General features: G+C 68.5%; 65 protein-coding genes and 1 pseudogene (1 of these 66 only partly in view). 16 read left to right on the top strand and 50 right to left on the bottom strand.

Going from position 1 to position 53,775, the window contains the following annotated elements:
* A protein-coding gene (mmsB, locus tag A5712_RS11440; protein WP_068104539.1) for a 3-hydroxyisobutyrate dehydrogenase crosses the window boundary here: on the top strand, positions 1-377 show its end. Its footprint begins 499 nt before the window's first position; the window shows 377 of its 876 coding nt (coding positions 500-876); the start codon falls outside the window, past its left edge; its stop codon occupies positions 375-377.
* Between the two features lie 26 nt (positions 378-403).
* Here mmsB and A5712_RS11435 read toward each other — a convergent pair whose 3' ends face one another.
* From A5712_RS11435 to secY, 11 genes are read right to left on the bottom strand one after another with little or no spacing between them, the layout of a single operon-like run.
* Positions 404-952, bottom strand: coding sequence for a TIGR03086 family metal-binding protein (locus A5712_RS11435; RefSeq protein ID WP_068104537.1), 549 nt, complete (start codon positions 950-952; stop codon positions 404-406).
* 22 nt (positions 953-974) lie between these two features.
* Positions 975-1,478 carry a MarR family winged helix-turn-helix transcriptional regulator gene (locus A5712_RS11430; RefSeq protein ID WP_066931474.1) on the bottom strand — a complete coding sequence of 168 codons (504 nt, stop codon included), beginning with the start codon at positions 1,476-1,478 and terminating at the stop codon, positions 975-977.
* 8 nt (positions 1,479-1,486) lie between these two features.
* On the bottom strand, positions 1,487-2,539 hold the full coding sequence (locus A5712_RS11425; RefSeq protein ID WP_068104547.1) for a histidinol-phosphate transaminase: 1,053 nt from the start codon (positions 2,537-2,539) through the stop codon (positions 1,487-1,489).
* Complete coding sequence (locus tag A5712_RS11420) at positions 2,539-3,558, bottom strand: 3-oxoacyl-ACP synthase III family protein (protein ID WP_068104535.1); 1,020 nt, start codon at positions 3,556-3,558, stop codon at positions 2,539-2,541. The genes A5712_RS11425 and A5712_RS11420 overlap by 1 nt, the downstream gene beginning before the upstream one ends.
* Before the next feature lie 3 nt (positions 3,559-3,561).
* Complete coding sequence (locus A5712_RS11415; protein ID WP_068104533.1) at positions 3,562-4,209, bottom strand: hypothetical protein; 648 nt, start codon at positions 4,207-4,209, stop codon at positions 3,562-3,564.
* Entirely contained in the window at positions 4,187-5,908 is a 1,722-nt protein-coding gene (locus A5712_RS11410) for a thiamine pyrophosphate-binding protein (protein ID WP_068104531.1), read from the bottom strand. The genes A5712_RS11415 and A5712_RS11410 overlap by 23 nt, the downstream gene beginning before the upstream one ends.
* A gap of 59 nt (positions 5,909-5,967) precedes the next feature.
* The gene (locus tag A5712_RS11405) at positions 5,968-6,744 is read right to left on the bottom strand and encodes an anti-sigma factor (protein WP_068104529.1); all 777 of its coding nucleotides are present in this window, start codon (positions 6,742-6,744) and stop codon (positions 5,968-5,970) included.
* A 46-nt stretch (positions 6,745-6,790) separates the two neighbouring features.
* The gene (locus A5712_RS11400; RefSeq protein WP_082964298.1) at positions 6,791-7,336 is read right to left on the bottom strand and encodes a sigma-70 family RNA polymerase sigma factor; all 546 of its coding nucleotides are present in this window, start codon (positions 7,334-7,336) and stop codon (positions 6,791-6,793) included.
* Positions 7,337-7,391: 55 nt separating this feature from the next.
* A complete protein-coding gene (gene map, locus A5712_RS11395) occupies positions 7,392-8,192 on the bottom strand; it encodes a type I methionyl aminopeptidase (protein WP_068104526.1) in 801 nt (266 codons plus the stop codon).
* Between the two features lie 2 nt (positions 8,193-8,194).
* Complete coding sequence (locus A5712_RS11390; protein WP_068104524.1) at positions 8,195-8,740, bottom strand: adenylate kinase; 546 nt, start codon at positions 8,738-8,740, stop codon at positions 8,195-8,197.
* The gene (gene secY / locus A5712_RS11385; RefSeq protein WP_068104521.1) at positions 8,737-10,062 is read right to left on the bottom strand and encodes a preprotein translocase subunit SecY; all 1,326 of its coding nucleotides are present in this window, start codon (positions 10,060-10,062) and stop codon (positions 8,737-8,739) included. Before secY ends, A5712_RS11390 begins: the two co-directional genes overlap by 4 nt.
* A gap of 178 nt (positions 10,063-10,240) precedes the next feature.
* Here secY and A5712_RS11380 point away from each other — a divergent pair, with 178 nt between their 5' ends.
* On the top strand, positions 10,241-11,146 hold the full coding sequence (locus tag A5712_RS11380; RefSeq protein WP_068104519.1) for a class I SAM-dependent methyltransferase: 906 nt from the start codon (positions 10,241-10,243) through the stop codon (positions 11,144-11,146).
* Between the two features lie 7 nt (positions 11,147-11,153).
* Here A5712_RS11380 and A5712_RS11375 read toward each other — a convergent pair whose 3' ends face one another.
* Positions 11,154-11,819 carry a GNAT family N-acetyltransferase gene (locus A5712_RS11375; protein WP_068104517.1) on the bottom strand — a complete coding sequence of 222 codons (666 nt, stop codon included), beginning with the start codon at positions 11,817-11,819 and terminating at the stop codon, positions 11,154-11,156.
* Positions 11,816-13,153, bottom strand: coding sequence for an FGGY-family carbohydrate kinase (locus tag A5712_RS11370; RefSeq protein ID WP_068104545.1), 1,338 nt, complete (start codon positions 13,151-13,153; stop codon positions 11,816-11,818). Before A5712_RS11370 ends, A5712_RS11375 begins: the two co-directional genes overlap by 4 nt.
* A 30-nt stretch (positions 13,154-13,183) precedes the next feature.
* Between A5712_RS11370 and A5712_RS11365 the strand changes: the two genes are divergently transcribed.
* From A5712_RS11365 to A5712_RS11350, 4 genes are read left to right on the top strand one after another with little or no spacing between them, the layout of a single operon-like run.
* Positions 13,184-14,164 (top strand): NAD(P)-dependent oxidoreductase, encoded by a 981-nt coding sequence (locus A5712_RS11365; protein ID WP_068104515.1) that lies wholly within the window; start codon positions 13,184-13,186, stop codon positions 14,162-14,164.
* Positions 14,161-14,814 (top strand): L-fuculose-phosphate aldolase, encoded by a 654-nt coding sequence (locus A5712_RS11360; protein ID WP_068104512.1) that lies wholly within the window; start codon positions 14,161-14,163, stop codon positions 14,812-14,814. Before A5712_RS11365 ends, A5712_RS11360 begins: the two co-directional genes overlap by 4 nt.
* Complete coding sequence (locus A5712_RS11355) at positions 14,815-15,699, top strand: MBL fold metallo-hydrolase (RefSeq protein ID WP_068104510.1); 885 nt, start codon at positions 14,815-14,817, stop codon at positions 15,697-15,699.
* Positions 15,700-15,702: 3 nt separating this feature from the next.
* Positions 15,703-16,737, top strand: a complete 1,035-nt coding sequence (locus A5712_RS11350; protein ID WP_068104507.1) for a dihydrodipicolinate reductase — start codon at positions 15,703-15,705, stop codon at positions 16,735-16,737.
* Here the strand turns inward: A5712_RS11350 and A5712_RS11345 are convergent.
* Entirely contained in the window at positions 16,726-17,583 is an 858-nt protein-coding gene (locus A5712_RS11345; RefSeq protein WP_068104505.1) for an AraC family transcriptional regulator, read from the bottom strand. The two genes, A5712_RS11350 and A5712_RS11345, sit on opposite strands and share 12 nt — an antisense overlap.
* Positions 17,584-17,657: 74 nt before the next feature.
* Between A5712_RS11345 and A5712_RS11340 the strand changes: the two genes are divergently transcribed.
* Positions 17,658-18,302 (top strand): class I SAM-dependent methyltransferase, encoded by a 645-nt coding sequence (locus A5712_RS11340; protein WP_082973397.1) that lies wholly within the window; start codon positions 17,658-17,660, stop codon positions 18,300-18,302.
* Here the strand turns inward: A5712_RS11340 and A5712_RS11335 are convergent, their stop codons facing one another.
* Entirely contained in the window at positions 18,303-19,142 is an 840-nt protein-coding gene (locus A5712_RS11335; protein ID WP_068104498.1) for an SDR family oxidoreductase, read from the bottom strand. It lies immediately after the preceding gene.
* Between the two features lie 78 nt (positions 19,143-19,220).
* On the opposite strand from A5712_RS11335, the gene A5712_RS11330 reads away from it, so the two are divergent.
* Positions 19,221-19,832: a TetR/AcrR family transcriptional regulator gene (locus A5712_RS11330; protein ID WP_068104496.1), complete on the top strand. Its 612-nt coding sequence runs from the start codon at positions 19,221-19,223 to the stop codon at positions 19,830-19,832.
* A 33-nt stretch (positions 19,833-19,865) separates the two neighbouring features.
* Here A5712_RS11330 and A5712_RS11325 read toward each other — a convergent pair whose 3' ends face one another.
* From A5712_RS11325 to A5712_RS11310, 4 genes are read right to left on the bottom strand one after another with little or no spacing between them, the layout of a single operon-like run.
* Positions 19,866-20,261 (bottom strand): type II toxin-antitoxin system VapC family toxin, encoded by a 396-nt coding sequence (locus tag A5712_RS11325; protein ID WP_068104493.1) that lies wholly within the window; start codon positions 20,259-20,261, stop codon positions 19,866-19,868.
* A complete protein-coding gene (locus tag A5712_RS11320) occupies positions 20,246-20,485 on the bottom strand; it encodes a hypothetical protein (RefSeq protein ID WP_068104491.1) in 240 nt (79 codons plus the stop codon). The genes A5712_RS11325 and A5712_RS11320 overlap by 16 nt, the downstream gene beginning before the upstream one ends.
* A 22-nt stretch (positions 20,486-20,507) precedes the next feature.
* Positions 20,508-21,722 (bottom strand): zinc-binding dehydrogenase, encoded by a 1,215-nt coding sequence (locus tag A5712_RS11315; protein ID WP_068104489.1) that lies wholly within the window; start codon positions 21,720-21,722, stop codon positions 20,508-20,510.
* Positions 21,719-22,495 carry an SDR family oxidoreductase gene (locus A5712_RS11310; protein ID WP_068104487.1) on the bottom strand — a complete coding sequence of 259 codons (777 nt, stop codon included), beginning with the start codon at positions 22,493-22,495 and terminating at the stop codon, positions 21,719-21,721. The genes A5712_RS11315 and A5712_RS11310 overlap by 4 nt, the downstream gene beginning before the upstream one ends.
* A gap of 97 nt (positions 22,496-22,592) precedes the next feature.
* On the opposite strand from A5712_RS11310, the gene A5712_RS11305 reads away from it, so the two are divergent.
* The 3 genes from A5712_RS11305 to A5712_RS11295 are packed head-to-tail and all read left to right on the top strand — an operon-like array spanning position 22,593 to position 25,363.
* Positions 22,593-23,537 (top strand): class I SAM-dependent methyltransferase, encoded by a 945-nt coding sequence (locus tag A5712_RS11305; protein WP_068104485.1) that lies wholly within the window; start codon positions 22,593-22,595, stop codon positions 23,535-23,537.
* Positions 23,530-24,438, top strand: a complete 909-nt coding sequence (locus A5712_RS11300) for a class I SAM-dependent methyltransferase (protein WP_068104483.1) — start codon at positions 23,530-23,532, stop codon at positions 24,436-24,438. The genes A5712_RS11305 and A5712_RS11300 overlap by 8 nt, the downstream gene beginning before the upstream one ends.
* A 10-nt stretch (positions 24,439-24,448) precedes the next feature.
* Complete coding sequence (locus tag A5712_RS11295; RefSeq protein ID WP_068104481.1) at positions 24,449-25,363, top strand: class I SAM-dependent methyltransferase; 915 nt, start codon at positions 24,449-24,451, stop codon at positions 25,361-25,363.
* Positions 25,364-25,414: 51 nt separating this feature from the next.
* On the opposite strand, the gene sppA is transcribed toward A5712_RS11295, so the two are convergent.
* Entirely contained in the window at positions 25,415-27,190 is a 1,776-nt protein-coding gene (gene sppA, locus A5712_RS11290; RefSeq protein ID WP_068104479.1) for a signal peptide peptidase SppA, read from the bottom strand.
* Positions 27,191-27,228: 38 nt separating this feature from the next.
* Between sppA and A5712_RS11285 the strand changes: the two genes are divergently transcribed.
* A complete protein-coding gene (locus A5712_RS11285; RefSeq protein WP_068104478.1) occupies positions 27,229-28,158 on the top strand; it encodes an LLM class flavin-dependent oxidoreductase in 930 nt (309 codons plus the stop codon).
* Here the strand turns inward: A5712_RS11285 and rplO are convergent, their stop codons facing one another.
* From rplO to rplN, 10 genes are read right to left on the bottom strand one after another with little or no spacing between them, the layout of a single operon-like run.
* On the bottom strand, positions 28,159-28,599 hold the full coding sequence (rplO, locus tag A5712_RS11280) for a 50S ribosomal protein L15 (protein WP_068104476.1): 441 nt from the start codon (positions 28,597-28,599) through the stop codon (positions 28,159-28,161).
* Complete coding sequence (gene rpmD / locus A5712_RS11275) at positions 28,596-28,778, bottom strand: 50S ribosomal protein L30 (RefSeq protein WP_068104474.1); 183 nt, start codon at positions 28,776-28,778, stop codon at positions 28,596-28,598. Before rpmD ends, rplO begins: the two co-directional genes overlap by 4 nt.
* Positions 28,775-29,470, bottom strand: coding sequence for a 30S ribosomal protein S5 (gene rpsE, locus A5712_RS11270; protein ID WP_068104472.1), 696 nt, complete (start codon positions 29,468-29,470; stop codon positions 28,775-28,777). Before rpsE ends, rpmD begins: the two co-directional genes overlap by 4 nt.
* A gap of 22 nt (positions 29,471-29,492) precedes the next feature.
* Positions 29,493-29,861, bottom strand: a complete 369-nt coding sequence (rplR, locus tag A5712_RS11265) for a 50S ribosomal protein L18 (RefSeq protein WP_082973396.1) — start codon at positions 29,859-29,861, stop codon at positions 29,493-29,495.
* 41 nt (positions 29,862-29,902) lie between these two features.
* The gene (gene rplF / locus A5712_RS11260; protein WP_068104467.1) at positions 29,903-30,442 is read right to left on the bottom strand and encodes a 50S ribosomal protein L6; all 540 of its coding nucleotides are present in this window, start codon (positions 30,440-30,442) and stop codon (positions 29,903-29,905) included.
* Between the two features lie 10 nt (positions 30,443-30,452).
* Positions 30,453-30,851 carry a 30S ribosomal protein S8 gene (gene rpsH, locus A5712_RS11255; RefSeq protein ID WP_067158795.1) on the bottom strand — a complete coding sequence of 133 codons (399 nt, stop codon included), beginning with the start codon at positions 30,849-30,851 and terminating at the stop codon, positions 30,453-30,455.
* A 19-nt stretch (positions 30,852-30,870) separates the two neighbouring features.
* The gene (locus tag A5712_RS11250; RefSeq protein WP_011739072.1) at positions 30,871-31,056 is read right to left on the bottom strand and encodes a type Z 30S ribosomal protein S14; all 186 of its coding nucleotides are present in this window, start codon (positions 31,054-31,056) and stop codon (positions 30,871-30,873) included.
* Positions 31,057-31,060: 4 nt separating this feature from the next.
* Positions 31,061-31,624 carry a 50S ribosomal protein L5 gene (gene rplE, locus A5712_RS11245; protein WP_067006259.1) on the bottom strand — a complete coding sequence of 188 codons (564 nt, stop codon included), beginning with the start codon at positions 31,622-31,624 and terminating at the stop codon, positions 31,061-31,063.
* Entirely contained in the window at positions 31,624-31,941 is a 318-nt protein-coding gene (gene rplX, locus A5712_RS11240) for a 50S ribosomal protein L24 (RefSeq protein WP_068104465.1), read from the bottom strand. The genes rplE and rplX overlap by 1 nt, the downstream gene beginning before the upstream one ends.
* Positions 31,942-32,310 (bottom strand): 50S ribosomal protein L14, encoded by a 369-nt coding sequence (gene rplN / locus A5712_RS11235; protein WP_003403649.1) that lies wholly within the window; start codon positions 32,308-32,310, stop codon positions 31,942-31,944.
* A 249-nt stretch (positions 32,311-32,559) separates the two neighbouring features.
* Here rplN and A5712_RS11230 point away from each other — a divergent pair, with 249 nt between their 5' ends.
* The gene (locus tag A5712_RS11230) at positions 32,560-32,820 is read left to right on the top strand and encodes a hypothetical protein (protein ID WP_068104463.1); all 261 of its coding nucleotides are present in this window, start codon (positions 32,560-32,562) and stop codon (positions 32,818-32,820) included.
* A gap of 45 nt (positions 32,821-32,865) precedes the next feature.
* Here the strand turns inward: A5712_RS11230 and A5712_RS11225 are convergent, their stop codons facing one another.
* The 5 genes from A5712_RS11225 to A5712_RS11205 form a co-directional block, all read right to left on the bottom strand.
* Positions 32,866-34,386: an HNH endonuclease signature motif containing protein gene (locus tag A5712_RS11225; protein WP_068104461.1), complete on the bottom strand. Its 1,521-nt coding sequence runs from the start codon at positions 34,384-34,386 to the stop codon at positions 32,866-32,868.
* 162 nt (positions 34,387-34,548) lie between these two features.
* Complete coding sequence (locus A5712_RS11220; RefSeq protein WP_068104543.1) at positions 34,549-35,472, bottom strand: DUF4436 domain-containing protein; 924 nt, start codon at positions 35,470-35,472, stop codon at positions 34,549-34,551.
* A 146-nt stretch (positions 35,473-35,618) separates the two neighbouring features.
* Positions 35,619-36,479, bottom strand: coding sequence for a DUF4436 domain-containing protein (locus tag A5712_RS11215; RefSeq protein WP_231982104.1), 861 nt, complete (start codon positions 36,477-36,479; stop codon positions 35,619-35,621).
* 293 nt (positions 36,480-36,772) lie between these two features.
* Positions 36,773-37,663, bottom strand: coding sequence for a formylglycine-generating enzyme family protein (locus A5712_RS11210; protein ID WP_068104459.1), 891 nt, complete (start codon positions 37,661-37,663; stop codon positions 36,773-36,775).
* Between the two features lie 33 nt (positions 37,664-37,696).
* Positions 37,697-38,638 carry a DUF4436 domain-containing protein gene (locus tag A5712_RS11205; RefSeq protein ID WP_068104457.1) on the bottom strand — a complete coding sequence of 314 codons (942 nt, stop codon included), beginning with the start codon at positions 38,636-38,638 and terminating at the stop codon, positions 37,697-37,699.
* A 296-nt stretch (positions 38,639-38,934) separates the two neighbouring features.
* On the opposite strand from A5712_RS11205, the gene pstS reads away from it, so the two are divergent.
* Positions 38,935-40,062, top strand: a complete 1,128-nt coding sequence (gene pstS, locus A5712_RS11200) for a phosphate ABC transporter substrate-binding protein PstS (protein ID WP_068104455.1) — start codon at positions 38,935-38,937, stop codon at positions 40,060-40,062.
* Positions 40,063-40,066: 4 nt separating this feature from the next.
* Here pstS and A5712_RS11195 read toward each other — a convergent pair whose 3' ends face one another.
* The 14 genes from A5712_RS11195 to A5712_RS11130 form a co-directional block, all read right to left on the bottom strand.
* The gene (locus A5712_RS11195) at positions 40,067-40,993 is read right to left on the bottom strand and encodes a DUF4436 domain-containing protein (protein ID WP_068104453.1); all 927 of its coding nucleotides are present in this window, start codon (positions 40,991-40,993) and stop codon (positions 40,067-40,069) included.
* Positions 40,994-41,130: 137 nt separating this feature from the next.
* Positions 41,131-43,488: an arylsulfatase gene (locus A5712_RS11190; RefSeq protein WP_068104450.1), complete on the bottom strand. Its 2,358-nt coding sequence runs from the start codon at positions 43,486-43,488 to the stop codon at positions 41,131-41,133.
* A 172-nt stretch (positions 43,489-43,660) separates the two neighbouring features.
* On the bottom strand, positions 43,661-44,023 hold the full coding sequence (gene rpsQ / locus A5712_RS11185; RefSeq protein ID WP_369830386.1) for a 30S ribosomal protein S17: 363 nt from the start codon (positions 44,021-44,023) through the stop codon (positions 43,661-43,663).
* 6 nt (positions 44,024-44,029) lie between these two features.
* On the bottom strand, positions 44,030-44,266 hold the full coding sequence (gene rpmC / locus A5712_RS11180) for a 50S ribosomal protein L29 (protein WP_068104447.1): 237 nt from the start codon (positions 44,264-44,266) through the stop codon (positions 44,030-44,032).
* Entirely contained in the window at positions 44,266-44,682 is a 417-nt protein-coding gene (gene rplP / locus A5712_RS11175; RefSeq protein WP_067012938.1) for a 50S ribosomal protein L16, read from the bottom strand. The genes rpmC and rplP overlap by 1 nt, the downstream gene beginning before the upstream one ends.
* Positions 44,683-44,685: 3 nt before the next feature.
* Positions 44,686-45,522 carry a 30S ribosomal protein S3 gene (gene rpsC, locus A5712_RS11170; RefSeq protein WP_068104445.1) on the bottom strand — a complete coding sequence of 279 codons (837 nt, stop codon included), beginning with the start codon at positions 45,520-45,522 and terminating at the stop codon, positions 44,686-44,688.
* A complete protein-coding gene (rplV, locus tag A5712_RS11165) occupies positions 45,522-46,079 on the bottom strand; it encodes a 50S ribosomal protein L22 (RefSeq protein WP_068104443.1) in 558 nt (185 codons plus the stop codon). Before rplV ends, rpsC begins: the two co-directional genes overlap by 1 nt.
* The gene (rpsS, locus tag A5712_RS11160) at positions 46,076-46,357 is read right to left on the bottom strand and encodes a 30S ribosomal protein S19 (protein WP_025738376.1); all 282 of its coding nucleotides are present in this window, start codon (positions 46,355-46,357) and stop codon (positions 46,076-46,078) included. Before rpsS ends, rplV begins: the two co-directional genes overlap by 4 nt.
* Positions 46,358-46,372: 15 nt before the next feature.
* A complete protein-coding gene (gene rplB, locus A5712_RS11155; protein WP_068104441.1) occupies positions 46,373-47,215 on the bottom strand; it encodes a 50S ribosomal protein L2 in 843 nt (280 codons plus the stop codon).
* A 16-nt stretch (positions 47,216-47,231) separates the two neighbouring features.
* Complete coding sequence (gene rplW, locus A5712_RS11150; RefSeq protein ID WP_067012931.1) at positions 47,232-47,534, bottom strand: 50S ribosomal protein L23; 303 nt, start codon at positions 47,532-47,534, stop codon at positions 47,232-47,234.
* Complete coding sequence (rplD, locus tag A5712_RS11145; RefSeq protein WP_068104439.1) at positions 47,534-48,199, bottom strand: 50S ribosomal protein L4; 666 nt, start codon at positions 48,197-48,199, stop codon at positions 47,534-47,536. The genes rplW and rplD overlap by 1 nt, the downstream gene beginning before the upstream one ends.
* A complete protein-coding gene (rplC, locus tag A5712_RS11140; protein ID WP_067159527.1) occupies positions 48,199-48,852 on the bottom strand; it encodes a 50S ribosomal protein L3 in 654 nt (217 codons plus the stop codon). The genes rplD and rplC overlap by 1 nt, the downstream gene beginning before the upstream one ends.
* Positions 48,853-48,866: 14 nt before the next feature.
* On the bottom strand, positions 48,867-49,172 hold the full coding sequence (gene rpsJ / locus A5712_RS11135) for a 30S ribosomal protein S10 (protein WP_003873519.1): 306 nt from the start codon (positions 49,170-49,172) through the stop codon (positions 48,867-48,869).
* 329 nt (positions 49,173-49,501) lie between these two features.
* Positions 49,502-50,113, bottom strand: coding sequence for a TetR/AcrR family transcriptional regulator (locus A5712_RS11130; RefSeq protein ID WP_255404403.1), 612 nt, complete (start codon positions 50,111-50,113; stop codon positions 49,502-49,504).
* 242 nt (positions 50,114-50,355) lie between these two features.
* On the opposite strand from A5712_RS11130, the gene A5712_RS11125 reads away from it, so the two are divergent.
* Together A5712_RS11125 and A5712_RS32465 are read left to right on the top strand one after the other, a co-directional pair.
* Positions 50,356-51,873: an MFS transporter gene (locus tag A5712_RS11125; protein ID WP_231982102.1), complete on the top strand. Its 1,518-nt coding sequence runs from the start codon at positions 50,356-50,358 to the stop codon at positions 51,871-51,873.
* A 573-nt stretch (positions 51,874-52,446) separates the two neighbouring features.
* Positions 52,447-53,289: a PE family protein gene (locus A5712_RS32465; RefSeq protein WP_082973392.1), complete on the top strand. Its 843-nt coding sequence runs from the start codon at positions 52,447-52,449 to the stop codon at positions 53,287-53,289.
* Here the strand turns inward: A5712_RS32465 and A5712_RS11115 are convergent.
* A pseudogene (locus A5712_RS11115) lies at positions 53,286-53,705 on the bottom strand (GMC oxidoreductase); the annotation flags it as partial. The gene A5712_RS32465 and the pseudogene A5712_RS11115 sit on opposite strands and share 4 nt — an antisense overlap.
* Positions 53,706-53,775 lie beyond the last annotated feature (70 nt).

Raw genomic sequence — 53,775 nt, 5'->3', positions numbered from 1 at the left:
CCAAGGTGTGCAACAACATGGTGCTGGCGGTGCAGCAGATCGCCGTCGGCGAGGCGTTCGTGCTGGCCGAGAAGCTCGGGCTGTCCGCCCAATCGCTGTTCGACGTCATCACCGGCGCGACGGGCAACTGCTGGGCGGTGCACACCAACTGCCCGGTGCCGGGCCCGGTCCCGACCTCGCCGGCCAACAACGACTTCAAGCCCGGTTTCGCGACCGCGCTGATGAACAAGGACCTGGGCCTGGCGATGGACGCCGTCACGTCCACCGGTTCGGCCGCGCCGCTGGGCACGCACGCCGCCGAGATCTACGCCAAATTCGCGGCCTCCCATGCGGACAAGGACTTCAGCGCCGTCATCGAGATGCTGCGCAGCAGTTAATTCAAGGCTGATCCGGAAGCCCTGCTTCACTGCACGTTTCGCCCGAGGAACGCGGCCAGCTGATCGGCCGGCGCGCGGCCGTGCGGGCACGGCCGCTCCTCGGCGAACGGCTTGTCCGGCCCGCGGAATTGCGGGCCCACGAACGCGCGCACCGCTTCGAGTTCCTCGGCCGCCAGCTCGGGATCGAGATCGGTGGACTGGCCGGTGGCGGCCGCCAGATCCCAGGCGTGGGTCAGCACGTCGCTGGTGCGCATCCCGATATACATCTGTCCGGGGACCTCCCCGAACGGCAGCTTGAACGTGGTGGTCATCCCGTCCGGTGCCGCGAAGACCTCCTGCGCGGCGGCGGCGGACGCCCGGTGCGCCGCCGCGATGTCGTCGGGACGTGCGGGCGGCTTATCGGCGCGGCCCGCCAATATCGCGACGCGCTCGTTGCCGCCGATGACGTGCTCGATCAGGTCCCGAATCGTCCACTCCGAGCACGGCGTTCGGCCGCGGTACCGATCGGGGCTGACGTTGGCGAGGACGCCGGCGAACGCCTCCTGTGCGCGCTGGTGAGCAACTAGTGGGTCCACGGTCCTGCCTTTCTCTCGTTGTTCAGAAGTCGCCCGCATTGCGGCGCAACGTTTCGATGGATGACACCAGCGCGGCCGACTCGGCGGCATCCATCCCGATGTCGGCGAACACCTGCTCGTTGAGCGTGACGGTGGCGTCCTCGACGGTGGAGCGGCCCAGATCGGTGATGGCCACCAGCGTCGTGCGCCCGTCGGTGGGGTGCGGCACCCGCTGCACCAGCCCGTCGGCCTCCAGCCGGCGGATGGCGTGGGTCACGCTGGTCACGTGCACCTGCAGGCGATCGGACGCCTTGGTGATCGGCAGGGCACCGGTCCGGCTGAATGCCAGCAGCCGCAACAACTCGTAGCGGGAGAAACTCAGGTCATAGGGGCGCAGCGCGGTCTCGACGCGGGCCAGCAGGATCTGGTGGGCGCGCATCACCGAGGTGACGGCGACCATGCCCTCCGACACGTCGCCCCACCCGGCACGCTCCCAGTTGGCGCGCGCCGCGGCGATCGGATCGCGTTTCGGGCTCGATGCGGCCACGCCCTTTCTTACCGCATCTGGGACCGAATCGGGACCTTTCCTATTGCCGACAGCACCGCCAGGGTCGACGCGCGGTTACCCACGGTGATCCGCGCGCCGCCGTCCGGGTAGTGGCGGACACGCAGCCCGCTGTCCGCGAACACCTCATGCCACTGCCTACCCCTCGAGGGCAGGTACATGAAGTTCGCGTGGGCGTCGGTGGTATAGATGTCCAACGCGCTCAGCCGCATCCGCAGATAGCGGCGTTCGGCGTTGATCGACTGGATCCGTTGCAGCAGTTGGTCTTCGGCGTCGTACGACGCCGCGACCGCAAGCAGGCTGGTGAGCGCGATGCCGAACGGCAACTGCTGGGACCACAAGTTGGCGGCCAGCTCGGGCGACGCGAGGCCGTAGCCGATGCGCAGCCCGGCCAGCCCGTAGGCCTTGGAGAACGTCCGGACCACCACGACGTTGGGAAAACGCGCGAGCAGCGCCGCGACGTCGATGCGGTGCTCGGGCGCGGCGAACTCGATGTAGGCCTCGTCGAGCAGCACGACGGTGTCGCGCGGCACCCGGCGCAAGAACCGCGCCACCTCGTCCGCGCTCTCCAGCGTGCCGGTCGGGTTGTGGGGGCGGCACAGCACCACCACCCGGGCATCCCCGGCGGCGTCGGCCAGCCCGTCGAGGTCGTTGTGGCCGTCCGCGTCGAGGGGGACGAGCAGCGGGTGCACCCGGGCCATCCGGGCGATGATCGGATAACCGTCGAAGGTCGGCGACGCCATCGCGACCTTGTCACCCGGGGCGGTCAGCGCGTGCAGCGCCTGCAGCGCCACGCCCGTCGCGCCAGCGCCGAGCACCACCTGCTCGGCGGGCACACCGGCGTGGCCGGCGATCAGCCCGCGCAACCGTTCGGGCAGGAACTCCGGATACCGGTTGACCGCGTAGATCGAACGGATCAACGCCGAGCGCACCGCCGGCAACGGCGGGAACGGATTCTCGTTGAGCGACAGCGCAAGCGGGTCGATCGCGGTGGGGAACGCCTCGTCGATGTCGTCGGCGAAGGGGCTGCGGACGGGTTGCATCAGCCCCGTCCGCCCCACCGCACCGCCGCCGCGCCGGCGAAGTCACCGGCGTGGGCGAAGGCAGCCATCAGCACCACGTCGCCCGCCTCGAGCTGACCGTCGGATATCGCGTGGTCGAGGTTGACCGGGATGCCGGCGCCGAACAGGTTGCCGCACTGATCGAACGTGTCGCGGTGGCGTTCGGGCGGCAGCTCGAGGGCCTCGCGCCAGTTGCGCAGGAACGCCCGGTTGGGCTGGTTGGTGACCAACAGGTCGATGTCCTTGGCGGACAAGCCGATTCGATCACATACCGCCAACGCCACCTCGGGCACCTGCCGGTTGCCGCGGGCCAGCACCTTGGTGATCTTGCTCTCGGTGAAGCCGATCGAGCCCTCGCCGGGGCCGGCCTGCCACCACTTGCGGGGCGGGTCGAAGGACAGCGTCATCTCGCCGGCGTATTCACCGTAGGTGCGGCACTCGACGTCGAGGATCGGCGACTGGTCGCCCACGGCGACCAGGGCCGCCGCCGCCCCGTCCCCGGGCACCGCCGACTGCGCCTTCCGGCGGATCGTCGGCTGGTCGAAGAACTGCCCGGCGGCGTTTTGCGCGATCGCGATCAGCGCGGTCTGCCCCTCGCCTGACGACAGCAGCTTGCGGGCCACGTTGAGCGCCAACGCGAATGCCGCGCAGCCGCCGTTGTTCAGGTCGAGCACCCAGGACGGTCGCATGCCCAACCGGTGCGCGATGCCGCCCCCCTGGCCGTAGAACGCCATGTCCGGCACCTGGGTGTGGGTGATCAGGACGTCGGCGCCCTCGACGGCGTCGGGGCCGTGCCGCTCGATCAGGCCCTGCACCGCCTGCTCGATCATGTCGATCGAGCTTTCCTCCGGCGCGACGTGATGGCGAAACTTCGGGGCGCGGAACATGAGATTGTCGCGCAGGTCGTCGGATTCGGCGAATTGCGCGTAGTACTCGGCGCCGATCGGCTCACCGGGCAGGTAGGTCGAGAGGTCGATGAGGCTCACGCTCGGCTTGGCCATGGTTCACCTCATCCACTTCGGGGTCACCGGCAGCCCGTTGCGGTGCCGGTACTCGGCGATGGCCTTTAGGTTCTTCAGCTCCAGCAGGTGGCCGGCGCCGAACATGTCCCAGAAATCGCCCACCCACACCGGGCGCTGCGGCGGCGCGGTCTCCGGGTACGGGTTTTCGTCGTAGAACGGGTGATGGCAATTCGTCCACAGCACAACGGAACCCGGCTTGTCCAGGACCGTCTGCGCGTCGACGACCCGCATCAGGTAGATCATCCACAGGTGCTTGCCCTGGTCCCACGCGCAGTGGTAGTCGACGGTGCGGGCCTGTTCGTTGGCGACGGTCCGCGTGTAGATCTTGGTCTCCGAGCCGAGCCGGTCGTAGGCCAGCCACAGGCCGGGTTCGTCGGTGGGGGTGAAACCGCGCAGGCTGTAGGTCCACTCCTCGAGGCTGCGGGTGTCGGACATGTACTCGAACAACTCGTCCGGCGGGCAGTCGACGTAATCGTTGACGGTGCAGTACTCCCCGAAGACCTGGTCGTGCGGGTAGACCGAGCGCATCATGTCCATGATGATCGGGGTGGCCTTTTCCCGGGGGCTGGTTTCGATGCGGGTCACACCGTCCAGGGGCGTGGGGATGTCATCGAGCGCTGGCAGCGACATCGGTCCGGTCCTCCTTTGCGATTGACGTCAAAAACGGTGCGAACGGCGGCATCTCGTCGGCCGCGCATTCGACGCTGACCACGGCGGGCCCGTCGGTGGCCAGCACCGCGCGCATCCAGGCGGCCAGGTGATCGAGGTCGTCGACGTCGACGGCCGTCAGCCCCGGGAACATCGCCGCCAGCCCGGCGCCCAGGCGGCTGGACCGAAACCGGTTGTAGCTGTAGAGGTCGTCGTAAAAGAGCTGCTCGCGGGTCACGCACATGGCGTGGGCGTTGTTGTTGAAGACCACGAACGTCACCGGCAGCCGGTACTGCATCGCGGTGTGCACTTCCATGCCGTGCATGAAGAATGCCCCGTCCCCGGCCACCACCACGGTGCGCCCCGGGGGTCGCCCGCTGTTCGCGCGGCCGAACGCCATGCCGATGCCGGCGCCGAAGCTGTAGCCCATGCCGCCCATGCCCAGCGCGACCGCGAACCTGCCGTCCCGGCGGGCCGGCAGATAGTGGATCGCCGCCGCGCCGGTGTTGCCGGCGTCCACGACGATGTCCGCGCCGTCGGGCAGGCAGCGATCCAGCACCGCCATCGCATCCCGGTAGCGCACCCCGGGCCCGTCGCACGGCGGCGGGGACAGTTCGGTGTGCCGCACCGCGTCGGGCACCCGCACCCTGGCCGGCCGTCCGGGCCCGGACAGCGCCTGGGTCAGCATGCGCAGCGAGCCGCGCAGGTCGTCGGTGTGGACGTGCGTGCACGGAACGTACGGCGGCGCCGAGCCGATCGAGACCGTCCGCACCGCCGCGAGGGCGTCGTCGAGCCCGGTGCGCGCGGTGACCGACAGGCGCGTGCCGACCACCAGGCACACGGCGCTGCCGGCCACCGCGTCAACCACGCCGGGGTGGCCCATGACGCCGGTCACCCCCAGCGCGGACGACGACCCGAGACCCGGTGTGCCGGCGACGTCCTTGGCATCGGGCACGGTCGCCACCCGCGCCCGCAGCACCGCGCGCAGGGCCTCCAGCTCGGCGCGGGCGTTGTCACGGGCGACCTGCTCGCCGACGATGATGGTGACCGGGCCGTTCGCGTCGCGCAGCAGCCCGATGATCGGATGCGGGTTACCGATGGGGCGCAGCTCTTCGGTGGGCCACCCGTTCTGCCCGCAAATCACGCTGCCCTGCTGAATGTCCTTGGGCAGCAACAGCACCGCCGGCCCGCCGGTGCGCGCCGCGGCGATCGCCCTGGACAGCGCCGCCGGGGCGTCGGCCGGGCGCAACACCCGCTCGCACGACACCGCCACCGCGGAAAACAACGCCTCCGCGTTCAGGGAACCGTTCTCGCCGCTGGTGTCCTGAAAGCTGCCCCGGCCGTCCAGGGTGGTGGGGGTCTGACCGACCAAAGCCAGCACCGGGACCCGGCTCGTCAGCGATTCCCCAAGGGCGGCAACAAGATTCAGCGCCCCGCCGCCCGAAGTCGCCGCGACAACGCCCAACCCGGAGCCCAGCCCGGCCCCGCTGCGGCTGTACCCGTCGGCCATGGCGGCGGCGGAGAACTCGTGCTTGGCCAACACGGCGGTGATGTCGCTGCGGAAGTGCGCGGCGTCGTAGAGGTCCTCGATGTTGGCGCCGTCGACACCGAAGATGTGGTCGACTCCGGCCGAGGCGAGCCGCTCGACGATGTGGTCGACCACCCGCTGCTTCCGAGGCATGCCTATAACACGACGCACGGTGAATTTGAGTTCACCGCGCGTCGGTTTTTACAAACGGGTTACAGCGAACGCTGCAGCAGAACTTGCCCGCTGTCGGCGGAAACCACTTGCACGGCAGCGATCTGGTCGACCGGCGTCGAGATGCTGCCCGCGGGCGTGGCGGTGTGACCGGGTTCGGCCACCCACGTCGCCAACCGGGTTTGGCTGCCGTCGCGACCCACGACGACCATCGCCAGCGTGTCGTGGTGTGCGTTCAGCGGAGCCAGGCAGACACACTTCAGGTTGATCGACGTCCCCCAATGTTGGCTGGACAGCTGCACCGTGGAGGCCAACAGGGTGGTGCCGATCTGCGCCATCGGCTGCGAGGAGCCGGCCACCTGCTGCGCGGGCGCCGAGTTCCCGTGCACCCCGACCAGCACGCCGATCCCCAGCACCGCGGCCGCGGCCGACGATGCCACCCACGTCGCCACCCGGGCGCGGCGCCGGCGCCAGCGCACCGTTGCGAGCAACGAGGGCAACAACTCCGGCGAGATCTCCGGCGCCGCCGTTGCGGTGCGGCCGGACTCGTCCATCGCGGCCACCTGTTCGGCGTCGAGCTGGGACAGCAGGGCCGGCACGCCGCTCAGATCGGCGACGGCCTCCCGGCATGCCGGGCAGCCGGCCATGTGCGCCTCGAACTCGCGGCGGTCGGAAGCCGACAGCGACCCCAACACGTATGCGGCATCCCACATCGCGTAGCGGTGATCGTCTTGCACGGTCACACCAAACACCTCTTTGTCAAACGGGTTGTCACCGGGCGGCCCGATGCCCCGTAGCGGCGTCCTCATCTCGTCCATCTCCTGTCACTCATCAAGCATTCGGAGCCGACGACCGTCTGGATGGTCATCGCGTGACTCCAAGTTCCTGCAGAGTGAGCCGCAACGCCCGCACGGCATAGTGTAGTCGCGATTTCACGGTTCCTTCAGCGATCTCGAGGTCGGTAGCAATCTGCGCGGTCGTCCAACCGCGGTAGTAGGACCGCTCGATCACCGCCCGGTGCTCGGCGGACAACTGCGTCATGGCCTCGGCGATCAGCAGCCGGTCCAGCGCCGCGTTCACCTCGTCCGGCGTCGATTGCTCGGGCGCCCCCGACTCGTCCAGCGAACCGACGACGTTGCGGTACCTGGCGCTGCGTCGGTCGTCGATGATCATGTTGCGCGCCACGGTGAACAACCACGCCCGCGCCGACCTCTCGGTGTCGCCGATGACCTCCGGGTGCTGCCAGGCCCGCAACAGCGTCTCCTGGACGACGTCCTCGGCCTGGCTGGCGTCCCCCGTCAACCGGAGCGCATAGCGCCACAAGACCGCGGCGTGTTCGTCGTAGAGCGCCTTCATCAGAGCGGCCTCGGCTGCCCCGGACGCCCCCCGAGTGCCGGCCACACGAGCCACTCGATCACCTCCTGCCCTCAGAAACGAGTGGAGCAGGTGTTTAGTTCATGCCCCCCTAGTTCAGGGTCAGGATGCGCGGCCCGGTTTCGGTCACCGCGACGGTGTGCTCCCAGTGCGCCGCGCGCGACCCGTCGGCGGTCGTGACGGTCCATTCGTCGTCGAGCACCCTTGTTTTGCTGGTTCCCAGCGTCAGCATGGGTTCGATCGCGAGCACCGAGCCCGGGGCCAGCAGGGGCCCCCGCCCGGGCGAGCCCTCGTTGGGCAGGAAAGGGTCCATGTGCATTTGCCGGCCGATGCCGTGGCCGCCGTAGCCCTCGACGATCCCGAACGCGAGCCCGTAGCGGGCCGCGGCGGCGCGGGTGCCCATTTCGATGGCGTGCGCCACGTCGGTCAGCCGGTTGCCGACGACCATCGCCGCGATGCCGGCCTGCAGCGATTCCCGGGTCGCGTCGCACAGCGCTTCGTCGGACTCATCCAGCCTCCCGACCCCGAAGGTGATGGCGGCATCGCCGTGCCAGCCGTCGAGCACCGCGCCGCAGTCGATGGACACCAGGTCGCCGGGCGCCAGCACTTCGGCGGCGGACGGGATGCCGTGCACCACGCGGTCGTTGACCGAGGCGCAGATCGACGCCGGGTAGCCGTGATAGCCCAGGAACGACGGAACCGCCCCGGCCTCGCGGATCACCGACTCGGCGATCTCGTCGAGGCTGAGCGTGGACGCCCCCTCGACCGCGGCCGCGTGGACCGCCTGCAGCGCGGCTGCCACCACGGCGCCGGCCGCCGCCATCGCGTCGAGCTCAGCCGGGCTGCGCTGCGGCACGACCCTGCGACTCCGCAGCCGCGCCAGCGCGCTCATGATTACTTGCCCAGCGCCTGCAGCGCGCGGGCGAACACCTCGTCCACCGTGCCGACCGCGTCGACCGTCTTCAGTTCGCTGCTGTAGTACTCCAGCAGCGGCGCCGTCTCGTCGCGGTAGACCTTCATCCGGTTGAGGATGACATCGTCGGTGTCGTCGGCGCGGCCGCGCCCCTTGAGCCGGTGCAGCAGTTCGTCCTGCGAGACGCGGAATTCGACCACGGCGTCGATGTCGGTGCCCCGCCGTTCGAGCATCTCGTGCAGCGCCTTGGCCTGCTCGAGGGAGCGCGGGTAGCCGTCCAGGATGAAACCGTTGGCCGTGTCCGGGTCGTCGAGCCGGTCGTCGACGAGTTGGTTGGTCAGCTCGGAGGGCACCAGGTCGCCGGCGTCGAGGTAGCGCTTGGCTTCCAGGCCGAGTTTGGTCCCGTTTTCGATGTTGTTGCGGAAGAGTTCCCCGGTCGAGATTTGCGGGATGCCAAGCTTCTCGGCGAGCTTTTCGGCCTGCGTGCCCTTGCCCGCCCCGGGCGGTCCCAGCAAAACCACTCTCACTTGAGGAACCCTTCGTAGTTGCGCTGCATGAGTTGGCTCTCGATTTGTTTGACCGTATCCAAACCGACACCAATCATGATCAAAACCGCAGTGCCGCCAAACGGCAAATTCTGGACCGCGCCGCCATTGCCGATCTGCAGGAACAGATTGGGCAGGACCGAAATGGCGCCCAGGTAAATCGAGCCCGGAAGCGTGATCCTGCTCAGCACGTAACGCAGATAGTCCGCCGTCGGCTTGCCCGGCCGGATGCCGGGAATGAAGCCGCCGAACTTTTTCATCTCGTCGGCACGCTCGTCCGGGTTGAACGTGATCGACACGTAGAAGTACGTGAAGAAGATGATGAGGCCGAAGTAGATGCTGATGTAGACCGGATCGCTGGGGTCCGACAGGTAGCTGCCGACGAACTTGTCCCACCAACTGTTGCCCACGCCGCCGCTGCCGCTGCGGATCAGCTGGGTGATCAGGTGCGGGATGTAGATCAGCGACGACGCGAAGATGACCGGAATAACGCCGGCCTGGTTGACCTTCAGCGGCAAATACGTCGACGTTCCGCCGTACATGCGCCGGCCCACCATGCGCTTGGCGTATTGCACCGGGATGCGGCGCTGGCCCTGCTCGACGAAGACCACGCCGACGATGATGAGCAGCGCGGCGCCGCAGACGGCGGCGAAGATGACCCCGCCGCGGCTGTCCAGGATGGACTTGCCCTCGGCCGGGATGCGCGCCGCGATGCCGACGAAGATCAGCAGCGACATGCCGTTGCCGATGCCGCGCTCGGTGACCAGCTCGCCCATCCACATCACCAGGGCAGCACCGGCCGTCATCACCAGCACGATGACGACGAGCGTGAAGATCTTCTGGTCGGCGATGATGTCCAGCGAGCAGCCCTGCAGCAGGCCGCCGTTGGCGGCCAGCGCCACGATGCTGGTGGCCTGCAGGATGGCCAGCGCGATCGCCAGGTACCGGGTGTACTGGGTCATCTTCGCCTGGCCGGACTGGCCCTCTTTGCGCAATTCCTCGAAGCGGGGGATGACCACGGTCAGCAGCTGCACGATGATGCTCGCCGTGATGTAGGGCATTACGCCGACGGCGAACACCGTGAGCTTGAGCAGCGCGCCCCCGGAGAACAGGTTGATCAGCGAATAGATCTGCCCGGCCTCGCCGCCGCTGGCCTCCTTGATGCACTGCTGCACGTTCGGGTAGTTCACCCCCGGAGAGGGCAATGCGGCGCCGACCCGATAGAGAAGGACGATGCCAAGCGTGAAGAGGATCTTCCGTCTCAGGTCGACTGTCCGCAGCGATGAGATGAAAGCCGAAAGCAACTCTTCCTCCTGCGTCCTGCGTCTCGCGCCTAACACCCGCAGGCCAGGACGTACGGCGCCGCGCGTCAAACCGTGTACGAGACTAACAGCTGATCGGGACGGGTCCTGCCAACACCCTTTCGAGGCGTAGAGTTCGAATCGCTTGGCTCGTTGCATTTGCTAAATAAATGGGGGCACCATGACGCGAACCGATCAGGACAGCTGGGACCTGGCCTCCAGCGTCGGCGCGACGGCAACGATGGTCGCCGCGGCCCGCGCGCTGGCCAGCATGGAAACCGACGCGATCATCGACGACCCGTTCGCGGCGCCGCTGGTGCGCGCGGTCGGCCTGGACTTCTTCGTCCGCCTGATCGACGGCGAGGTGGCGCTGGGCGCGGACGACGGCGGCGAACGCGACCTGCAACTCGAGACCGACTCGATGGCTGTGCGCACCCGCTTCTTCGACGATTTCTTCCTCAACGCCGCCCGCGACGGCATCCGCCAATCAGTGATCCTGGCCGCCGGGCTCGACGTGCGCGCCTACCGGCTGCCCTGGCCGCCCGGCAGCGTGGTCTACGAGGTCGACCAGCCCAAGGTCGTCGAGTTCAAGACCGCCGCCATGGACAACCTGGGCGCCGCCCCGACCGCGGACCGGCGCACCGTCGCCGTGGATCTGCGCGACGACTGGCCGGAAGCATTGCGCCGCAGCGGATTTGACGCCTCGCAACCGACGTCGTGGAGCGCCGAAGGCTTGCTGATGTACCTCCCGCCCGACGCCCAGGACCGGCTCTTCGACAACATCACCGAGCTCAGCGCGCCGGGCAGCAAGCTGGCCACCGAATACCACGGCGACTCCGGCCGCACCATGTCCCAACGCGCGCAGCAATTCAACCAGCGGTGGGCCAACCTGGGCTGCGACATCGACCTGTCCGGGCTGTTCTTCGACGGCGAGCGCAGCAATGTCGTCGATTACCTGGCCGGCAAGGGCTGGCAGGTGAGCACCCGGCCGCGGCGGGAGTTTTTCGCCGACTACGGCCGCGTCTTCCCCGACGACGAGGAGTCGCAGCTGCGCAACATCATCGCCGTCACCGCCACGCTGGCTTGAGCTGCGCCTAGCTGGGCCTGGCCGGCGGCGTCCGGACCACCAGCGGCACGGCGGGGAAGCACCACGCCATCTCGGTGCGCGACTTGCGCAGCGCGGCGGTGCCGTAACCCTTCTTGCGGTGCTCCGGGTGGATCCAGATCCGCACGTTCACCTCGCCGCCGACCAGCTCGCCGAACACCATGCCGACCTTCTCGCCGGAGTCGACCGCCACGAACCACGCGGCCTCCTCGTCGCCGACGCGCCCCAGCGCCGCGCGGATCTCGTCGTCGAGGTTGCCCGCCGGCCCGCCGGACCCGTCGCCGGCGGCGCCGACGTCCTCGGTGCGGGCGGCGAAGATGTCGCGGTCGGCGTCGGCGGAAAACGGCCGAAGCTCGAGGCTCTCCCCCGAGCTGGCGGGACGCTCGCCGAGCGTGAAGCTCAGCTGCTTGTTGAGGTCCTCCAGCTCGGCCAGGATCTTGCGGCGCGAGTCGATGGTCAGTTGGGCGAACGACATGCCCATCACGGCCTCGGCGGCCAGGTGGGACGTGTCGAGCAGGCGGACGATCGCCTCCACCGCCGCGGCCTTGTCCTCGGACTCCACCACGACGTCGGCGATTTCGTGCCGGCGTTCGAGGGCTTTCAACAGGGCGTCGGCGATCTCGCGACGGGCGGCTTTGCGGTCCTGGTCGGTCATTGCCACAGCCTAGACAGTTCCAGGAATCGTTGGTAGCGCTCGGCGGTCGGCTCCGCCCAGGCGGGATCGGGCTCGACGACGCGCTCGGTGCGGGCCCAGCGGCCCGCGTCGGTGATCGAGGTCTCCAGGCCGACCGCCATCCGGCCCAGGAAGGCGGCCCCCAGCGCCGCGCCCTCGGCCACCGCGGACACCTCGACCGGTCGGCCGGTGGCGTCGGCGATGGCCTGCATCCACGACCCGACCCGGGTGCCGCCACCGCAGGCGACGATGCGCGCCACCGGCGCGCCGCCCAGCTCGATGAGCTGACGCACGACGAAGCCCGCCGCCTCGTAGGCGGCCCGGCGCACGGCGGCCGGGTCGTGGGTGAGGTCGAGGGCGTCGAGCACGGCCCGGCGATCCGGGTCGTGAAACGGCGTGCGCTCGCCGCGGATGTACGGCGACCACACCGGCACACGCCGCGGATCGGCCGTCGCCGGATCACCCGGTCCGAGCAGGCGGTCCACCCAGCCGAGGAACAGGCCGCCGGCGTTGCTGGCGCCGCCGATCTGGCTCTTGCCCGGGGTGGTGTGCGGGATGGTCCACAGGCCGGGGACCTGGCGCGCCTCGGCGATCGTGTTCCACACGATCAGCGTGGTGCCACACAGCACCAGCACGTCGCCGTCGCGGTCGGCGCCAGCCACGATCTGTTCGCACAGGGCGTCGATGGCGCCGATCGCCAGCACGGCGCCCGTCCCAGGGAGCTGTCCCGCGGCCGTGCCGATCGTCTCCACCCGCGGCATCTGCTCGACGCTCGCGCCGCAGTCGGCGCAGGCCGCCGCGTCCCAGCCGGTCCCGTCGAACAGGGGGTAGCTGGTGGCGGCGGTGGCGACGTCCAGCACCGCCTCGCCCGCCAGCGCGTGGTTGGCCACCGCGGGCGCGGGCCAGTACCCGGCCGCGCCGGGCGCCTGCGCCGCCGTCCAGCGCAGGAACTCGGCGGCCTCGCCCAGCGCCGGAAGCGGCTTGTCGTCCGAGCCGGGCACCCGGCCCCTGGCGTCGCCGTACAACAGCCCGGGGGTCAGCGGCGCGCCGGCGGCGTCGACGGCGGTCAGCGAGGGCACCATCGCCGACACGGCGACCGCGCGGACCTCGGGCCCGGGGGCGAGGCGCTCCAGCGCCGCCACCGGCCCCCGGCGCCACGCCTCGTCGGCGTCGTGCTCGAGCCGGTCGGGCGCCGGCACCCGCAACTCGTGCGGAATGCGCACCCGCGCCGTCACCCGGCCGTCCGCGTCGGCGGCCACCGCCTTGACGGCGGTGCTGCCGACGTCGATGCCGATTGTGACGCCATCACGTGACACGGGCGTCACCGTACGCCAGCATTGGCGTCTGTGACATCGAGACCACGTGCCCTGGTGACCGCGCCGCTGCGGGGGCCGGGGTTCGACAAGCTTCGGCAACTGGCCGACGTGGTGTACGACCCCTGGATAGAGCAGACCCCGCTGCGGATCTACAGCCCCGAGCAACTGGCCGAGCGGATCGCGGCCGAGTCCGCCGATGTCGTTGTGGTGGAAGGCGACTCGGTGCGCGGCCCGGTGTTCGAGCAGGGCCTGCGCGCGATCGCGTCCACCCGGGGCGACCCGAACAACGTCGACATCGACGGGGCCACAGCGGCCGGCATCCCGGTGCTGAACACCCCGGCCCGCAACGCCGACGCCGTCGCCGAGATGGCGGTGGCGCTGCTGCTGGCCGTGACCCGGCACCTACTGACCGCCGACGCGGATGTCCGCGGCGGCAACATCTTTCGGGACGGCAGCATTCCGTACCAGCGGTTCCGCGGCTGGGAGATCGCCGGGCGCACCGCCGGGCTGGTGGGCCTCGGCGCCGTCGGCCGAGCCACCCAGTGGCGGCTGGCCGGGCTGGGCATGCGGGTGATCGCGCACGACCCGTACAACGACGAGGCCCGTCACGGCCTGGACGAACTGCTTGCCGAGGCCGACGTGGTCTCCCTGCACGCGCCCGTCACCGACGACACCACCGGCATGATCGGCGCGCAGCAGTTCGCGGCCATGCGCGACGGCGTCGTCTTCCTCAACACCGCCCGGGCGCAGCTGCACGACACCGACGCGCTCGTCGACGCGCTGCGCGGCGGCAAGGTGGCCGCCGCGGGCCTGGACCACTTCGTCGGAGAATGGCTGCCGGCCGATCATCCGTTGACTTCACTGCCCAATGTCGTGCTGACGCCCCACATCGGGGGCGCCACGTGGAACACTGAGGCCCGGCAGGCGCTGATGGTGGCCGACGACCTGGAAGCCCTGCTGAGCGGCGAGACGCCCACCCATATCGTCAACCCGGAGGTGCTGGGCCCATGAAATCCGTCACCAACCCCGAGGACGCCGTGCTGGACGCGGCCAAGGACATGCTGCGCCGCGGCCTGGTCGAGGGCACCGCAGGCAACATCTCGGCGCGCCGCGCCGACGGCAACATCGTCATCACGCCGTCGTCGGTCGACTACCGCGACATGCAGCTGGACGACCTGGTGCTGATCGACCCGGACGGCGAGGTGCTGCGCGCCGCCGACGGCCGGTTCCCGTCGTCGGAGGCGAAGCTGCACCTGGCGTGCTACCAGGCCTTCGACGACATCGGCAGCGTCATCCACAGCCACCCGGTGTGGGCGACCATGTTCGCCATTGCGCACCAACCCATTCCGGCGTGCATCGACGAGTTCGCCGTCTACTGCGGCGGGGAGGTGCGCTGCGCCGACTACGCCGCGTCCGGCACGCCCGAGGTCGGCACCAACGCGGTCAAGGCGCTCGAGGGCCGGGGCGCCGCGCTGATCGCCAACCACGGCCTGGTGGCCGTGGCGCCACGGCCCGACAAGGCCCTGCACATCACCGCCCTGGTCGAGCGGACTGCCCAAATCGTCTGGGGGGCAAGGGCTCTCGGCGGCCCCGTGCCGATCCCCGACGAGGTGAACCGCAACTTCGCCGGCGTGTACGGCTACCTGCGCGCCAACGCCTAGATGCGCCGGGTCCGGTTCGGCCACGCGAGCGTGACGCGCGTGCTGGAACTCCAATTCGACCTGGGCGCCCACTGTTTCCCGCAGACGCCGCCGTCGGGATGGCGGGACAACGCCGACCTGCTGGTGCCCGACTTCTACGACCCCGTGACCGACAAGTGGCACATCGCGGTCCAGAGCTGGGTCATCGAGGTCGACGGGCTGACCGTCGTCGTGGACACCGGGGTCGGCAACGATCGCGAGCGCCCGCACATGCCACCGCTGGACCACCTCAACACCGGGTTCCTGGCGGCGCTGGCGGCCGCGGCCGTGGACCGCAATGCCGTCGACGTCGTGGTCAACACGCACATTCACTCCGATCACGTCGGGTGGAACACGATGCTCGAGGACGGCGCCTGGGTGCCGACGTTCCCCAACGCCCGATACCTGGTGCCCGCCGCCGACTACCGCCACTTCTCCCCCGACGGGCCCGCGGGCGGGCAGCCCGGCGACCGGCTGGTGTTCGCGGACAGCGTCGCGCCCATCGCCGAGGCGGGCCAGCTCGTCCTGTGGTCGGACGACTGCCAGATCAGCCCGTCGCTGCGCCTGCGGCCCGCCCCCGGCCACACGCCGGGCTCCTCGGTGCTGTGGCTCGACGCGGGCCGGCCCGCGGTCTTCGTCGGCGACCTCACCCACAGCCCACTGCAACTGCGCCGGCCCGCCGACGCCTGCGCCTTCGACGTCGACGCGCCGGCCGCCACGGTGACCCGCCGCCGGATCTTCACCGAGGCCGTCGGCGCGAAGGCCGCAGTGATACCCGCGCACTACCCGGGTCACGGGGGCGCCACGCTGCGCGCCGTCGCCGACCGGTTCGACGTCGAGGACTGGCTCGACATCGATACGGTGTGAGCCATGGCGTACCGCGTAGTCCAATGGTCGACCGGCAACATCGGCACTCGCGCCCTCGGCGTCCTGCTGGATCGCGACGACTTCGAGGTGGTGGGTGTCCACGCCTTCGGCTCGGACAAGGTGGGCCGCGACGCCGGCGAGCTGGCGGGCCAGGCCCCGGTCGGTGTCGCCGCGACCGACGACGTCGACGCGTTGATCGCGCTAAAACCGGATTGCGTGAACTACATGCCCCGCGCCATCGACTACGACCTGGTGATCGAGATGCTGCGCGCCGGCATCAACGTCGTCACCACGGGGGATTTCGTGACCGGCACCCATCACCCGACCGAGCTCCCCGCGCTGCAGCAGGCGGCGCGACAGGGCGGTGCGACCTTCCTGGGAACGGGGTTCGAGCCGGGCTTCATCAACGTCGTCGCCGGATTCCTCACCGGCGCCTGCCGAACGGTCCGCAGCGTCAAGCTCGTCGAAACGCTGGACTGCACAACCTATCCCGTCCAGGACGTGTGGAAGGTGCTCGGATTCGGGAAGACGCCAAGAGAGCCGGTGACGCACCTCGACCCCGCAACGCAACGATACGGCCTGGGCTACTTCGAGACGCTGGACATGATCGCCACCATGCTGGGCACCGAGCTCGACTCCAAGGACGCATTCGTCGAGCCCGCGGTGCTGACCCGGGATCTGAATCTGGGCTGGGTGGACTACGCCGCCGGCACCGCCGGGGGCCAGCGCCGCACCTATCGCGGCTTCCGCGGCGGCCGTCCGGTGGTCGAGCTGGCCATCTGCTGGACCATGAGCGACGACGCGCTCGACCCGAAATGGACCGACCCCAAGGGTTTTTCCGTGGTGATCGAGGGCCAACCGCGCGTCGACGCGACGATCCGATTCGGCGAGCCCGGCCAGGACGCGATGACCGTGCTGATGGACAGCACCGCCGTTGCGGCGGTCAACGCCATACCGTTCCTGTGCGAGGCGCCGCCGGGCGTCATCACCCCGATCGACCTGCCCATCATGGGATCACATGGGGCACTAGCGGTTTGAACCGCGCCACGCGCGGGGTGAGGTGCCGTGCGTGCGGCGGAAGAGCCTGCTGAAATAGCCCGGGTCGCCGATCCCGACGCGGCCGGCGACCTCGGCGATCGGCAGATCCGTTTCGGTGAGCAACGTCCGGGCCTCGGCCATCCGGCGCTCGACGATCCACTCCTGCACCGTGCGCCCGGTGCGGCGCCGCACCACGGTGGTCAGGTGTCCCGGCGTGATGCCGAGTTCGCCCGCCACGTCGCGCAGCGACAACGGCTCGGCGTGGCGACGGTCGATCGCCTCGAACACCTCGGCCAGCAGTGGCTCGCCGCTGCGCCGCAGGTCGCCGACCACGTCGACCGCCAGCCGGGAGAGGTCGATCAGCAGCAGCGTCAGATGCGCCAGCGCCGCCTGCTGGTAACCCTCTTGGCGAGCGGTCAATTCGGCTTCGATCGACGCGATGGCACCCTCCCACGCCGGCCGCCGGTCCGCGGGCACCTCCAGCCGCAGCAGTCCCCCGGATCGGCCGTGCAGGAACGGGAACAGCAGCGGATGCGCCCGCCACGTCGGCCATGGCGATCGCCCGTCCTCCCCCAGCGCCGCGGGATCGAAGAAGACCCCGACCCCGACATCGATACGACCCACGACCTGGGCGGGGTCGATCACCTCACCCGCCGCCAGTACATACACGCAGCCCGGACCGGGGCTGTACCAGAGCGCCGGAAAGTCGTGGATGTGTCGGCCGTGCTCCGGCAGGTCTTCACGACTGGCCCGCAGCACCGACACCGGAGGGGTGTCCGGATCGGTCCGATATGCGTAGATGGGCACGCCCCTGCGGTGCCGGACCATCCGAGCTGGCTGGGTCATGGTGCGAAAAATAATCCTAGTTTCATCAAAGATCGACCAATTCTCAAGCAGGATAGCGGTTAATCATGAACCCTATGACAAAGCATCATCCACATGACTATCTGCCCGCCGCCGGGCACGACGCGCTGCTGCCCTGCTACGACCTGTTCGCCCGCCTGCTGGGCATGCCGAAGGTCTACGACACCCTGATCGCGCAGGCCGAACTCGCCGACGGCCAGCGCGTACTGGAAATCGGTTGCGGGACCGGGAATCTCACCACCCGGGTCCGGGGCGCGTATCCGGGCGTCGACGTGACCGGGTGCGACCCCGACCCCCGGGCACTGGACCGGGCGCGGCGCAAGGCCATTGGGCTCAAAGACATCCGCTTCGAACAGGGCTACGCCGAGCGGCTGCCCTACCCCGACGCCGAATTCGATCGGGTGCTGTCCTCGATGATGTTGCACCACATCAACGAAGACGCGAAACCCGCCGCCGCGGAGGAGATCTTCCGGGTCCTGCGCCCGGGCGGCAGGCTGCACCTGGTCGACATCGGCGGGGACGTCGCGACCCACGGCGGCGTGCTGACGCGGCTCATCAGGCGCAATCACCACATGGCGGGCAACCTCGGCGACGCGATCCCCCGGCTGCTGAACGCGGCGGGATTCGAGTGCGCCGAGCTCGCATCGAAGCCTCACCGCATACTCGGGCGCCTGAACTACTACCGGGCCACGCGCCCGTGATCAACCAGGAACGGCTCGAAGGCCGCGAAACAGTCTCATGCGATGGATATTGATCCGATAGAACAGGCCCGGAAACCGGCGGTACAAGTGCCAAATGACTTGAACCGCGGCAGGAAACACGATCAGCGGCCGGTTCCGGACCACGCCGCGCAGGATCGCGCGGGCCGCAGCCTGGGCGCTCATCTGGGGCATCAGATAGTGGGTGCGCCGACTTAATGTGACCACCCGCTCGCGCGGCATATTGACCACGGTCATGTTGTCGTAGATTTTCGTCTTCATGTCACCCGGACATGCCGCGCTGACCTTTACGCCAAGATCCGCGCCCTCGGCCCGCAGCGAAAGCGACAGCCCGACGATCCCGTGCTTGCTCGTGCAGTAGGCGGCGTTGCCTGGCTGGGGAACGAGCCCACTCAGCGACGAAATGTTGACGATGTGCCCGTGACCCTGGCGGGCCATCAACCGGTAGGCGTGCACCGTCCCATGAACCACGCCCAACAAGTCGACATCGATCACCCGACGCCACTGCTGCATCGAGAGGTCGCGAGAATCCCCGCCGATCGCGATGCCCGCGTTGTTGATCATGTAGTCGACGCGTCCATATTCGGCCACGGTGCTCTCGATCAGCGCCGCCACCGCGGCCGGGTCGGCCACATCGACGCACACGCCACGCGCCGGCACGCCGCTTTGTTCCAAGCGCCCCGCCACCCGACGTGCGGCGTCGTCGTCGATATCGGCGACCACGACCTTGGCGCCCCGCACGCCGAGCTCCTCACACAACGCCTCGCCCAAACCCATTCCGCCGCCGGTGACAATCGCCACCGCGCCCTTAAACCGCTGCATGGTCCGCTCCGGCGTCTCGCTTCCAGTTTGTTACAGTCGATGTAATATTACATCAAATGTAATAAAAGAGAAGGGGCGATGACGACCGACCAGATGGGCCTGCGGGAACGCAAGCGACGGCAGACCAGACGCGAATTGGTCCGCGCGGCGATGCGGCTGTTCGAGGAGAAGGGCTACGACGAGACGACTGTTGCCGAGATCGCTTCCGCCGCAGGCGTTTCCACCAAGACCTTCTTCAATTACTTCGCGAGCAAGGACGAGGTCCTCTTCCCTCACCTCTCCCGCAGGATCGAAGCCGCGGTGGCTCTGATCGAACGGCGCGGACCTGACGACCAGATTGCCGACGTCCTCGTCGCCGCGATGCAACAGATGCTGGCCGACGCCCTTACCGAGGAGGTCGACGGTGGCCTGGCGTCAGTCCGGTTCCCGATGATCATGTCTGTGCCCGCGGTCCAGGCGGCGACCCTGCACCGCTATTTTCTGGCCGAAACTCAACTCGCCCAGGCGCTGCACAAGGCATACCGGGAAGCGCTCGACCCGGCAACCGCGGCCGCCGTCATCGGCTCAGTCATGGGCGCCGCGATCGCCGCCGCGCTGGTGTGCCTGCAAGAGGGCGAAACGACCGCGCGGCTTCGCGCCGTGGTCGAACGCGCCGTCGCTATTGCGATCGACGGGGTGCGCAACGTGTAAACGTCGCGCCGCGTGAGGAATGGGCTGCACCGCTTAGTTGGTAGCGATGTCGACCAGGCGCAGCCCTTCCACCCGGTTGAAGTGCTTGGGGTTGCGCGTCGCGAAAGGCAGATCGAAGTTCAAGCAAGTGCCTGCCTGCAGGCAGTCAGCCAGGCCGATGTCTTGGCCGGCTCCTCGGAGAGTCGCGGCCACTTCACCCCCACGCAGCGCACTCGCTGCGTCGAGCGGGAAGGTCCGCGACCGGACGACCCGGAGAATGTCATCGCGGCGCGCCAAGAAGTCCGCGCCAAGACGCAGTTCGAAGGCAGTTATGGCCGTGACGCGGAAACGATGGTTAACGATCAGCTCTCGCACCAACGGTGCTCCAGGCCCCTTACCGCGTAGAAAATCGATCACCAGATCGGTGTCTACGACTACGAGGCCCGCCATGCGGTTCTCACGTCGTTAATGCGAGAACGCATCTCGTCCGCGTCAGCCTCGCTGAGCATGCCTTCGAGGCCTAGCAGAAGATCCACCTCGTCGGTTGTGAGATTCGCGAGATACCCATCCAGAGCTTCCTGGACAAGCGTGGAGAAGCCCCGGACGCCGCGGCGATGAGCAATCGCGCTCAACGCGCGATGCTGCTCGTCGGTAATCTCCACCGTAGTTCGCATGCATGCATGCTAGCATGTGCGCCTAGCGCTGGTCGAACGCGACCTTGACCGCGCCGCTGTCGGCCTGGTTGGCGATCGCCAGGAACGCCTCGCGCCACTGCTCGAGGCCGAAGGTGTGGGTCAACATGGGCCGCAGGTCCACCCGGCCGGCGGCGGCCAGGTCCAGGTAATGGGCGATGGCGTGGCGGCGCTCGCCGTCGACCTCCTCGACCCCGAAGGCGTTCGACCCCACCCAGCTGATCTCCTTGAAATACAAGGGACTCCACTCCCACCGTCCGGGCGCATGCACGCCGGCCTTCACCAGCGTGCCGCGGGCCCGCAGCACCCGCACCCCGACCTCGAACGTCTCGGGCTTGCCGACGGTGTCGTAGACGACGTCGAGCGCCCCCGGATAGGCCATCGGCAGGCCGAGCAGCGGCTGGCGCAGCCGCCCGCCGCCCCACGCGACCAGTTCCTCGATGACGGCCAGGCGCGGCTCGTGATCCACCACCAGCGCCGCGCCGAACCGGCGGGCCAGTTCCTTCTGGGCCTCGAACCGCGCCACCACCGCGACGGCCACGTCGGGGTAGAGCGCCCGCAGGATCGCGACCGCGCACAACCCCAGCGAGCCGGCCCCATACACCAGCGCCCGGCCCGAGGGCGGCGGCGGATGGCGGGTGATCGCGTGCAGGGAAACCGAGAACGGGTCGGCGAACACCGCGAGCTCGTCGGGCACGGAATCGGGAACCGCAAAGAGCATGCTGTCGTGGGCGGGCATCAGTTCGGCGTAGCCACCCGTGACGTCGGCCGACACCCCGGTGTGGATGCCGGGCTTGATGTCGCCGTCGGTGAAGCTCCAGCACAGGCTGTAGTCGCCGCTTTCGCACGCGGGACAGGGCGGCTCGATGCCGCGCGGACCGCAGGACAGCCACGGGTTGAGCACCACGCGCTGGCCGACGTCCAGCCCCCGGGCCTTGGGCCCCATCGCCACCACGTCGGCGACCACCTCGTGGCCCATGACTTGCGGGAAGGAGCAGAAGGCGGACATGGCGTTGTCGGCGTCGCCCTCGCCGAAGTCCATCAGGATCTGCTTGGAGTCCGACCCGCAGATGCCGGTCAGCCGCGGCCGGGTGAGCACCCAATCCTCGTGCGGCAGTTGAGGATCCGCGAGCTCCCTTAATGCGACCGGGCTGTGGGTCAGTGCGTCGTCGGGTCCGGGCGAGGGCTCCGGCGGGACGCCGTACACCAGCGCCCTCATCGCGGAGCCATTCCTGCGACACCGGCGATGAACCCGTCGAGGTCGGCGTTCTTCGCGTCCACGACCGCTTTCATATCCGGAACGTAATGCTCGAACGTGTCGCCGGCCAGCGCCGCGATGATGCCCTCGGCCACCTCGTCGGCGGGCACCTTGGGCCCCTGATACAGGGGTTCCTCGCTGCCCGGATGGTCCCAGATCTCGGTGTCGACGGGCCCCGGCTCGATCAGCTTCACGGCGACGCCGCTGCCGTGCAGGTCGACGGCCATCGCCTCGCTCCAGCCGCACAGCGCGAACTTGCTTGCGCAGTAAGCCGTTTCGTGGATGATGCCGAGGCGGCCACCGACGCTGGACACGTTGACGATCAGGCCGGACCCGCGCTTTAGCATCCGCGGCAGCAGGGCCAGCGTGAGGCGCATCGGGGCGAAGAAGTTGATCCGCATGACGTCCTCGACCTCGCCGGGATCCAGGGCCGCGACCGGGCGCCGTTTCGGGATCGCGGCGTTGTTGATCAGCACGTCGACGCCGCCGAGCTCGTCCCATGCCCGCAGCGCCAGGTCCCGCAGCGCCGAGCTGTCCGCCAGGTCGGCCACCCACATCGCCGATTCCGGCGAGGTCCGCCGGCAGTCCGCCAGCACCTCGGCCAGGCGATCCCGGCGGCGGGCGATCAGCCCCACCACGGCCCCTCGCCCCGCCAATCGCCGGGCCAGGGCCGCGCCCAGTCCGGACGAGGCACCCGTGATGAGCACCCGCTTACCCGCCGCCTCGAACGTCATCCGTCAAGGTTGCCGCGAATCGCGGGAAGCGTACAGTGGTGGAAGCTTGTTATATCGGCTAAATATTAGATCAACTACTTCCGAACAGGGGCAGTGCATGAGTTCCACCAGGTACGAGGGCGACACCTGGGACCTCGCCTCCAGCGTCGGCGTGACCGCGACGATGGTCGCGGCCGCCCGCGCCGTGGCGAGCCGCGCCGATCGTCCGCTGATCGACGACCCGTTCGCCGAGCCGCTGGTCCGGGCCGTCGGCGTGGACCTGCTCACCCGGCTGGCGACCGGCGAGCTGAATCCGAGCGACCTGAACGACGTACACGACGGCACTGACGGGTCCGCGGGGGCGATGTCGCGGATGGCCGACAACATCGCGGTGCGCACCAAGTTCTTCGACGAGTTCTTCCTGGGCGCGACGCAGGCCGGCGTCAAGCAGGTGGTGATCCTGGCCTCGGGGCTGGATTCCCGCGCGTACCGTCTGGACTGGCCCGCCGGGACGGTGGTCTACGAGGTCGACCAGCCGCAGGTCATCGAGTTCAAGTCCCGCATGCTGGCCGAGCTCGGCGCCGCCCCGACCGCCTATCGGCGGGTGGTCGCGGTCGACCTGCGCGACGACTGGCCCGCCGCCCTGCGTGCCGCCGGGTTCGACCCGACCCGGCCGACCGCGTGGAGCGCCGAGGGCCTGCTCGGCTACCTGCCGCCGGACGCGCAGGACCGCCTGCTGGACACCATCACCGAACTCAGCGCGCCGGGCAGCCGGCTGGCGACCGAAAGCGCGCCGACCCGTGAGCCCGGGGACGAGGAGAAGCTGAAGGAACGCATGCAGCGCATCTCCGAACGTTGGCGCGCGCACGGTTTCGAGCTGGACATGGCCGGGCTGGTCTACTTCGGGGAGCGCAACGAGGCGGCTTCCTACCTGAGGGAGCGTGGTTGGGCGCTGGAAGGCATCAGCATCCGGGAGCTGTTCGCGGCCAACGGCCTTCCGCCCCTGGAGGGAGACGACACGCGCATGGGCGACGTGCTCTACGTGAGCGGCACCCATGAGTGAGGGCCGCACCGAGGGCGACAGCTGGGGACCGGCGTCCAGCGTGGGAGCGACGGCCACCATGGTCGCGGCTTCCCGCGCGGTGGCCTCGCAGGGACCCGATCCGCTGCTCGACGACCCGTTCGCCGATCCCCTGGTCCGCGCCGTCGGGCTGGACCCCTTCATCCGCATCATCGACGGCGAGCTGAATTTCGAGGACGACGCGCTGTTCAACCGGAAGACCCGGCGCGAACAGATCACGGTGCGCACCAGGTTTTTCGACGACTTCTTCACCGGCGCCACCGCCGACGGCGTGCGGCAGGCGGTGATCCTGGCCTCCGGCCTGGACACCAGGGCCTACCGGTTGCCGTGGCCGGCCGGCACGGTGGTCTACGAGATCGACCAGCCCCAGGTCATCGCGTTCAAGACCGGCACGCTGGCCAACCTCGGTGCCACCCCAACCGCCGAGCAGCGGACGATCGCGGTCGATCTGCGCGACGACTGGCCGGCCGCGTTGCGTGACGGTGGATTTGACGTCACCCAACCGACCGCGTGGAGTGCGGAGGGCCTGCTGCCCTACCTGCCGCCCGACGCCCAGGACCGGCTGTTCGACCACATCACGGCGCTGTCCGCGCCGGGCAGCCGGCTGGCGACCGAACACGTCCCCAACCCGAACGCGTTTACCGAGGAGCGCCTGCAGCACATCTCCGAGCGGTGGCGGCGCCTCGGTCTCAATCTCGACCCGGCCGACCTGTTCTACCGGGGCGAGCGCAACGTCGTCGGCGACTACCTGACCACCCACGGCTGGGACGTGACCGCGCATCCCGCCCGGGACCTCTACGTCCGCAACGGATTTGAGTTCCCCGAGGACGAGATGACGGCCGCCTTCGGTGAGCTCAGCTACGTGGCCGCGACCCTCAAGTAGGGTTTCGCCTATGCCACGCGCTCATGACGACAATTGGGACCTGGCCTCCAGCGTGGGCGTGACCGCGACGATGGTCGCGGCCGGCCGCGCCATGGCGACGAGGGACCCCCGCGGTCTGATCAACGACCCGTTCGCCGAGCCATTGGTGCGCGCGGTCGGGGTGGATCTGTTCACCAAGATGCTGGACGGCGAGCTCGACCTCGACGCGTTCGAGAACGCGTCGCCGCCGCGCATGCAGGCGATGGCCGACGGAATGGCGGTGCGCACCAAGTATTTCGACGATTACTTCATGGGAGCGGTGGCCGCCGGGGTGCGCCAGGCGGTCATCCTGGCGTCCGGCCTCGACTCGCGCGCCTACCGGTTGCCGTGGCCGGACGGCACCGTGGTCTACGAGATCGACCAGCCGCAGGTGATCGAGTTCAAGACGACCACGCTGGCCGGCATCAGCGCCGAACCCACCGCCACCCGACGCACCATCGCCGTCGATCTGCGGCAAGACTGGCCGGCCGCGCTGCGGGAGGCCGGGCACGACACGACGGCGCCGACCGCCTGGTTGGCCGAGGGCCTGCTGATCTACCTGCCGCCGGAGGCCCAGGACCGGCTGTTCGACAACATCACCGCGCTCAGCGCGCCCGGCAGCACCGTCGCCACCGAATTCGTCCCCGGCATCATCGATTTCGACCCCAGCCGGGTGCAGGACATGGCCGGCGTATTCCGCGAGCACGGCGTCGACGTCGACATGGCATCACTGGTCTACACCGGGGAACGCAACCACGTCGTCGACTACCTGCGGTCCAAGGGGTGGGAGGCCGAGGGCGTCGAGCGAACGGAACTGTTCCGGCGCAACGGCATCGAGGTGCCGCCCCCGGAGCAGGACGATCCGCTCGGCGAGATCATCTTCATCAGCGGCCGGCTCGCGGGCTAGCGGCGATCGCAAGCGCGGCGTAGCCGGGCGCAGCGGGTCGCCGCCATCGGGCTAGAGACGCGGGTTTCCCAGCCAGAGCGCGCTGACACCGCCCAGCGTCTGCTCGACATTGTTGAGGATCCCGGCGATCGAGCGGCCCAGCAGCGCGCCCAGCGCATCCGGCAGCGAAGCGGCGGCCGGTTGCGACGAGGCCCGCGGACGCACCAGGTCCAGCAGCGACGACCCGGGATAGCTGACGACGCGCACCTCGGCGTCCTCGTCCAGGCCGGCCAGGACCTTGGCCCGGCGCACCGCGGCCCGGAAGCCGCCGAGCTCGTCGACCAGGCCGCGTTCGAGCGCGTCGGCTCCGGTCCAAACCCGGCCCCGCGCAACGAGTTCCACGGCTTCGGCGCTCAACTTGCGACCCTCGGCGACCCGTTCCACGAAGTCCTTATAGAGCAGGTCGGCCTCGGCCTCGCGATGCCGGCGCTGTTCCGGCGTGAACGGCGCGTCGACCGACCAGGCGTCGGCATTCGCGTTGGTGCGCACCGTATCCGACGCAACGCCCAGGCGATCCTTCAGGTTGCGCGCCACCAGCTTGCCGGTGATCACGCCGATCGAGCCGGTGATCGTGCCCGGGTTGGCCAGGATCGCGTCGGCGCCCATCGCGACGTAGTAACCGCCGGACGCGGCGACAGCACCCATCGACGCCACCACCGGCTTACCGGCCTCACGCGCCCTTGCCACCTCGCGCCAGATGGTCTCCGACGCGATGACCGCGCCCCCGGGGCTGTCCACGCGCAACACGATCGCGGACACCGAATCGTCGGCGGCGGCCTCCCGCAGTGCCGCCGCAATGGTGTCGGCGCCGGCGGTCGACGTGCCCAGCGGCAGGAACTGCGGGCCACCGCGCCCGGTGACGATCGTGCCGTCGACGGTGACCACCGCCAGCGTCGGCTTGGGCCGGCGGCCCGGGACCGACGGCACGGGCGGGCTCAGTCGTGGCCGGGCCGCGCCGGCGTAGCGCGTCAGGTAGAGCCGTGGTGGAGCGTTTTCGTCCGAAACATCCTGCACGCCAACCAGTTCCGCGATCCGGGCGTAGGCCTCGTCGCGGAACCCGATCCGGTCGACGAGGCCCGAGGCCACCGCATCGTCGCGCAGCAGCGGGCCCCGGTCGGCCAACTCGTCGAGCGCCCCCGGTTCGACCTTGCGCGACTGGGCGATCGCTGCCCACACCTGCTCTTGCAGGCTCGCGAGCATTCGCGTGACGGCCTCGCGGTGTGCCTCGGTGAAGCCGCCCTCGGTCAAAAGGTTTGCCGCCGACTTGTATTCGCCCGTCGCGATGATCTGGGCTTCGATCCCCGCCTTGTCGAGCGCGTCGCGCAGGAACATGGCGTTGCTCGCGAAACCGATCAGCCCGACGCTGCCCGAGGGCTGCAACCAGACCTCGCCGAACGCCGAGGCCAAATAGTAGGACAGCGTGCCCGGGTAGGTCTCGGCCCAGGCCAGCGACGGCTTGACGGCGGCGAACGCCGCGATCGCCTCCCGCAGTTCCTGGACCGCGGCCGGCGGCGCCGCCGCGAGCTGCACGCGCGCGATCAGCCCGGCGACCCGCGGGTCCTCGGCGGCGCGGTGGATCGCCGCGACGGTGTCGCGCAGCGACATCGGGCGGTTGCCCCCGGTGATCATCGCCACCGGGTCGAAACCGGTGCTCTCCGGCGGCGCCGCGCGCAGGTCGAACTCGAGCACGCAGCCGTTGGGCACGCCGCGGTGGCGCGCCGTGTCGACGCGGCCGGCCAGGGCGCGGACGTCGTCGAGGCTTGGGACCGAGGGCAGGAAACCGAACATATTCGCAGCCTACCGATCGGCCGCCGTACGGTGGTCGGGTGAGGTTTTCCATCGCGATCCCCCAATTCGACTATGACGGCTTCGACGCCTCGGGCCTTCGCGCCTACCTCGCCCGCGCCGAGGAGCTCGGGTTCGAGGGCGGCTGGGTGCTCGAGCAGATCATCGGCGAGGCGCCGCTGCTGGCGCCGCTGGAGCTGCTGGCGTATTGCGCCGCCTGCACCGAGCGGCTGCGCCTCGGGGTCGCCGTCTTGGTGACGTCGCTGCACGACCCCCTGCAGCTGGCCTCGTCCGCCACCGCCGTCGACCGCCTCAGCCACGGGCGGCTGGACATCGGGGTCGGGACCGGCGGCGGCTTTCGCCGATTCGATGCCTTCGGCGTCGAAAAGGCGACCTATATCTCGTATTTCACCGAGGGCCTGGAGCTGATGAAGGCGGCCTGGTCCGACGAGCCCCGGGTGACGTTTCACGGGCGGTTCCGCGACGTCGACGACCTGCCCATTGCGCCCAAGCCGGTGCAGCGGCCGCATCCGCCGATCTGGTTCGGCGGACTTGCCCCCAAGGCGCTGGCCAGGGCGGTGCGCCACGGTGATTCGTTTCTGGGCGCGGGCTCGTCGACCACCGAGGCGTTCGCCGGGGCCGTCGCCGTGGTGCGCCGCGAACTCGCCGAACAACGAAAGGACCCGGCGCACTTCACCATCGGCAAGCGGGTCTACCTGGCGGTCGACGACGACGCGGCGCGGGCCCGGGAGCGGGTGCTCGAAGGCCTGCATCGGATCTACGGCGATTCCATTCCCGGCGGGGATGACGTGCCGGTGTCGGGCACGCCCGACGACGTGGTGCGCGGGCTGCGCGAGGTGATCGACGCGGGGGCCGAGTACCTGCTACTCAATCCCGTCGGCGCGGACGTAGGCGAGAACCGCGAACAGATGGAACGCCTTGCCGCGGAGGTCATTCCGCAGCTGAGCTGATTACAGCTCGGTGACCGAGCCGCCCGCCGCGGTGATCTTCTCGCGCGCGCTGCCGCTGAACTTGTGCGCGGACAGGTCGACCTTGACGGTCAGCTTGCCGTCGCCGAGGACCTTGACCAACGAGTTCTTGCGAACCGCACCCTTGGCGACCAGCTCGTCCACACCGACGGAACCGCCCTGCGGGAACAGCCGGTTGATGTCGCCGACGTTGACGATCTCGTACTCGGTGCGGAAGCGATTCCGGAATCCCTTGAGCTTGGGCAGCCGCATGTGAATCGGCATCTGGCCACCCTCGAAGGTCGCCGGCACGTTCTTGCGGGCCTTGGTGCCCTTGGTGCCGCGCCCGGCCGACTTGCCCTTGGAGCCCTCACCGCGACCGACCCGAGTGCGCGCTTTCTTCGAACCGGGCGCGGGTTTCAGGTCGTGCAATTTGATGGTCATTTGGCCTCCTCCACCTCGACGAGGTGGCGCACCACCGCGATCAGGCCGCGGGTCTGTGCGTTGTCCTCACGGACCACCGAATGGCGGATCCGCCGCAGGCCCAGGGTCCGCAGGCTCTCGCGCTGCTTCCAGCGAGCACCGATGGTGCTGCGCACCTGGGTGATCTTGAGCTGACTCATGGTTGCGCTCCTGAAATCTGGGCCTCACGCGCCGCCGCCGCACTGGCCAGCGCGTCGCTTTCGCGGCGCGCCTTCAACATGCCGGCCGGGGCGACGTCCTCGATCGGCAGTCCGCGGCGAGCGGCCACCTCCTCGGGACGCTGCAGGAGCTTGAGCGCGGCCACCGTCGCGTGCACCACGTTGATCGCGTTGTCGCTGCCCAACGACTTGGCCAGGATGTCGTGCACCCCAGCGCATTCCAGGACGGCGCGGGCCGCGCCGCCGGCGATGACGCCGGTACCCGGGCTGGCGGGACGCAGCAGCACGACGCCTGCGGCCGCCTCACCCTGCACCGGGTGCGTGATGGTGCCGCCGATCAACGGGACCCGGAAGAAGCCCTTGCGCGCCTCCTCGACACCCTTGGCGATCGCGGCCGGCACCTCCTTGGCCTTGCCGTAGCCGACGCCGACCATGCCGTTGCCGTCGCCGACGATGACCAGAGCGGTGAAGCTGAATCGCCGTCCACCCTTGACCACCTTGGAGACGCGGTTGATGGCGACGACCCGCTCCAGGTAGTTGCTCTTCTCGCCGTCGCGGTCACGACCGCCGCGGCCACCACCGTCGCGCCGGCCGCGGCTGTCGCGGCCGTCACCGCGCGAGTCGCGGCTGTCGCGGCTGTCCGGGCCCTGTCCGCCGGCCGACTGTTCCGCCATTATGCGGTCCTTCCAGTTGTCATCAGAATTGCAATCCGTTCTCGCGCGCGGCATCCGCCAGCGCGGCGATCCGTCCGCCGTAGGTGTACCCGCCGCGGTCGAAGACCACGGTGTCGATGCCGGCGGCCTTGGCGCGCTCGGCGATCAACTGACCGACCCGCACGCTGCGCGCCTTCTTGTCGCCGTCCAGGCCACGCACGTCGGCCTCGATCGACGACGCCGCGGCCAGTGTGGTGCCGTTCTCGTCGTTGACCAGTTGCACGTGGATGTGCCGCGCGGAGCGGTGCACCACCAGCCGCGGGCGCTGCGGGGTGCCCGCCAGCTTCTTGCGCAGCCGCGCGTGCCTGCGCACCCGGGAGACCCGCCGCGTCGCGGATACGTTCTGCCCCACCGGCTTTCCGACCTGGGCGGCCGTCTTCGTTTGCGCCATGACTACTTACCTGTCTTTCCGACCTTGCGGCGGATCTGCTCGCCCTCGTAGCGCACGCCCTTGCCCTTGTACGGGTCGGGACGGCGCAGGCGGCGGATGTTCGCCGAGATCTGACCGACCTTCTGCTTGTCGATCCCGGTGACCGTGAACTTCGTCGGTGACTGGACCGCGAACGTGATGCCCTCCGGCGCCTCGATCACGACGGGGTGGCTGTAGCCCAGCGCGAACTCGAGGTTGGAGCCCTTGAGCTGCACGCGGTAGCCGACACCGAAGATCTCCATCTTGACGGTGTAGCCCTCCGTCACGCCGGTGACCAGGTTGGACACCAGGGTGCGCGACAGCCCGTGCAGCGAGCGGTTGCGCCGCTCGTCGTTGGGGCGGGTGACCACGATCGCGCCGTCGTCGTTGCGCGCCACCGTGATCGGTTCGGCGACGGTCAGGTTCAGGCTGCCCTTGGGGCCCTTCACCGATACGTTCTGGCCGTCGATCGTTACGTCGACTCCGGAGGGGACCGGAACCGGCTGCTTACCAATACGTGACATGTTTAACCCCTCACCACACGTACGCGAGGACTTCGCCGCCCACGCCCTGTCTGGCTGCCTGACGGTCGGTGAGCAGACCCGACGAGGTCGAGATAATCGCCACGCCCAGTCCGCCGAGCACGCGCGGCAGGTTGGTAGATTTCGCGTACACCCGCAACCCGGGCTTGGACACGCGGCGCAGGCCGGCGATGCTGCGCTCCCGGCTCGGCCCGTACTTGAGCTGGACGACCAGCGACTTGCCGACCCGAGCGTCTTCGGTGTGGAAGTCGTTGATGTAGCCCTCGTTCTTGAGGATCTGGGCGATGTTGGCCTTGATCTTGGAGTGCGGCAACGTCACCTCGTCGTGATACGCCGAGTTGGCGTTGCGCAGGCGCGTCAGGAAGTCGGCGATCGGATCGGTCATCGTCATAGTTGCGTCCTATGTCCCGTCACCAGCTGCTCTTCTGCACGCCGGGCAGCTCGCCCGCGTGCGCCATCTCGCGCAGGCAGATTCTGCACAGCCCGAACTTGCGGAACACCGCGCGCGGACGTCCGCACTTGCTGCAGCGGGTGTAGCCGCGCACCGCGAACTTCGGCTTGCGCGCGGCCTTGTTAACCAGTGCCTTCTTAGCCATCTAGTCAGTTCTCCTTGAACGGAAATCCGAGGGCCCGCAACAGGGCTCGTCCTTCGTCGTCGGTCGTCGCCGAGGTGACGACGTTGATGTCCATGCCGCGGACCCGGTCGATCTTGTCCACGTCGATCTCGTGAAACACCGACTGCTCGGCCAGTCCGAACGTGTAGTTGCCGACGCCGTCGAACTGCTTGGGCGAAAGCCCGCGGAAGTCACGGATACGCGGCAGCGCGATCGAGGTGAGCCGGTCGAGGAACTCCCACATGCGGTCCCCGCGCAGCGTCACGCGCACGCCGATCGGCATGCCCTCGCGCAACTTGAACTGCGCGATGGACTTTCGCGCCTTGCGGATCTCCGGCTTCTGGCCGGTGATCAGCGCCAGGTCGTTGACCGCACCGTTGATCAGTTTGGCGTCGCGAGCCGCCTCGCCGACGCCCATGTTCACGACGACCTTGGTGATGGTCGGGATCTGCATGACGTTGCCGTAGCCGAACTGCTTGTGCAACGCATCGCGAATCTCGTTGCGGTAGCGCTCTTTGAGGCGCGGCTGAACCTTCTCTGCTGTGGTCATTAGATGTCCTTGCCGTTGCGCTTCGAGACGCGGACGCGCTTGCCGGTTTCCTCGTCCAGCCGGTAGCCGATGCGGGTGGGCTTGCCGTCCGAGTCGACCACCATCACGTTGGACACGTGGATCGGGGCCTCCTGCGTGACGATGCCGCCCGAGCGGGCGCCGCGCTGGTTGGTGGAAACCGCGGTGTGCTTCTTGATCCGGTTGACGCCCTCGACCAGCACGCGGTTGCGTTCCGGGTACGCCTGCAGCACCTTGCCTTTGGCACCCTTGTCCTTGCCCGCGATGACGAGGACGGTGTCGCCCTTGTGGACCTTCATCTACAACACCTCCGGGGCCAGCGAGATGATCTTCATGAATCGCTTCTCGCGCAGTTCGCGCCCGACGGGCCCGAAGATGCGCGTCCCGCGCGGGTCGTTGTCCGGCTTGATGATCACCGCGGCGTTCTCGTCGAACTTGATGTAGCTGCCGTCGGGACGGCGGCGCTCCTTGACCGTGCGCACCACGACGGCCTTGACGACGTCCCCGCGCTTGACGTTGCCGCCGGGGATGGCGTCTTTGACCGTGGCGACGATGACGTCACCGATGCCGGCGTAGCGTCGCGACGAACCGCCGAGCACCCGGATGCACAAGATCTCCTTGGCGCCGGTGTTGTCGGCAACCTTCAGCCGCGATTCCTGCTGAATCACTCGATCTCCTGACCTGGTTTCATATGTGCACGGCAGGAGAAAACATCTCAATGAGCAGTGCTCACCAAAAACCTGACGTGCGCGGTCTTTGTCACCTAAGGGCACGCGGGGCCGATAGTGCTTTCGCTTACCGGCCGAGGTCTGCCCAAGGCAACCCCTAGAGTCTAGGGGACGACCAGCTCAGAGCCAAATTCGCCTGGGAACCGCGGATGGTGGGTCAGGAGTCAGCGGGCCTGTAACGTCCGAACGATGGCCGAGACCGTCCATTTCCTGACCGTCTCGCGGTCCGTCAACGACGACAAGATTCAAACTGTAAGCGGCGTCTACCGGACCCGGGCGGGCGCCCGCGCGGCGCTTGAGGCGCGGGTGAGTGAGTGGGGTTTATCCGCCGATTACCGGGCAGCGTTGGAGACGCCAGGGCGCTCGGCCGGGCAAGAACGCGGCCTGATGGAAGGGGGCAGCCATGGTCCGCTGTGGTGGCAGATCCAGATGTACGCGTTAGAGGACTGAGACCTCACGCCCCGCCGGACCTCGGGAATTAAGCTGACCCACGGCCTAGAAGGGCGGCGGGTCGTCGTCGTCTTCGGCGGGTGGGGCGGTACCAAAGTAGCTGGGCTGCTCGGCTTTTCGAACCAGGCGGGCTTCGCGGTTGTGTCGGCGTTCAGTGGCCACCCGGGAGGCGCGGTCTTGGGCGCGGGTGCGGCGGCGTTTGGGCATCATCGCGGTGCGCTGGTCGCAGTACTCGACGGGCGGGTCGGCCTCGGCGGCGGGCATGCCGCCGACCGAATAACACAAACTGGGGAATAGCAGCGCGCTGCCCGGGGTGGTGACGTAGGTGTGCCCGGACGGGGAGGTCAGGATCAGGGTGCCGTCGGGTAGTTGTTGTTCGGTCCAGCCGAAGAAGGTCTTGATCAAATGATGCGTGCGGCAATAACACTTGAGGTTGGCCGCATGCGTGGGCCCGCCCTGGGCATAGGGGATCGTATGATCCAAATCGCAGCCGATGGCCGGGGCATCACAGCCGGGCCAGCGACACGTCAAATCCCGACACCGCACGAAATCGGCCAGCGCCTTCGACGGGGTGTAGCCGTCCTCCGGCGGCGCGTCGCCGGGGTGCACCAACGGCACCAACTTGGCCGACTTGGCGAGTTCCTGCAGGAGTTCGGGGGTGATCAGCCCATCGGCACCCACCTCGGATCCCGGGGCGGTGCCGCGCCCGTCCAGGGTGGCCTGCTCGGCGATCACATTTATCACCACCGGGCCCGCCGCCGGGCGTTTGCCCGCCGCGCAATCCGCGCGCCCGCAGCGGCAGCCCAGCCGATCCGCCCCCGAGGCCAGTGCCCCTAAGGCGTCGGCGCGGCGCTGCTCACGGGTGCGCGGATCGTGCGGGCACACCGTGGCCGCCAACGCATCCAGGCGCTTGTCCAACGCGTGCGCATCCGGGGTGAACAGCGTCCCACGAATCTCAGAGATGCCGATTTGCAGCCGATCATCGATCCACACCTCACGGTCGACCTGCTGCTCCTTTCGCCGGCGCACCGCATCCACATCGGCGCGGGCCACGATCCGATCCACCTGACCGGCCAACCGGCCCCGGCTCATCGACGGCCAGCGCGCCACATTGGCCGCCAACTGCGCATCGACGCTCGCCAACACCGAGGGGTCCTCGATCAAATCGGTGCGATACACGATCGTCTGAAACAACCGAAAATCGATGTCACCGGCCTTAAAGACCTCTCCCACGTCGGGGAGGCGTTCGCGCAGGGCGCGGGCATAGTGCAGCCGGCTGGCCGCCCGTCCCTGGCTGATCCGCAACGCCGCCCCCACCTCGGCGGCAACGGCCTCCATCGTGTCGATCGCCCAATCCTCGGCCTCCGAACAGCGCGAGAGCCGATAGCGGAACAACCGCCCGATGGCATCCAGCTGCGCGGCCGCCTGCTGGTTCTCGGCCCGCGCCGCCGCGCTGATCTCGTCGATCAGCGCCGCCGACTCGCGCGTCGTCGACGGGTGATGCCGCTCGATCATCTCATCGAGACGAGCCACCGCCTCCGCCGACACCACCCGTGGTTCGAACATGCGTTCGAGTATAGCCGCGCCCGGCGACAAGAGGTCGGTGTCAGGAGATCGGTGACAGTTCCGGTGGTCGTGGTGGTGACCCGTCCGCCGGCCGCGGTGCTGGAACCCCTGACCCGGCTGAGGTCAAAGAATCAGGCCTGGCAGTACGGGCCGACAAGAGCCTCAGCTCGAATGTCGGTACCAGGCGACGATATAGAGGACCAGCGCCGTCGCCAGCGCGATCAGGACCCAGATCACCACGGCCTGGTCGATCCACGAACCCGCGGGCGGGGTCCCGGGCAGGATGTTGCGCAGCGGCACGACGGCGAACAGCATCGCGGCGTACCAGGTGGAGAACGGCGGCAGGAATTGCCGCCGGCCGGTCAGCATCTGAATGGCCACGAACAGCGCCAGCGTCGGCAGCGTGATGAGGACCAGGCAGATTCCGAGATCGAACACCAGCGGGCCCTTGGCCCGGTGCAGCGTGACGATGACATTGTCCGGGCGGTCTGGGTCGCTGGGGTTGCGTGCGACGCGGGTGGCCGAGATGTCCCAGCCGTCCAGCTTTCCGGTCACTTCAACCCGGCCGGGTTTTAATACGCGGTTTTCACCCGACCCGACGAGGACGTCTGACTGGATGATGTCGGTCCTGTACGAGTCGAACGGCCAGTCGCTGGGGTCACCGTGCGCCTCGATGGTGGTGGCCACCTGCGCCGGCAACTTCCCCACCGGGTACTGCAGGTCTCCGAGGTCGTTCTGCGGGAAGATGCGCACGGAGGTGTCGGTGTTCAAGACGTTGAGGCGCTTGTTGATCATCGAATCGTCCGGCATCACCAAGACCTTCACGTCGAGGCGATTGGCCACGGTGTGCAGCTGCTCGAAACGCATCAAGACCACCGTGCCGTCGGCGGTGTTCAGTTCCGGGTCGGGAAGCGGGCCCGGCGCGGTGGCCAACCAGTGATAGCCGAGCAGCGACAGGACGTAGACGACGGCGACGCCCACGATGATCGAGATGTCGAGGACGAGGTGCCGTCGTCGGGGCTTGCGCTCCGGCGCGGCCGGTGCGGGCGGCGCCGTGGGGGCAGTGCCGTGGCCGTTCGAGGGCAGCGCTACGACGACGTCCCGTTGAACCGACACGGACGCAGACTAGCAACGGTGCTATTTGCTGGCACCCTGAAGCGAGCCCCGCTACGAGTTCTTAACAAAGGGCGCTACCAGCTTTAACATGCCGCCGTTAACCGGCGCGCCCGACGTCAGTCGCCTTGCCGAACCCAGGCGAAGATGTACAGGCTCATCGCCGTCACCAGAGCGATCAGCACCCACTGGACGATGGCCTGGTCTATCCAGGAACCGGGCGGAGGCGCACCGGGAAGGATGTTGCGCAACGGGACGATGGCGAACAGGTTCGCGGCGTACCAGGTTGCGAAGGGCGGCAAGAACTTACGCCGGCCCAGCGCCATCGGGATGGCGACCAACAGCGCCAGGGTGGGCAGGCTGATGAGCACCAGGCAGATGCCGAGGTCGAAAATCAGCGGCCCCTTGGCCCGCTTCAAGGTGATGACCACGTTCCCGTTGTCCGAACCGCGCTGGGTTGGCAGCGCGGCCGGGTCGTGAAGGCGGGTGACCGTGGCGTCCCACCCGTCCAGCTCCCCGGTCACTTCCACCCGGGCGGGCACCTTCTTGACGTTGTCGCCCGACCCCACGAACGCATCGGCCGAGATCGGCTCGGTGCTGTAGGAGTCGAAGGGCCAGTTACCCGGATCGCCGTGCGCCTGCACGGCCGTCATGAGCTGCCCCGGGGCCTTCCCCTTCGGGTAATGCAGGTCCCCCAACTCGCTCGTCGGGTACAGGCGCACGCCGACGTCGGTACCCAGCACGTCGAGTCGATTGTCGTAGGCCGAAATCCCTGGATAGACAAGCACATTCACGGTCAGGCGATTCGCCACCGTCTTGAGCTCCTCGAGGCGCAGCTGCACGATGGTGGCATCGCCGCCACCCTGGCTCAGGTCCAATGGCGGAAGCGGGGCCTCCGCTTCCTGCAGTTGGTGCACGCCGAACAGCGACAGGGCATAAGTGGAGACGACAACCACAAGGATCGCGATGCCGATCGCGATGCGCGGTCGCGACCGTGGTTTGCGCGCCGGCGGCGGGGGCGTCGGCGGTGTGTCCGGGGGTGGGGGCGGGGCCTGTGTCGTCGGGGCCTCGGTGGTCGCTGCAACCCCGTCGATGACATCTGGCTCGTCTACGGCCGACACGTGGCGATGCTAGCGAATTCGCGGCGACCGCGCGCGATGACGGAAGGTCCGTCACTCGCCGTCCACCCGACGGTAACCCACTGGTCGCATTTGCTCGCTGAAGTGCGGCGCAGAGCCGGTCCCGGTTTGCTGCGCGACCGGCGCCGGGCGACCTATCCGGACGCGTGGTCCGCGACGCAGCGAAACCCGATGTGCGTCGTCGCGGTGTCCTGCGACTGCGGCGACCGTGCGGCCGGCCGGTAGCGGTGGCAGTATTCCGGCGCGCACAGGTGCGACCCGCCCTTCAACGTCTGGCTGACGCTCGGGTCCGCGGGCCCCGACGGCGCGCAACAGGCCTTCGGTGGCTGATCGAGCCGGTGGTGCGCGGAAAACTCGGTGGCGGTCCACTCCCACACGTTGCCGATCATGTCGAGCAGCCCAAAATCGTTGGGGGGGAAGGTCCCTACCGGGGAGGTGCCCACCCAGCCGAGCGCGCCGTCGTTGCGGTACGGAAACTTTCCCTGCCACGTGTTGGCCATCAGCCGACCATCGGGGTTCGCTTCCTCCCCCCAGGAGTAGGTCCATGAATTTCCGCCGCGGGCCGCATACTCCCACTCGGCCTCGGTGGGCAGCCGCCGGCCGGCCCAGCGCGCGTACGCCGCGGCGTCGGGATACGCCACCTGCACCACCGGATGATCCGCCCGGTCCGTGAGATCGCTGTCCGGTCCGAACGGATTTCGCCAGTTGGCCCCGGGCACCCAGGCCCACCACTGGCGCCAGTCACGCAGGTCGACCGGCCCCGGCGTCGGGCGGAAGACCATGGCGCCGGGCACCAGGTCCTTCGGGTCCGCCCCCGGGTAAAGCGCCGGGTCGATCGGTTGCTCGGCCACCGTGACATAGCCTGTGGCGGAGACGAATTCGGCGAACTGCGCGTTGGTCACCGGGTGCCGCTCCACCGCGAACGGCCCGACGGTCACGGTGTGGATCGGCGCCTCTTCGGGGTAGAAGCTCGTCGAGCCCATGCGGAACGATCCGCCGGGCAGGTCGACCAGCTCGGTGAGCACCCCTTCAGGGTAGGACGACCGTGCGCCGGGGCCTCAGTCCGATTGTCGGTACCAGGTGAACATGTACAGGGCCATCGCGGCGACGAGCGCCATCAGCACCCAGATCACCAGGACCTGGTCGATCCACGCGCCCGGTGGCGGAGACCCGGGCAGGAAATTGCGGATCGGGATCACGGCGAACAGCATGGCGGCGAACCACGTCACAAACGGAGGCACGAATTTCCGCCTGCCCAGGGCGATTTGGATGGCCACGGCGAACGCCAGGGTGGGCAGGGCGAACAGCACCAGGCAGATGCCCAAGTCGAAGATCAGCGGCCCCTTGGCGCGGTGCAACGTGATGATCACGTTGTCCGGGCGATCCGCCTCCTGGCTTGCCTCACCCACCCGCTGGACGCTGACGTCCCAGCCGTCCAGCGCCCCGGTGACCTCGACCCGGGCGGGGATGTACTGGCGGGCATCGCCTTGCCCGACGAGCACCTCCGCCGACAGGGTGTCGGTGCTGTAGGAGTCGAACGGCCAGTTGTTGGGATCGCCGTGGGCCTCGATCGTCGTGGCGACCTGCGCCGGCGACTTCCCCGCCGGATATTGCAGGTCGCCCAGGTCATTCGGCGGGTCCATCCGCACCGCGGTGTCGGTCTTCAGCACATCGAGGCGCTTGTCGAACATGGAATCCTCGGGAATCACGAGCACCTTTACCGTGAGGCGATTCGCGATGGTTTCCAGCTTTTCCAGACGCACCAGCACGACCGTGTCGTTGGTCGCGTTCAAGTCCGGCGGCTTGATCGGCGCCGCCGATTTGGCCAGCAAATGGACCCCGAACAGCGACAGGCCGTAGACGATGAGGAACGCGACCAGGATGCCGATCACCAACAGGGTGCGGCTTCGCCTGCGGACGGGGGGCGCCTCCGGGGGCGCCGCGGCGGGTTGCTCCGGTGGCGTTGGAGGCGGCGGAGCCGGTGGGGCTTGATGGGTCATCGGTCAGCACCTCCGTTGGGTTGCAGCAACTCGGCGGGCCATGCGCGGATTAGATCGTAGCGAACCGGTCGCGTCCGCGCGAGAAGTCATAATTTACTTCATCAATCAGGTAATTTCCGTCAACCCGCGCAACGGTTGCTCGCAACTCAGCGAAACCCCGCGGTCGGCCCAATTGCCGACCCGTTCATCCGTTGTTGGTTTGCCTGTTAATTCGGTGGCTGTAGAAGTCGAGGTGTATCCGGACACAACAGCTCGCCGTCGACGCCGGGCGCCCCCCTCGCCTGGAGGCAATCACCGTGAGGCACACGCGACCGGCCGCCGCCATCAGCTTGCTGGCGGCGGTTGCCATGGTGGGCTCGGCATGCAGCAACTCCCACGCGACCCTGGCGTATGCCGCGGGCGCCAAGGTCGACTGCGGCGGGAAACAGACCCTGATCGCCAGCGGGTCGACCGCCCAGGCGAATGCGATGACGAAGTTCATCGAGGCGTACCACCGGGCCTGCCCGGGGCAGAACCTCAACTACACCGCCAACGGGTCGGGCAGCGGCATCAGCGAATTCCTTTCGGGCAAGACCGATTTCGGCGGATCTGACACTCCCCTCGCCGAGGATCAGTACGCCGCCGCCAAACAGCGCTGCGGCGGCGCCGAGGCTTGGAACCTGCCCGTGGTGTTCGGCCCGCTGGCCATCACCTACAACCTCGGCGCCGTCGACTCCCTGGTGCTCGACGCGCCCACACTGGCGAAGATCTTCAACGGCACCATCACCCGCTGGGACGACCCGGCGCTTACCGCGTTCAACACCTCCATGCCGGCCGAGGACATCAAAGTCATCTACCGAAGCGACGCGTCCGGCACGACCGACAACTTCCAGAACTACCTGCAGTCCGCGTCCGGCGGTGCGTGGAAACAGGGCACCGGCAAGACGTTCAAGGGCGGGGTCGGCATCGGCGCCGCCGGCAACAAGGGCACCTCGGAGCTCGTGAAAACCACCGAGGGTGCGATCAGCTACAACGAGCTGTCATTCGCGCTGCAGCAAGGTCTTTACGCCGCCGAGATCAAGACCCCCGCGAGCCGCCGCTCGCTGCGCCCGGTGCGCATTGGCACCGACACCGTCGGCAAGACGATCCTGGGCGCCAAGATCACCGGCGCCGGAAACAATCTCGTGCTTGACATTTCGTCGTTCTACAACCCGGCCCAGCCGGACGTCTACCCGATTGTCCTGGCCACCTACGAGATCGTCTGCTCGAAGTACCCCAACGCCGACGATGCCAAGGCGGTCAAGGCGTTCCTGCAGGCGGCGATCGGGCCCGGCCAGGTCGAACTGGCCAGGAACGGCTACATCCCGCTGCCGCCCGACTTCCAAGCGCGGGTCTCGAGCGCCGTCGACGCGATCAGTTGGGCCGGGGCGGCGGTTGCGGAGTAGGCGTTCAGCCCTTCTTCGGTGACCTTCGGTCCCGTTGCTGCCACCAACCGGACAGGAACAGTGCCATCGCGCTGACCAGTCCGATCAGCACCCAGAGCACGACGGCCTGATCGATCCACGAACCGTACGGCGGGCTCCCCGGCAGGATGTTGCGCAACGGGACGATGGCGAACAGCATCGCGCCGTACCAAGTCACCATCGGCGGCAAGAACGAGGTCTTGCCCAACGCCACCGGAATGGCCACCCACAGCGCCAACACGGGCAAGGCGATAAGGACGAGGCAGATTCCGAGGTCGAAGATCAGCGGGCCCTTGGCGCGCTGCAGGGTGATGGTCACGTCGTCCTGGATGTCCGGGTTGGAGTCCGCCGGGTCATGGACGCGGGTGACGGTGGCGTCCCAGCCATCGAGCTTTCCGGATACCTCGACGCGCGCGGGCAACTTCTCGCGGTTCTGACCGGAACCGGTGAACACGTCGGCCGCGATGACCTCCGTCTTGTAGGTGTCGAAGGGCCAGTTACCGGGATCGCCGTGCGCCTCGATGGTGGTGCTGACCTGCGCCGGCGCTTTTCCGACCGGGTATTGCAGGTCGCCGAGGTCGTTCTCCGGATACAGGCGCACGGCCGCGTCGGTGGTGAGCACCCCGAAGTTCTTGTCGTAGAGCGAATCCTTCGGGTAGACAAGGACATTCACCGTCAAGCGGTTGGCGACGGTGTCGAGCTTCTCGAGGCGCACCTGCACGACGCTGTCCTCGGCCTCGACCTTGCTCAGGTCCGCCGCGGGCAGCGGTGGCGTCGATTTCGCCAGCAGGTGCACCGCGATCAGGGACAGGACGTAGATGACGATGAGGGCGACGATGATCCCGAACGCGATCGCAAAGCGCGGTCCACGCGACTGGGGTGGCGCCGGCGGCGGGGGTGCTTCGGTGGTCATTGGGGCATCACGGGGCCGAATGCTACCGCCCGCCGGCCCTGAAACCGCTCTTTTCAGGCGATGACGACCGCAAATTGTTGCATCACCGTGGATTTGGCCGCGTCGAAGCCGGACGCGCCCGGGGGCCGGCCGCCGGCTCAGTCGCGCGAAAACGCGAGCGCCAGTTCCCTTTCCACGTCCTCGTACGGCCTGCCCGAGAAGTCGACGGTGACCTCGGCGATGGTGCCACCGGTGAACGTGAACGGCGCCTTGTAGCGGCTCGACACCCCCGAGCCGCCGTTGCGCCCGACGGTGATCCCGGCCCCCGCCAGCCCGAACGTCCCCGGATGGGTCGCCACGTCCGCCAGGGTGCCCACCACCTCGGCGTCGACGAACAGGGTCAGGTCACCGAGCGGGGTGTGGCTGTTCTCCACCGTCCCGGTCCTCTCGTAACGAACCCCCAGCAGGTGCCGGCCCAGCGGCACCGGGCCGGACGACGATACCAGCTGCTGGCGCTCGCCGAGGAAGTTGTAGACGTAGTGCAGCCGCCCTTCCTGGACGAACAGCACGTGCCCGCCGTGCGCGCCGCCCTGCTTGAACAGCACGCCTTCGGCACCGGTGGTATCCACGGTCACGTCGGCCAGCACGGCGAACGAGCGCCCGCGGATCTCGGCGGCGGCGCCGATGCCGACGTCGGCGCAGTTGGGATAGTAGGTGTAGCTGGACCGTTCGCCGACGAGGTAGGGCCGCGAGCGCATCATCGTCTCGATGATGTTCAGGTCCGACAGCGGCAGGCCGTTGTACTTGGCGGCCTCGGAATACCACAGCGCCTTGAGCTCTTCCAGCTTCTCGGGTTGCTCGCCGGCCAGGTCGTGGCACTGGCTGCGGTCGGCCTCGATGTGGAACAGCTCCCAGCGGTCGGCGTCGAAATGCGACCACCCGGCCGGTGTGGCGGCATGGACGGTGTTGGCGAACCAGCCCTCGTGCCAGATCCCGCGGGTGCCCAGCATGGTGTAGAACTGGGTCCGTTTGCCGGTGTCGGCACCCGGATCCGCAAGGGCCACTTTGAAGCTCACGCCGTCCAAGGGTTTCTGCGTGATCCCCTTGACCTGCTCTGGGGGCGTCATGCCCAGCAGGTCGTAGACGGTCGGGGTGATGTCGCAGACATTGACGTAGTTGTCGCGGACCTCGCCGTGTGCGGCAATTCCGTTGGGCCACGAGACGATTGCCGTGTCGGCGATGCCGCCCTCGTGGGAGGCGTAGCGCTTGTACAGCTTGTACGGCGTGTTGAAGGCCATCGCCCACCCGATCGGGTAGTGGTTGTAGGTCTCCGGGCCGCCCAGGTGGTCGAACAGCTTCATGCTCTCCTCGACGGTGTCGATGTAGCCGTTGAAGAACTTGCCCTCGTTGACCGAGCCGTTGGGGCCGCCCTCGCCGCTGGCGCCGTTGTCGGAGATCACCACGATGATGGTGTCGTCCAGCTGGCCGGACTCCTCGAGGTAGTCCAGGATGCGGCCGATCTGGGCGTCGGTGTAGCTGAGGAAGCCGGCGAACACCTCGGCCATGCGGCAGAACAGCTTCTTTTCTTCCTCGTTCAGCGAATCCCAGGGCCGCACGGTGTCCTGCAGCGGCCACGGCTCACCGTTGGGCCCCTTCACGTCGGCGTACGGGTTCACCGGCGACAGCTCGGTGTCCTGCGGAACGATGCCCATCGCCTTCTGGTTTTCCAGCACGATCTCGCGGTAGCGCTCGTAGCCCATGTCGAACCGGCCCGCGTAGCGGTCCGCCCACTCCTTGAAGACGTGGTGCGGGGCGTGGCCCGCGCCGGGGCACACATAGCTGAACCACGGCTTGTCCGGGGCGATCACCTTGGCGTCGCGGATGAACTCGATGGTCTTGTCCGCGATGTCCTTCGACAGGTGATAGCCGTCTTCCGGGGTGGCGGGCGGGTTGACCGGGTGGTTGTCGTACACCAGGTCCGGATACCACTGATCGGTCTCGCCGCCCATGAACCCGTAGAACCGCTCGAATCCGCGGGAGGTGGGCCAATGCCGTTTCGTCGACGCCAGGTTCGACTCTTCCAGCGGCGTGAGGTGCCATTTCCCGACGCAGTAGGTGTTGTAGCCGCGCTCGGCCAACACCTCGGAGATCAGCGCGGTGTCGGCGGGGATCCGTCCGTTGCAGTTGGGGAACCCGTCGGTGAACTCCTCGATGGTGGCCATGCCGACGGTGGTCGCGTTGCGCCCGGTCAGCAGGGACGCTCGCGTCGGCGAGCACAGCGCGGTGGTGTGGAACTGCGACAACCGCACGCCGCGCTCGGCGATCCGCGTCATCGCGGGCATCTCGACCAGGCCGCCGAAGCAGTCCCAGGTGGCGATCCCGGTGTCATCCCAGACGAGGTAGAGGATGTTCGGCGAGTTCTCCGGCGCCGCCGGTGCCGCGTACGGCCCCCAGTCCGGCTCCGAGTCGCGGATATCCAGCTCGATCTTGCCCTGAAACTCGGTCGACCCCGTCATTGCTGCCAGCCTCACTCTTGTTGGTGGACCCCGTTACACGCGTGGCGTGGAGACTACACCGGGCGGGTGAGAGCAAGGTGTGAATCTCAGGTTCGCCAGCAGACGCAAAAGCCCCCGACACGCCGAGCGCGCGGGGGCTTTTGTGTCTGCTCGCCGCAAACCTGTTCGCCGACTACTTGGCCTTCTCGAGGATCTCGACGAGCCGCCAGCGCTTGGTCGCCGACATCGGGCGCGTCTCCATCAGCGAGACGCGGTCGCCGATGCCGGCGGTGCTGTTCTCGTCGTGCGCCTTGACCTTCTTGGTGGTCCGGATGATCTTGCCGTACAACGGGTGACGCATGCGGTCTTCCAGCTCGACCACGATGGTCTTCTGCATCTTGTCGCTGACCACGTAGCCGATGCGCACCTTGCGCCGGCCGCGCGACTTCGGGTTGGCCGGAGTGTGCTTGGGGCCCTTGTCCTTCGCCGCGGCGTCGGTGGAAGCGGCCTTCTTGGGGGCAGCCTTTGCGGGCGCCTTCTTAGCTTCTGCCATCACGAATCCTTATTTTCCGTCGGTGCCGTCGGGTCCGCTGGCCAGGCCCAGTTCCCGTTCGCGCAGCACGGTGTAGACGCGCGCGATTTCCTGACGCACGGTGCGGAGCCGGCGGTTGTTGTTGAGCTGTCCGGTCGCCATCTGGAAGCGCAGGTTGAACAGCTCCTCCTTGGATTCGCGCAGGCGATCGGTGAGCTCTTCGTCGGTGAGCTCGCGCAGTTCGCCCGGCGAAATGCCCAGTGCCATCAGAACTGATCCTCTCGGGTCACGATGCGTGCCTTGATCGGCAGCTTGTGGATTGCGCGGGTGAGCGCGGCGCGGGCCGTCTGCTCGTTGGGGTAGCTGAGCTCGAACAGCACCCGGCCCGGCTTGACGTTGACGACCCACCACTCCGGGGAGCCCTTACCCGAACCCATCCGGGTCTCGGCGGGCTTCTTGGTCAGCGGGCGGTCGGGGAAGACGTTGATCCACACCTTGCCGCCACGCTTGATGTGCCGGTTGATCGCGATACGAGCCGACTCGATCTGGCGGTTGGTCACGTACGCGTGCTCGAGCGCCTGGATGCCGTAGTCACCGAAGTTCACCTGCGTGCCGCCGCTGGCGATGCCGCGCTGGCGCGGGTGGTGTTGCTTGCGGTGCTTAACCTTGCGGGGAATCAACATGATTCAGCTCTCCGTACTCTGCGGTTCGGGGGCCGGCGCGGCCTCGACCGGGGCCGCCGCGGCCTGATCCTCGGCACCCGCGGCCCGGCCGGCCTCGGTGCTGGTCGCCGTGGTGCCCGACGCCCCGCTGCGCCGCGGACGCGCGCCCGACGGCCGCTCACGACGGGGACGGTCGGCGCCCGCCGGTGCGGCGGCGGTCAATTCGCGCTTGCCGCCGACGATGTCGCCCTTGTAGATCCACACCTTCACGCCGATGCGGCCGAAGGTGGTCTTGGCCTCGTACAGGCCGTAGTCGATGTCGGCGCGCAGCGTGTGCAGCGGCACCCGGCCCTCGCGGTAGAACTCCGAGCGGCTCATCTCCGCGCCGCCGAGGCGGCCCGAGCACTGCACCCGGATGCCCTTGACGTTCGGTTGCCGCATCGCCGACTGGATGGCCTTGCGCATCGCGCGGCGGAAGGCGACCCGGTTGCTCAGCTGCTCCGCGACGCCCTGCGCCACCAATTGTGCCTGCGATTCGGGGTTTTTGACCTCGAGGATGTTGAGCTGGACCTGCTTGCCGGTCAGCTTCTCCAGGTCGGCCCGGATCCGGTCGGCCTCGGTGCCGCGGCGGCCGATGACGATCCCGGGGCGCGCGGTGTGGATGTCGACCCGGACCCGGTCGCGGGTCCGCTCGATCTCCACGTCGGCGATGCCGGCGCGCTCCAGGCCGGTGGACAGCAGCCGGCGGATCGCCACGTCTTCCTTGACGTAGTCGGCGTACTGCTTGTCGGCGTACCAGCGGGACTTCCAGTCGGTGGTGATGCCGAGCCGGAAGCCGTGCGGATTGATCTTCTGGCCCACTAGTCTGAGCCTCCCTTCGTTTCCGAAGCCTCAGAAGTAGTAGGGGTTTGAGCCTTTTTGGCCGGAGCCTTCTTGGCGGCCGGCGCCTTCTTGGCGGGAGCCTTCTTGGCGGGGGCCTTCTTCGCCGGCGCCTTCGCGGCCGCCTTGCTGGCCTCGGCGCGACGGGCCCGGGTGGACTTCGCCGAACGCTCGCCGGAGGCCGGCCGGCTTTCCACCACGACCGTGATGTGGCTGGTGCGCCGGCGAATCCGGAACGCGCGGCCCTGGGCGCGCGGACGGATGCGCTTGGCGGTCGGGCCCTCGTCGGCGTACACGGTGGCGACCACCAACGTGGCGGGGTCCAAGCCGTTGTTGTTTTGCGCGTTGGCCGCGGCGCTGGCGATCACCTTGGCCACCGGCTCGCTGGCGGCCTGCGGCGCCCAGCGCAGGATGTCGAGCGCGTCTTCAACCGACTTGCCACGCACCAGGTCGATCACCCGGCGCGCCTTGGTCGGCGACACCCGCACGAACCGTGCCTTGGCGACGGCCGACGGATATTCAGTCGTCGTGGTGCTCATCGGCGCTTGGCCTTTCGGTCGTCCTTGATGTGGCCCTTGAAGGTGCGCGTCGGGGCGAACTCGCCCAGCTTGTGGCCCACCATCGCCTCGGTGACGAACACCGGGACGTGCTTGCGCCCGTCGTGCACGGCGAAGGTGTGGCCGATGAAGTCCGGGATGATCGTCGAACGACGCGACCAGGTCTTGATGACCTGCTTGCTGTTCTTCTCGTTCTGCACGTCCACCTTCTTGAGCAGGTGGTCGTCGACGAACGGTCCCTTTTTCAGGCTGCGAGGCATGTCTTGCTACTCCTGTTACCGCGAGTGCTTCTTGCCGGTGCGCCGGCGTCGGACGATGAGCTTGTTGCTCTGCTTGTTCGGGTGGCGGGTGCGGCCCTCGGGCTTGCCCCACGGGCTGACCGGGTGCCGGCCGCCGGAGGTCTTACCCTCACCGCCGCCGTGCGGGTGGTCCACCGGGTTCATCACGACACCACGGACCGACGGGCGCTTGCCCTTCCACCGCATCCGACCGGCCTTGCCCCAGTTGATGTTTGCCTGCTCGGCGTTGCCCACCTCGCCGACGGTGGCGCGGCAGCGCACGTCGACGCGGCGGATCTCGCCGCTGGGCATGCGCAGCGACGCGTAGGTGCCCTCCTTGCCGAGCAGCTGGATGCTCGACCCGGCCGAGCGCGCGAGCTTGGCGCCGCCGCCCGGGCGCAGCTCCACGGCGTGCACCAAGGTACCGGCCGGGATGTTGCGCAGCGGCAGGTTGTTGCCGGGCTTGATGTCGGCGTTGGGGCCCGACTCCACCACGTCGCCCTGCGAGAGCCCAAGCGGGGCAATGATGTAGCGCTTCTCGCCGTCGAGGAAGTGCAGCAGCGCGATGTTGGCCGTGCGGTTCGGGTCGTACTCGATGTGCGCGACCTTCGCGTTGACGCCGTCCTTGTCGTTACGACGGAAGTCGATCACCCGGTAGGCGCGCTTGTGGCCACCACCCTTGTGGCGGGTGGTGATCCGGCCGTGCGCGTTGCGGCCACCGTGACCGTGCAACGGGCGCACCAACGACTTCTCCGGCTCCGAGCGGGTGATCTCGGCGAAGTCGGACACGCTGGCGCCGCGGCGACCCGGGGTCGTCGGCTTGTACTTACGAATTGCCATGTCTAATCAGTTCTTTCTAGCTCGGTGCGCCGAAGAGGTCGATCGGCTTGCTGCCCGGGGCCAGGGTGACGATGGCGCGCTTGGTGCCCTTGCGCTTGCCGTAGCCGGTCCGGGTGCGCTTGCGCTTGCCCTGCCGGTTCGCGGTGTTCACCGACGCGACCTTGACGGAGAAGATCTTCTCGATGGCGATCTTGATCTGCGTCTTGTTCGAGTCGGGGTGCACCACGAACGTGTACACGTTGTCGTCCAGCAGCGAATAGGACTTCTCGGAGATGACCGGCGCCAGGATGATGTCGCGGGGGTCAGCGATGGTCGCCATCAGGCCGAAACCTCCTCGGCAGAGCTGGTGTTGGCGGCAGTGTTAGCCGCGATGTAGGCGTTGAGGGCCTCGACGCTGAACACCACGTCATCGGAGCGCAGCACGTCGTAGGTGTTGAGCTGGTCGGGCGCCAGCACATGCACGCCGGGCAGGTTGCGCACGCTCTTGGCACCGGTCTCGTCGGCGCGGCCGATGACCAGCAGCAGCCGCTTGCGATCGGACAGCGTGTCCAGAAATGCCTTGGCGCTCTTGGTCGACGGGGTCTGGCCCGCGACCAACTCGGTGATCGCGTGGATGCGTCCGTTGCGCGCGCGGTCGGACAGCGCCCCGCGCAACGCCGCGGCGATCATCTTCTTGGGCGTCCGCTGGCTGTAGTCGCGCGGCTTCGGGCCGTGCACCGTGCCACCGCCGGTGAACTGCGGGGCCCGCGTCGAACCCTGCCGCGCGCGTCCGGTGCCCTTCTGCCGGTAGGGCTTGCGGCCACCGCCGCTCACCTCGCCGCGCGTCTTGGTCGAGTGCGTGCCCTGGCGGGCGGCGGCCCGTTGCGCGGTGACCACCTGGTGCATCAGCGCGATATTGGCCGGGGCGTCGAACAATTCGGCGGGCAGCTCGACGGAGCCGTCGACCTTGCCGTCCGGCGTCTTGACGTCAATCTTGAGTGCCATCAGTTCTCACCTCGTTTGATCGCGCTGCGAACCATCACGAGTCCGCCGGTGCGGCCGGGGACCGCACCCTTGATCAACAGCACGCCGTTCTCGGCATCGACCTTGTGCACCAACAGGTTCTGCACGGTCACCCGGTCGTTGCCCATCCGGCCGGCCATCCGGGTGCCCTTGAACACCCGGGCGGGGGTGGCGCAGCCGCCGATGGAACCCGGGCGGCGGTGCACCGCCTGGGCGCCGTGGCTGGCGCCCTGGCCGCGGAAGCCGTGCCGCTTCATGGTGCCGGCGAAGCCCTTGCCCTTGGAGGTGCCGGTCACGTCGACGTAGGCGCCGTCGGCGAAGATCTCCGCCGTCAGCTCCTGGCCGACCTCGTATTCGGCGGCGGCGTCGGGGTTGTCCAGCCGCAGCTCGGCCAGGAAGCGGCGCGGGTTGACGCCCGCCGCCGTGTACTGACCGGTGACCGGCTTGTTGACCTTGCGCGGGCTGATCTCGCCGTACGCCAGCTGCACGGCGCTGTAGCCGTCGCGCTCCGGCGTGCGGATGCGGGTCACCACGTTGGGACCGGCCTTGACCACCGTCACCGGCACGACCCGGTTGTTCTCGTCGAACACCTGCGTCATGCCCAGCTTGGTACCCAGAATGCCTTTTCGTGCCATGAGTCGTCGATCTCCTACTGGATGTTGACGTCGACACTGGCCGGCAGGTCGATGCGCATCAGCGCGTCGACCGTCTTCGGCGTCGGATCGAGGATGTCAATCAACCGCTTGTGCGTGCGCATCTCGAAGTGCTCCCGCGAGTCCTTGTACTTGTGCGGGGAGCGGATGACGCAATACACGTTCTTCTCGGTCGGCAGCGGCACCGGCCCTACGACGCTGGCACCCGTGCGGACGACGGTCTCGACGATCTTGCGCGCCGATGCGTCGATGGCCTCATGGTCGTAGGCCTTAAGCCTGATGCGGATCTTCTGTCCCGCCACGCTTTCTCCTACCCTCACTCCTCTTAAGCCCGTGTCCCGGGCTGGTGCCCCCGGCGCGCGGATCGGCCCAACCTTGGGCCGGTCGAGCGTCGCGCCGGATACTGCGCCGCTGTTTACCTGTCGTGGTCCACCGGCCCCCGCGGTCGGGCGTGTCACCCTTACGCAGCCTCGTGCGCGGCCGAAATTGGTCGCATTCCGAGGTTGGGACCGGACGCGCCCGGTTGGGCGCTGGTCGTATGCCCGGCCAGGCAGAACCCGGCGCAAGGCAACCTGAACAGTATGCCTCAGATCATGGGTTTGGCCAAATCCCGGGCAAACCTCGCCGGGACTCAGGCACCGGCCGATTCGGTGGTCGCCGCGTCGGCCCTCTGCTGGGCCCGCTGCACGTGCAGGAAACCGTCGACGGCGGCGCGCGCGCACTCGCGGTAGTCGAAGTCGGGCAGGGTCGACAGGCGTCCGAGCATCAGCGGGCCGATCAGCAGCGCGATGGCGCGCGACCGGTCGACCTCACCCAGTTCGGCGGCGGCCTCGGGGCTGTCGAAAACCGCGTCGAACGGCGCGGCGTACTGCTGCGCGATGCGTTCCCGCAACGTGCATATCGACGCGCTGTCGGCGGTGCCGACCTGGTGGGGTTCCGGCAACTTGTCCAGGTCGCGGCCTAATGAGAGCCACGACATGGCCGTCAGCAGGGCCGGCGCCTGCGCCACGGCCTCGGCGTGGGCAAGGACCAACCCGATCAGGCGATCGCGCAGGGAGCCGTCGGCAGGCGGCATCGGCGGCGGCGGTATCAGGCTGTTGAATGCCGCTGCCAGCAAATCATTTCCGCTCGGGAAGTGGCGATACAGGGTCGCCCTGGCTACATTGGCGCTACGAGTGACCGCATCGACGGTCACCGCGCTGGGACCCCCCGAACGCAGCAGCGCAGCGGCGGCCTCGAGCAAACGGGCCCTGGACCGCGCTGGGCGGGGGTCGGTACTTCCGCCGGTAATTGTGAGCTACCTCCCGGTTTGGGACCAAGACTATCGGTTTACCTACAAGACCAAGAGTCTCGAAAATCTCGCTACGCCCCCGTTAGGAGGCGCTCCATATGATCGAAACGCTGGTACGGCCTGATCAGCGTAATGAGGCAAGGCGCATCGGGGGTAGTCCCCGCGCCCGAACTTGGACCCTGACCGTCGCCTGCATGGGCGTGGGGCTGGTCGTCGCGTCGATGACGGCGCTGAACACCGCGCTGGGCGACCTTGCGGTCGCCACCTCGGCGACGCAGTCCCAGCTGACCTGGGTCGTCGACGGTTACACGGTGGCGCTGGCCTGCTTGTTGCTGCCCGCCGGCGCGATCGGCGACCGCTACGGCAGGCGGGGCGCGTTGCTCGTCGGTTTGCTCGTCTTCGCCCTGGGTTCGGCGGCGCCGGCGCTGTTGCACAGCCCGCTGCAGATCATCGCGGGACGGGCGGTCGCCGGCGTCGGCGCCGCGTTCGTGATGCCCGCGACGCTGTCGCTGCTGACGGTGGCCTACCCGAAGGAGGACCGCATCAAGGCCGTTGGGATCTGGGCCGGGACGGCCGGTTCGGGCGGGGTGCTGGGCATGTTCGGATCCGGCCTGCTGCTGCGCTTTTGGGACTGGCACGCGATCTTCTGGTCGTTGGGCGCCGCCGCGCTGGCGATTTTCGCGCTGGCGTGCACCGTCGCGTCGTCGCGGGAAGCCAACGCGCCCCGGGTCGATTCGCTGGGCGCGATGCTGATCGGCGCGGCCGTCGCGATCGCGGTGGCCGCGATCCTGGAGGCGCCCGACCGCGGCTGGAGCGATCCCCTGATCTGGGGCGGGCTGGTCGCCGGGGCGATCATCGCGGCCGTGTTCGGCGTCGTCGAATTCCGGACCCGCCATCCCCTGCTCGACGTGCGACTGTTCGGCGATCCGAGTTTCGCCACCGGCGTGGCGACGATCGTCGTCCTGTTCGGCGCGACGTTCGGCTTCTTCTACCTGGGCATGCAGTACGTGCAGCAGATCATGGGCTACTCCCCGCTGATGACGGCGGTCGCATTCGGTCCGTTCATGGTGCCGCTGGGCCTTTTCTCGGCGCTGTCGTTTTGGTATGTGCCGAAGTTCGGGCTGCGGCTGGTGCTATTCGTGGGCACGTTGACGATGGCGGTCGGCTTTCTGTGCATGCAGACGCTCGACCTGCATTCGAGTTTCCTCGACATGGCGTGGCCGACGCTGATCCTGAGCACCGGCATCGGATTCTGCACCGCGCCTACGACTTCGGCGATCATGGGCGCGGTGCCGGACGAAAAGCAGGGGGTCGCGTCCGCGGTCAACGACACGTCGCGCGAGATGGGCGGCGCGCTGGGGATCGCCGTCGCCGGCTCGATACTGGCTGGCCGCTACTCCCACGAGCTGGCGCCCAGGTTGGCGGGGTTCCCCGCCCCGGTGCGCGGCCCGGCGACCGACTCGCTCGCCAAGGCGGTCGAGGTGGCCGGGAAGCTGGGGCCGCAGGGGGGCCAGCTGGCCGAGGTCAGCAAAGCGGCGTTCATGACGGCGATGCACGCCTCGACGACGGTCCTGGCCGTGATCGTCACCATCGCCGCGGTCCTGATCGGCCTGTGGGCTCCCGGCCGCGACGGGCGGCAGCTGAAGGTCGTGCGCCGGTTCGTCTCCGGGGCGCGCCCCGGCGTCGGGCGGCATCGAGAACCGTCCCGCTGACACCCAATGTCGCTGCCGGAGAACGACACCGGCTGACCGGTGGTTGCTGATCGGGTCCGCTCGACCTCGATTTTTCCTCCGCCATAAACCGGGCCGGCTCAGATACTTGCGAACGTCCGCTCGTCGTGGTATTTGAAAATATATATCGACAGGTGCAGGTCATCTCGCGGGTTGAGGTGGGTGTGGTGTTGATGGGTATCGACTCGTTCAGCAAACAGGCGCCGGTTTTACGGGAGCGATCGCCTCCGGGAAACCGTGCGCGGATCGCGGATCGCTGAAGGGAGGTGATATTCGACATCGGGACGTCGTGCCGTCCACGAACATTGCGACGCAGAGTTCGCGCCTGACGGGAAGTCAGCCGCGCGCCCGCCACTTGTCGTGGCCATCTACGTGGGCAGCATGAATGTCACCGCATTTTCGGGGCGGGTCACGCTGCGGCGTGGCCCGCCCCACTGAATGCATGGCGAAGATCCGGCGAAAACGCCTCGGGAGACCCCGGGTGGGCGATAGTGTGCGCTGAAGCGGTGTCCGTGATGGGGAGGCGGACGACGTCGAGACAGGCGGGGGAGCCGAATGTCGTATGTGTTCGCAGCGCCCGAGTATGTGGCCAATGCCGCAATGGATTTGGCCAACATCGGTTCGGCGATCAGCGATGCAAACTCGGCTGCCTCAGGCCCGGTATCCAGCGTGCTGCCCGCGGGTGCCGACGAGGTGTCGGCCAACATCGCGAGCCTGTTCGACGCGCACGCCCAGGTCTATCAGGCGCTCAGCGCCGCGGCGCAGGCCTTCCACACCCAGTTCGTTCAGCTGATGAGCGCCGGCGCCGAGCAGTACGCCCTCACCGAGGCGGCGAACGCCTCGCCCCTGCAGACCGTGCAGAACATGGTGACGGGCAATGTCCCCGGCCAGGCGCTGTCGGGCGCGCAACCGCTGGCGACCGCCGCGGCGTCGGCAGGCTCCGCGGCGGCGGGGGTGCCTGCGGCAGCGGCCGGCGTCTCCGGTGGTGCGGCGCCGGCGGCACCGGCAGCTCCCTTGGCGACGGCGGTCACGCCGGCCGCCGCGGTCACGCCGGCTCCCGCGGCACCGGTTGCCCTGGCGCCGACCGGCACGCCACTCGCGGCGGCGCCGGTGGCCGCGCCGCTTGCGCCGGCCGGGGCGCCGGCCGCCGCCGTGCCGGCGCAGGTCGCCGCTCCGACACCCGTTAGCGCGCCGGTGGCGGCGGCGCCGGTCGAAGCGCCCGCGTTCTCCCCGGCGACGGCGGCGCAGGCGATGCCGATCGGTACGCCGTTGACGGCGGCGCCCGCGACGACACCGAACTATTCCCCCGCGACACCCGCCTACTCCCCGGCTTCCGCGGCCGCCTCCCATGAGGAGCAATCGGCGCCGATCGGCGTGCCGATTGAGATGCAGCCCTAGGCGACGAATTCCGCGGCCCGATGGCCCAGCATTACGATGGTCGCGTGCGGCCCACGGCTGGTGATCGCGGGCAGGATGGAACCGTCTATGACCCAAAGGTTTTCGATGCCGTAGACGCGGCAGCGCGGATCGACGACGGTGCCCATCGGCGCGGTGCCGCACAGGTGCTGCGACGTCGACCACACCGGTGACCCGACAGACGTTGCGGCACCGGCCAGTTCGCGGGCCAGGTCGCTGCCCCGGCGCAGCGCCGCGACGTCCTCGGGCGCGCTGTCATAGCGGTGCTCGATGTGCGGCGGCACGTCGGGATCCGGCGAGACAAGCGTGATGCGCCCGCGCGCCCGCGGCCGCATCAGCGCCACCCCGATGTGCGGCCAGTCGGGGTGTCCGGCGGTGCCGTCGCCGGTCATCGCGACGTCGTGCAGCGATCACCCCGAATGGGTGTTGCCGACGAACTGGGCCGTGGCTCCCGGCCGGCCCGTGGTG

Origin of the sequence: Mycobacterium sp. E2327 (assembly GCF_001672675.1) — a bacterium.
Classification (GTDB): Bacteria; Actinomycetota; Actinomycetes; order Mycobacteriales; family Mycobacteriaceae; genus Mycobacterium.
Note: the sequence above shows the minus strand (reverse complement) of the source record. Positions and strands in the feature narration are given on the sequence as shown.

What these genes read in the sequence shown, in the direction of transcription:
- A5712_RS11205 (WP_068104457.1), bottom strand. Translation starts at nt 38,638, where the DNA reads ATGACCCATCAAGCCCCACCGGCTCCGCCGCCTCCAACGCCACCGGAG.
- A5712_RS11360 (WP_068104512.1), top strand. Translation starts at nt 14,161, where the DNA reads ATGAAATCCGTCACCAACCCCGAGGACGCCGTGCTGGACGCGGCCAAG.
- A5712_RS11375 (WP_068104517.1), bottom strand. Translation starts at nt 11,819, where the DNA reads ATGACCGACCAGGACCGCAAAGCCGCCCGTCGCGAGATCGCCGACGCC.
- A5712_RS11335 (WP_068104498.1), bottom strand. Translation starts at nt 19,142, where the DNA reads ATGCAGCGGTTTAAGGGCGCGGTGGCGATTGTCACCGGCGGCGGAATG.
- map (WP_068104526.1), bottom strand. Translation starts at nt 8,192, where the DNA reads ATGAGCGCGCTGGCGCGGCTGCGGAGTCGCAGGGTCGTGCCGCAGCGC.
- A5712_RS11230 (WP_068104463.1), top strand. Translation starts at nt 32,560, where the DNA reads ATGGCCGAGACCGTCCATTTCCTGACCGTCTCGCGGTCCGTCAACGAC.
- A5712_RS11320 (WP_068104491.1), bottom strand. Translation starts at nt 20,485, where the DNA reads ATGCGAACTACGGTGGAGATTACCGACGAGCAGCATCGCGCGTTGAGC.
- A5712_RS32465 (WP_082973392.1), top strand. Translation starts at nt 52,447, where the DNA reads ATGTCGTATGTGTTCGCAGCGCCCGAGTATGTGGCCAATGCCGCAATG.
- rpmC (WP_068104447.1), bottom strand. Translation starts at nt 44,266, where the DNA reads ATGGCACTGGGCATTTCGCCGGGCGAACTGCGCGAGCTCACCGACGAA.
- A5712_RS11325 (WP_068104493.1), bottom strand. Translation starts at nt 20,261, where the DNA reads ATGGCGGGCCTCGTAGTCGTAGACACCGATCTGGTGATCGATTTTCTA.
- A5712_RS11350 (WP_068104507.1), top strand. Translation starts at nt 15,703, where the DNA reads ATGGCGTACCGCGTAGTCCAATGGTCGACCGGCAACATCGGCACTCGC.
- A5712_RS11300 (WP_068104483.1), top strand. Translation starts at nt 23,530, where the DNA reads ATGAGTGAGGGCCGCACCGAGGGCGACAGCTGGGGACCGGCGTCCAGC.
- rplC (WP_067159527.1), bottom strand. Translation starts at nt 48,852, where the DNA reads ATGGCACGAAAAGGCATTCTGGGTACCAAGCTGGGCATGACGCAGGTG.
- A5712_RS11425 (WP_068104547.1), bottom strand. Translation starts at nt 2,539, where the DNA reads ATGCAACCCGTCCGCAGCCCCTTCGCCGACGACATCGACGAGGCGTTC.
- rplV (WP_068104443.1), bottom strand. Translation starts at nt 46,079, where the DNA reads ATGAGCACCACGACGACTGAATATCCGTCGGCCGTCGCCAAGGCACGG.
- A5712_RS11225 (WP_068104461.1), bottom strand. Translation starts at nt 34,386, where the DNA reads ATGTTCGAACCACGGGTGGTGTCGGCGGAGGCGGTGGCTCGTCTCGAT.
- A5712_RS11295 (WP_068104481.1), top strand. Translation starts at nt 24,449, where the DNA reads ATGCCACGCGCTCATGACGACAATTGGGACCTGGCCTCCAGCGTGGGC.
- A5712_RS11410 (WP_068104531.1), bottom strand. Translation starts at nt 5,908, where the DNA reads ATGCCTCGGAAGCAGCGGGTGGTCGACCACATCGTCGAGCGGCTCGCC.
- sppA (WP_068104479.1), bottom strand. Translation starts at nt 27,190, where the DNA reads ATGTTCGGTTTCCTGCCCTCGGTCCCAAGCCTCGACGACGTCCGCGCC.
- A5712_RS11190 (WP_068104450.1), bottom strand. Translation starts at nt 43,488, where the DNA reads ATGACGGGGTCGACCGAGTTTCAGGGCAAGATCGAGCTGGATATCCGC.
- A5712_RS11250 (WP_011739072.1), bottom strand. Translation starts at nt 31,056, where the DNA reads ATGGCTAAGAAGGCACTGGTTAACAAGGCCGCGCGCAAGCCGAAGTTC.
- A5712_RS11420 (WP_068104535.1), bottom strand. Translation starts at nt 3,558, where the DNA reads ATGGCCAAGCCGAGCGTGAGCCTCATCGACCTCTCGACCTACCTGCCC.
- rpsE (WP_068104472.1), bottom strand. Translation starts at nt 29,470, where the DNA reads ATGGCGGAACAGTCGGCCGGCGGACAGGGCCCGGACAGCCGCGACAGC.
- A5712_RS11195 (WP_068104453.1), bottom strand. Translation starts at nt 40,993, where the DNA reads ATGACCACCGAAGCACCCCCGCCGCCGGCGCCACCCCAGTCGCGTGGA.
- A5712_RS11125 (WP_231982102.1), top strand. Translation starts at nt 50,356, where the DNA reads ATGGGCGTGGGGCTGGTCGTCGCGTCGATGACGGCGCTGAACACCGCG.
- A5712_RS11315 (WP_068104489.1), bottom strand. Translation starts at nt 21,722, where the DNA reads ATGAGGGCGCTGGTGTACGGCGTCCCGCCGGAGCCCTCGCCCGGACCC.
- A5712_RS11340 (WP_082973397.1), top strand. Translation starts at nt 17,658, where the DNA reads ATGACAAAGCATCATCCACATGACTATCTGCCCGCCGCCGGGCACGAC.
- rplE (WP_067006259.1), bottom strand. Translation starts at nt 31,624, where the DNA reads ATGACCACAGCAGAGAAGGTTCAGCCGCGCCTCAAAGAGCGCTACCGC.
- rpsH (WP_067158795.1), bottom strand. Translation starts at nt 30,851, where the DNA reads ATGACGATGACCGATCCGATCGCCGACTTCCTGACGCGCCTGCGCAAC.
- A5712_RS11380 (WP_068104519.1), top strand. Translation starts at nt 10,241, where the DNA reads ATGACGCGAACCGATCAGGACAGCTGGGACCTGGCCTCCAGCGTCGGC.
- rpsS (WP_025738376.1), bottom strand. Translation starts at nt 46,357, where the DNA reads ATGCCTCGCAGCCTGAAAAAGGGACCGTTCGTCGACGACCACCTGCTC.
- rplD (WP_068104439.1), bottom strand. Translation starts at nt 48,199, where the DNA reads ATGGCACTCAAGATTGACGTCAAGACGCCGGACGGCAAGGTCGACGGC.
- rplX (WP_068104465.1), bottom strand. Translation starts at nt 31,941, where the DNA reads ATGAAGGTCCACAAGGGCGACACCGTCCTCGTCATCGCGGGCAAGGAC.
- rplP (WP_067012938.1), bottom strand. Translation starts at nt 44,682, where the DNA reads ATGTTGATTCCCCGCAAGGTTAAGCACCGCAAGCAACACCACCCGCGC.
- rpmD (WP_068104474.1), bottom strand. Translation starts at nt 28,778, where the DNA reads ATGAGTCAGCTCAAGATCACCCAGGTGCGCAGCACCATCGGTGCTCGC.
- A5712_RS11415 (WP_068104533.1), bottom strand. Translation starts at nt 4,209, where the DNA reads ATGTCGCTGCCAGCGCTCGATGACATCCCCACGCCCCTGGACGGTGTG.
- A5712_RS11345 (WP_068104505.1), bottom strand. Translation starts at nt 17,583, where the DNA reads ATGACCCAGCCAGCTCGGATGGTCCGGCACCGCAGGGGCGTGCCCATC.
- rplB (WP_068104441.1), bottom strand. Translation starts at nt 47,215, where the DNA reads ATGGCAATTCGTAAGTACAAGCCGACGACCCCGGGTCGCCGCGGCGCC.
- A5712_RS11330 (WP_068104496.1), top strand. Translation starts at nt 19,221, where the DNA reads ATGACGACCGACCAGATGGGCCTGCGGGAACGCAAGCGACGGCAGACC.
- rplO (WP_068104476.1), bottom strand. Translation starts at nt 28,599, where the DNA reads ATGACCATCAAATTGCACGACCTGAAACCCGCGCCCGGTTCGAAGAAA.
- A5712_RS11310 (WP_068104487.1), bottom strand. Translation starts at nt 22,495, where the DNA reads ATGACGTTCGAGGCGGCGGGTAAGCGGGTGCTCATCACGGGTGCCTCG.
- rplF (WP_068104467.1), bottom strand. Translation starts at nt 30,442, where the DNA reads ATGTCACGTATTGGTAAGCAGCCGGTTCCGGTCCCCTCCGGAGTCGAC.
- A5712_RS11355 (WP_068104510.1), top strand. Translation starts at nt 14,815, where the DNA reads ATGCGCCGGGTCCGGTTCGGCCACGCGAGCGTGACGCGCGTGCTGGAA.
- A5712_RS11305 (WP_068104485.1), top strand. Translation starts at nt 22,593, where the DNA reads ATGAGTTCCACCAGGTACGAGGGCGACACCTGGGACCTCGCCTCCAGC.
- rplW (WP_067012931.1), bottom strand. Translation starts at nt 47,534, where the DNA reads ATGGCGACCATCGCTGACCCCCGCGACATCATCCTGGCGCCGGTCATC.
- A5712_RS11405 (WP_068104529.1), bottom strand. Translation starts at nt 6,744, where the DNA reads ATGGACGAGATGAGGACGCCGCTACGGGGCATCGGGCCGCCCGGTGAC.